Source organism: Klebsiella sp. Lac1, from assembly GCF_009825425.1.
Lineage (GTDB): Bacteria > Pseudomonadota > Gammaproteobacteria > Enterobacterales > Enterobacteriaceae > Klebsiella > Klebsiella electrica.
Window position 1 is genome coordinate 57,672 of record NZ_VJZJ01000002.1, and the last position, 56,803, is coordinate 114,474.

General features: G+C 55.2%; 55 protein-coding genes and 1 riboswitch (2 of these 56 only partly in view). Of the genes, 32 read left to right on the forward strand and 23 right to left on the reverse strand.

Annotated features, from left to right (window positions below):
* From sorE to FNY10_RS15705, 7 genes are all read right to left on the reverse strand, one after another.
* On the reverse strand, positions 1-373 hold the 5' portion of the coding sequence (sorE, locus tag FNY10_RS15675; RefSeq protein ID WP_131050775.1) for an L-sorbose 1-phosphate reductase. The gene continues 857 nt to the left of window position 1, outside the view; only the first 373 of its 1,230 coding nucleotides appear in the window; it begins with the start codon at positions 371-373; its stop codon lies off the left edge, out of view.
* A gap of 73 nt (positions 374-446) precedes the next feature.
* Positions 447-1,271, reverse strand: a complete 825-nt coding sequence (locus tag FNY10_RS15680; protein ID WP_131050776.1) for a PTS system mannose/fructose/sorbose family transporter subunit IID — start codon at positions 1,269-1,271, stop codon at positions 447-449.
* An 11-nt stretch (positions 1,272-1,282) separates the two neighbouring features.
* Complete coding sequence (locus tag FNY10_RS15685) at positions 1,283-2,080, reverse strand: PTS mannose/fructose/sorbose transporter subunit IIC (RefSeq protein WP_100685282.1); 798 nt, start codon at positions 2,078-2,080, stop codon at positions 1,283-1,285.
* A gap of 173 nt (positions 2,081-2,253) precedes the next feature.
* Complete coding sequence (locus tag FNY10_RS15690; RefSeq protein WP_131049843.1) at positions 2,254-2,748, reverse strand: mannose/fructose/sorbose PTS transporter subunit IIB; 495 nt, start codon at positions 2,746-2,748, stop codon at positions 2,254-2,256.
* Complete coding sequence (locus FNY10_RS15695; protein ID WP_141965631.1) at positions 2,748-3,155, reverse strand: mannose/fructose/sorbose PTS transporter subunit IIA; 408 nt, start codon at positions 3,153-3,155, stop codon at positions 2,748-2,750. Before FNY10_RS15695 ends, FNY10_RS15690 begins: the two co-directional genes overlap by 1 nt.
* A gap of 9 nt (positions 3,156-3,164) precedes the next feature.
* Entirely contained in the window at positions 3,165-3,968 is an 804-nt protein-coding gene (locus FNY10_RS15700; RefSeq protein WP_160702547.1) for an SDR family oxidoreductase, read from the reverse strand.
* Positions 3,969-4,036: 68 nt separating this feature from the next.
* The gene (locus FNY10_RS15705) at positions 4,037-4,990 is read right to left on the reverse strand and encodes a sugar-binding transcriptional regulator (protein WP_131049846.1); all 954 of its coding nucleotides are present in this window, start codon (positions 4,988-4,990) and stop codon (positions 4,037-4,039) included.
* Between the two features lie 344 nt (positions 4,991-5,334).
* On the opposite strand from FNY10_RS15705, the gene rluF reads away from it, so the two are divergent.
* Positions 5,335-6,213, forward strand: a complete 879-nt coding sequence (gene rluF / locus FNY10_RS15710; RefSeq protein WP_131049847.1) for a 23S rRNA pseudouridine(2604) synthase RluF — start codon at positions 5,335-5,337, stop codon at positions 6,211-6,213.
* On the opposite strand, the gene FNY10_RS15715 is transcribed toward rluF, so the two are convergent.
* From FNY10_RS15715 to lysC, 3 genes are all read right to left on the reverse strand, one after another.
* Positions 6,210-6,482, reverse strand: a complete 273-nt coding sequence (locus tag FNY10_RS15715; RefSeq protein WP_141965627.1) for a DUF3811 domain-containing protein — start codon at positions 6,480-6,482, stop codon at positions 6,210-6,212. The genes rluF and FNY10_RS15715 overlap by 4 nt on opposite strands.
* 128 nt (positions 6,483-6,610) lie before the next feature.
* A complete protein-coding gene (gene panS, locus FNY10_RS15720) occupies positions 6,611-7,540 on the reverse strand; it encodes a ketopantoate/pantoate/pantothenate transporter PanS (RefSeq protein WP_100685286.1) in 930 nt (309 codons plus the stop codon).
* A 204-nt stretch (positions 7,541-7,744) separates the two neighbouring features.
* Entirely contained in the window at positions 7,745-9,094 is a 1,350-nt protein-coding gene (gene lysC / locus FNY10_RS15725; RefSeq protein WP_100685287.1) for a lysine-sensitive aspartokinase 3, read from the reverse strand.
* Positions 9,095-9,262: 168 nt separating this feature from the next.
* Positions 9,263-9,495, reverse strand: a riboswitch (Lysine riboswitch).
* 327 nt (positions 9,496-9,822) lie between these two features.
* Between lysC and pgi the strand changes: the two genes are divergently transcribed.
* Positions 9,823-11,472: a glucose-6-phosphate isomerase gene (gene pgi, locus FNY10_RS15730; RefSeq protein ID WP_100685288.1), complete on the forward strand. Its 1,650-nt coding sequence runs from the start codon at positions 9,823-9,825 to the stop codon at positions 11,470-11,472.
* Between the two features lie 351 nt (positions 11,473-11,823).
* On the opposite strand, the gene FNY10_RS15735 is transcribed toward pgi, so the two are convergent.
* Both FNY10_RS15735 and FNY10_RS15740 read right to left on the reverse strand, forming a co-directional pair.
* The gene (locus tag FNY10_RS15735; RefSeq protein WP_131049848.1) at positions 11,824-12,279 is read right to left on the reverse strand and encodes an acyltransferase; all 456 of its coding nucleotides are present in this window, start codon (positions 12,277-12,279) and stop codon (positions 11,824-11,826) included.
* A gap of 8 nt (positions 12,280-12,287) precedes the next feature.
* Complete coding sequence (locus FNY10_RS15740) at positions 12,288-12,797, reverse strand: GNAT family N-acetyltransferase (protein ID WP_131049849.1); 510 nt, start codon at positions 12,795-12,797, stop codon at positions 12,288-12,290.
* Between the two features lie 146 nt (positions 12,798-12,943).
* On the opposite strand from FNY10_RS15740, the gene psiE reads away from it, so the two are divergent.
* Positions 12,944-13,354 carry a phosphate-starvation-inducible protein PsiE gene (gene psiE, locus FNY10_RS15745; protein ID WP_100685291.1) on the forward strand — a complete coding sequence of 137 codons (411 nt, stop codon included), beginning with the start codon at positions 12,944-12,946 and terminating at the stop codon, positions 13,352-13,354.
* Positions 13,355-13,548: 194 nt separating this feature from the next.
* On the opposite strand, the gene malG is transcribed toward psiE, so the two are convergent.
* From malG to malE, 3 genes are all read right to left on the reverse strand, one after another.
* The gene (gene malG / locus FNY10_RS15750) at positions 13,549-14,439 is read right to left on the reverse strand and encodes a maltose ABC transporter permease MalG (RefSeq protein ID WP_131049850.1); all 891 of its coding nucleotides are present in this window, start codon (positions 14,437-14,439) and stop codon (positions 13,549-13,551) included.
* Between the two features lie 14 nt (positions 14,440-14,453).
* Positions 14,454-15,998, reverse strand: coding sequence for a maltose ABC transporter permease MalF (malF, locus tag FNY10_RS15755; protein WP_100685293.1), 1,545 nt, complete (start codon positions 15,996-15,998; stop codon positions 14,454-14,456).
* Positions 15,999-16,118: 120 nt separating this feature from the next.
* The gene (gene malE, locus FNY10_RS15760; RefSeq protein ID WP_100685294.1) at positions 16,119-17,309 is read right to left on the reverse strand and encodes a maltose/maltodextrin ABC transporter substrate-binding protein MalE; all 1,191 of its coding nucleotides are present in this window, start codon (positions 17,307-17,309) and stop codon (positions 16,119-16,121) included.
* 369 nt (positions 17,310-17,678) lie between these two features.
* Between malE and malK the strand changes: the two genes are divergently transcribed.
* From malK to ubiA, 5 genes are all read left to right on the forward strand, one after another.
* On the forward strand, positions 17,679-18,788 hold the full coding sequence (malK, locus tag FNY10_RS15765; RefSeq protein ID WP_131049851.1) for a maltose/maltodextrin ABC transporter ATP-binding protein MalK: 1,110 nt from the start codon (positions 17,679-17,681) through the stop codon (positions 18,786-18,788).
* 99 nt (positions 18,789-18,887) lie between these two features.
* Positions 18,888-20,198 (forward strand): maltoporin, encoded by a 1,311-nt coding sequence (locus FNY10_RS15770; protein ID WP_160702545.1) that lies wholly within the window; start codon positions 18,888-18,890, stop codon positions 20,196-20,198.
* Between the two features lie 107 nt (positions 20,199-20,305).
* The gene (malM, locus tag FNY10_RS15775) at positions 20,306-21,256 is read left to right on the forward strand and encodes a maltose operon protein MalM (RefSeq protein ID WP_131049853.1); all 951 of its coding nucleotides are present in this window, start codon (positions 20,306-20,308) and stop codon (positions 21,254-21,256) included.
* A 190-nt stretch (positions 21,257-21,446) separates the two neighbouring features.
* Positions 21,447-21,944 carry a chorismate lyase gene (ubiC, locus tag FNY10_RS15780; RefSeq protein ID WP_100685298.1) on the forward strand — a complete coding sequence of 166 codons (498 nt, stop codon included), beginning with the start codon at positions 21,447-21,449 and terminating at the stop codon, positions 21,942-21,944.
* A gap of 12 nt (positions 21,945-21,956) precedes the next feature.
* Positions 21,957-22,826, forward strand: a complete 870-nt coding sequence (gene ubiA, locus FNY10_RS15785; RefSeq protein ID WP_131049854.1) for a 4-hydroxybenzoate octaprenyltransferase — start codon at positions 21,957-21,959, stop codon at positions 22,824-22,826.
* Between the two features lie 67 nt (positions 22,827-22,893).
* Here the strand turns inward: ubiA and plsB are convergent, their stop codons facing one another.
* The gene (plsB, locus tag FNY10_RS15790; RefSeq protein WP_100685300.1) at positions 22,894-25,317 is read right to left on the reverse strand and encodes a glycerol-3-phosphate 1-O-acyltransferase PlsB; all 2,424 of its coding nucleotides are present in this window, start codon (positions 25,315-25,317) and stop codon (positions 22,894-22,896) included.
* A 128-nt stretch (positions 25,318-25,445) separates the two neighbouring features.
* Between plsB and FNY10_RS15795 the strand changes: the two genes are divergently transcribed.
* The 4 genes from FNY10_RS15795 (at position 25,446) to FNY10_RS15810 (ending at position 28,363) form a co-directional block, all read left to right on the forward strand.
* Complete coding sequence (locus FNY10_RS15795) at positions 25,446-25,814, forward strand: diacylglycerol kinase (protein WP_160702543.1); 369 nt, start codon at positions 25,446-25,448, stop codon at positions 25,812-25,814.
* Positions 25,815-26,033: 219 nt separating this feature from the next.
* The gene (lexA, locus tag FNY10_RS15800) at positions 26,034-26,642 is read left to right on the forward strand and encodes a transcriptional repressor LexA (RefSeq protein ID WP_004856448.1); all 609 of its coding nucleotides are present in this window, start codon (positions 26,034-26,036) and stop codon (positions 26,640-26,642) included.
* 68 nt (positions 26,643-26,710) lie between these two features.
* Positions 26,711-28,027 (forward strand): MATE family efflux transporter DinF, encoded by a 1,317-nt coding sequence (gene dinF / locus FNY10_RS15805; protein ID WP_141965618.1) that lies wholly within the window; start codon positions 26,711-26,713, stop codon positions 28,025-28,027.
* Between the two features lie 126 nt (positions 28,028-28,153).
* Positions 28,154-28,363, forward strand: coding sequence for a CsbD family protein (locus tag FNY10_RS15810; protein WP_100685303.1), 210 nt, complete (start codon positions 28,154-28,156; stop codon positions 28,361-28,363).
* A gap of 90 nt (positions 28,364-28,453) precedes the next feature.
* On the opposite strand, the gene zur is transcribed toward FNY10_RS15810, so the two are convergent.
* Positions 28,454-28,969 carry a zinc uptake transcriptional repressor Zur gene (zur, locus tag FNY10_RS15815; protein WP_100685304.1) on the reverse strand — a complete coding sequence of 172 codons (516 nt, stop codon included), beginning with the start codon at positions 28,967-28,969 and terminating at the stop codon, positions 28,454-28,456.
* 114 nt (positions 28,970-29,083) lie between these two features.
* Between zur and FNY10_RS15820 the strand changes: the two genes are divergently transcribed.
* The 3 genes from FNY10_RS15820 to pspG all read left to right on the forward strand — a co-directional run bounded on the left by FNY10_RS15820 (position 29,084) and on the right by pspG (position 31,057).
* Positions 29,084-29,572 (forward strand): cupin domain-containing protein, encoded by a 489-nt coding sequence (locus FNY10_RS15820; RefSeq protein ID WP_100685305.1) that lies wholly within the window; start codon positions 29,084-29,086, stop codon positions 29,570-29,572.
* Positions 29,573-29,675: 103 nt separating this feature from the next.
* Entirely contained in the window at positions 29,676-30,674 is a 999-nt protein-coding gene (gene dusA, locus FNY10_RS15825; RefSeq protein WP_131049858.1) for a tRNA dihydrouridine(20/20a) synthase DusA, read from the forward strand.
* 140 nt (positions 30,675-30,814) lie between these two features.
* Complete coding sequence (pspG, locus tag FNY10_RS15830) at positions 30,815-31,057, forward strand: envelope stress response protein PspG (RefSeq protein ID WP_100685307.1); 243 nt, start codon at positions 30,815-30,817, stop codon at positions 31,055-31,057.
* 484 nt (positions 31,058-31,541) lie between these two features.
* On the opposite strand, the gene FNY10_RS15835 is transcribed toward pspG, so the two are convergent.
* Entirely contained in the window at positions 31,542-32,525 is a 984-nt protein-coding gene (locus tag FNY10_RS15835; RefSeq protein WP_141965614.1) for a quinone oxidoreductase, read from the reverse strand.
* Positions 32,526-32,613: 88 nt separating this feature from the next.
* Between FNY10_RS15835 and dnaB the strand changes: the two genes are divergently transcribed.
* The 6 genes from dnaB to FNY10_RS15865 all read left to right on the forward strand — a co-directional run bounded on the left by dnaB (position 32,614) and on the right by FNY10_RS15865 (position 38,681).
* Complete coding sequence (dnaB, locus tag FNY10_RS15840) at positions 32,614-34,029, forward strand: replicative DNA helicase (protein WP_004856470.1); 1,416 nt, start codon at positions 32,614-32,616, stop codon at positions 34,027-34,029.
* A gap of 213 nt (positions 34,030-34,242) precedes the next feature.
* A complete protein-coding gene (gene alr / locus FNY10_RS15845; RefSeq protein ID WP_131049860.1) occupies positions 34,243-35,322 on the forward strand; it encodes an alanine racemase in 1,080 nt (359 codons plus the stop codon).
* Positions 35,323-35,576: 254 nt separating this feature from the next.
* Positions 35,577-36,770: an aromatic amino acid transaminase gene (tyrB, locus tag FNY10_RS15850; protein WP_160702541.1), complete on the forward strand. Its 1,194-nt coding sequence runs from the start codon at positions 35,577-35,579 to the stop codon at positions 36,768-36,770.
* Between the two features lie 275 nt (positions 36,771-37,045).
* A complete protein-coding gene (gene aphA, locus FNY10_RS15855) occupies positions 37,046-37,759 on the forward strand; it encodes an acid phosphatase AphA (RefSeq protein ID WP_131049862.1) in 714 nt (237 codons plus the stop codon).
* A gap of 145 nt (positions 37,760-37,904) precedes the next feature.
* A complete protein-coding gene (locus FNY10_RS15860) occupies positions 37,905-38,321 on the forward strand; it encodes a secondary thiamine-phosphate synthase enzyme YjbQ (RefSeq protein WP_131049863.1) in 417 nt (138 codons plus the stop codon).
* A 3-nt stretch (positions 38,322-38,324) separates the two neighbouring features.
* On the forward strand, positions 38,325-38,681 hold the full coding sequence (locus tag FNY10_RS15865) for an MmcQ/YjbR family DNA-binding protein (RefSeq protein ID WP_100685314.1): 357 nt from the start codon (positions 38,325-38,327) through the stop codon (positions 38,679-38,681).
* On the opposite strand, the gene uvrA is transcribed toward FNY10_RS15865, so the two are convergent.
* On the reverse strand, positions 38,682-41,507 hold the full coding sequence (uvrA, locus tag FNY10_RS15870; protein WP_141965606.1) for an excinuclease ABC subunit UvrA: 2,826 nt from the start codon (positions 41,505-41,507) through the stop codon (positions 38,682-38,684).
* A gap of 246 nt (positions 41,508-41,753) precedes the next feature.
* Here uvrA and ssb1 point away from each other — a divergent pair, with 246 nt between their 5' ends.
* Positions 41,754-42,281: a single-stranded DNA-binding protein SSB1 gene (gene ssb1 / locus FNY10_RS15875; protein ID WP_100685316.1), complete on the forward strand. Its 528-nt coding sequence runs from the start codon at positions 41,754-41,756 to the stop codon at positions 42,279-42,281.
* Between the two features lie 456 nt (positions 42,282-42,737).
* Positions 42,738-43,049 (forward strand): anti-adapter protein iraM, encoded by a 312-nt coding sequence (locus FNY10_RS27015; protein WP_227699448.1) that lies wholly within the window; start codon positions 42,738-42,740, stop codon positions 43,047-43,049.
* An 11-nt stretch (positions 43,050-43,060) separates the two neighbouring features.
* Here the strand turns inward: FNY10_RS27015 and FNY10_RS27020 are convergent, their stop codons facing one another.
* On the reverse strand, positions 43,061-43,543 hold the full coding sequence (locus tag FNY10_RS27020) for a hypothetical protein (protein WP_227699443.1): 483 nt from the start codon (positions 43,541-43,543) through the stop codon (positions 43,061-43,063).
* Between the two features lie 6 nt (positions 43,544-43,549).
* Positions 43,550-44,398 carry a winged helix-turn-helix domain-containing protein gene (locus FNY10_RS15885; protein WP_131049866.1) on the reverse strand — a complete coding sequence of 283 codons (849 nt, stop codon included), beginning with the start codon at positions 44,396-44,398 and terminating at the stop codon, positions 43,550-43,552.
* Positions 44,399-44,838: 440 nt separating this feature from the next.
* Between FNY10_RS15885 and FNY10_RS15890 the strand changes: the two genes are divergently transcribed.
* From FNY10_RS15890 to FNY10_RS15915, 6 genes are all read left to right on the forward strand, one after another.
* Entirely contained in the window at positions 44,839-45,414 is a 576-nt protein-coding gene (locus FNY10_RS15890) for a LuxR C-terminal-related transcriptional regulator (protein ID WP_131049867.1), read from the forward strand.
* Positions 45,415-45,591: 177 nt separating this feature from the next.
* On the forward strand, positions 45,592-46,176 hold the full coding sequence (gene ecpA / locus FNY10_RS15895) for a common pilus major fimbrillin subunit EcpA (protein ID WP_100685319.1): 585 nt from the start codon (positions 45,592-45,594) through the stop codon (positions 46,174-46,176).
* A gap of 57 nt (positions 46,177-46,233) precedes the next feature.
* Positions 46,234-46,902 carry a hypothetical protein gene (locus tag FNY10_RS15900; RefSeq protein ID WP_131049868.1) on the forward strand — a complete coding sequence of 223 codons (669 nt, stop codon included), beginning with the start codon at positions 46,234-46,236 and terminating at the stop codon, positions 46,900-46,902.
* Positions 46,903-46,926: 24 nt separating this feature from the next.
* Positions 46,927-49,458: a fimbrial biogenesis outer membrane usher protein gene (locus FNY10_RS15905; RefSeq protein ID WP_131049869.1), complete on the forward strand. Its 2,532-nt coding sequence runs from the start codon at positions 46,927-46,929 to the stop codon at positions 49,456-49,458.
* On the forward strand, positions 49,448-51,091 hold the full coding sequence (gene ecpD, locus FNY10_RS15910) for a fimbrial adhesin EcpD (protein WP_160702539.1): 1,644 nt from the start codon (positions 49,448-49,450) through the stop codon (positions 51,089-51,091). The genes FNY10_RS15905 and ecpD overlap by 11 nt, the downstream gene beginning before the upstream one ends.
* The gene (locus FNY10_RS15915; RefSeq protein ID WP_160702537.1) at positions 51,060-51,758 is read left to right on the forward strand and encodes a fimbria/pilus periplasmic chaperone; all 699 of its coding nucleotides are present in this window, start codon (positions 51,060-51,062) and stop codon (positions 51,756-51,758) included. The genes ecpD and FNY10_RS15915 overlap by 32 nt, the downstream gene beginning before the upstream one ends.
* Before the next feature lie 47 nt (positions 51,759-51,805).
* On the opposite strand, the gene FNY10_RS15920 is transcribed toward FNY10_RS15915, so the two are convergent.
* Positions 51,806-52,087 carry a YjcB family protein gene (locus FNY10_RS15920; RefSeq protein WP_131049872.1) on the reverse strand — a complete coding sequence of 94 codons (282 nt, stop codon included), beginning with the start codon at positions 52,085-52,087 and terminating at the stop codon, positions 51,806-51,808.
* Positions 52,088-52,617: 530 nt separating this feature from the next.
* Here FNY10_RS15920 and FNY10_RS15925 point away from each other — a divergent pair.
* Positions 52,618-54,201, forward strand: coding sequence for an EAL domain-containing protein (locus FNY10_RS15925; RefSeq protein ID WP_131049873.1), 1,584 nt, complete (start codon positions 52,618-52,620; stop codon positions 54,199-54,201).
* 4 nt (positions 54,202-54,205) lie between these two features.
* On the opposite strand, the gene soxS is transcribed toward FNY10_RS15925, so the two are convergent.
* Positions 54,206-54,535: a superoxide response transcriptional regulator SoxS gene (gene soxS, locus FNY10_RS15930; RefSeq protein WP_004856516.1), complete on the reverse strand. Its 330-nt coding sequence runs from the start codon at positions 54,533-54,535 to the stop codon at positions 54,206-54,208.
* Between the two features lie 85 nt (positions 54,536-54,620).
* On the opposite strand from soxS, the gene soxR reads away from it, so the two are divergent.
* Both soxR and FNY10_RS15940 read left to right on the forward strand, forming a co-directional pair.
* A complete protein-coding gene (soxR, locus tag FNY10_RS15935) occupies positions 54,621-55,082 on the forward strand; it encodes a redox-sensitive transcriptional activator SoxR (RefSeq protein ID WP_100685326.1) in 462 nt (153 codons plus the stop codon).
* Positions 55,083-55,836: 754 nt separating this feature from the next.
* Positions 55,837-56,803, forward strand: partial view of an NCS2 family permease gene (locus FNY10_RS15940; RefSeq protein WP_100685327.1) — the 5' portion only. 383 nt of this gene lie beyond the right edge of the window; 967 of the gene's 1,350 nt are visible here — the first part of the coding sequence; the start codon lies at positions 55,837-55,839; its stop codon lies off the right edge, out of view.

Below are 56,803 nucleotides of genomic sequence, written 5' to 3' on the forward strand. Positions count from 1 at the left end.
CATCCGGGATCACCACGTGAGTCGCTTCGCCACCGATCCACGGGAAGGAGTAGCCGGGGCAATCGGGGCGATCCGGCAGCTGCAGGTTGGCCTGAATCACGTAGCGCTGACCGGCCTGGAATTTATGCTGCCACTTTTTGCCGACCGCGAGGATTTCGCCGCAGAATTCATGGCCGATGATGATCGGGTTCACCGCCACGTCGTCCGGCACTTTTTTATGGTTTTCCCCCTGGTTGGCCTCTTTCCAGGAGGAGAGGCACAGGCTGTCGGTGACCACGCGGGCGAGGATCTCGTCATCCTGCATTTCCGGCAGTGCGAAGGTTTCCAGACGCAGGTCGCGTTTACCGTAAAGGCGTAGGGCCGTTGTTTTCATGTTTACCACCTCATCCCCTTTGACTGCGGGGTTAGCTTATTGAAGTGACCCCGGCGCGGCCGGGGCCGAATAATCAGGACAAGAAGCCCAGCGCGTTACCGATAATCCCCAGCCCGAACAGGGCAAAGATCAGCCATACCGGGTTAACTTTTTTATTGAGCAGGCGCACCATCAGCAGCGTCAGGCCCAGCGCCAGCAGGCCGGGACAAAGCTGGTCAAGGATGTTTTGTACGGTCATGGTGACGGTGGCACCATCGGCGCCCGGCGTTTGCGACACCACCAACGGCACGTGGATGGTGGTCCATTTGGTGACCAGCACGCCCATCACGAACAGCCCCAAAATGGAGGCCCCTTCGGTCAGTTTTTGCAGCAGGTTGCCGCCCATATCGCTGACGATATTGACCCCCTTACGGAAGCCGAGCTGCAGGCCGTACCATTTCATTGCCAGACGTACTGCATTGAAAATAAAGAAAAAGAGAAGTGGCCCAAGAACGTTCCCCGACAGCGCCAGCGACGCGCCGAGCGCCGCGGTAATCGGGCGTAAGGTGCCCCAGACCAGCGGATCGCCGACCCCGGCCAGCGGCCCCATCAGGCCAACTTTGATGCCGTTGATCGCCCCATCGTCGATGGCCGCGCCGTTGGCGCGTGCTTCTTCCATCGCCGCGGTGACGCCCAGCACCGGGCCGCAGACGGCGGGAGTGGTGTTGAAGAACACCAGATGGCGTTTTAGCGCCGCCACCTGATCCTCTTTTAGCGGATAGAGACGCTTGATCGCCGGGATCATGTCGTAGCAAAAGCCGAGACCATGAATACGTTCGAAGTTGAAGGAGGCCTGCTGCAGGTTGGAGCGCAGAAAGATGTTAACCAGGTCGCCTTGGGTGAGTTTTTTCGGTTCCATAACGGGCTCCATCAGTCGTCAAGTTGGTCAAGGGCGGTGGAGGAGGCGGTCGCCTGCCGGGGCTCGGCCTTGCGCCATTGCGGGTTCAGCTGGATATAAATCAGCGCGATAATGACCCCCACGCCGCCGAAGGCCAGCAGGCTGAAATCGAGATAGCCTCCCGCCAGAAAACCGAGGAAAAAGAACGGCATCAGGTATTTGACGCCCATCATGCGCAGCACCATGGCGTAGCCCACCACCACAATAAAACCGCCGGCGATTTGCAGGCCGCGGGTGACAAATTCCGGAATGGCGCTCAGCATGCTGCTGACCATGTCGGCGCTGACAAACAGCGAGACCACCAGAGCCGGAATCGCGACGCGGAGCGCCTGTACGCCCAGCGCCGAGATATGCAGCATGTCGATAGTGCGAAAACGCGCCTCTTCTGCCGCCTTGTCCGCTGCGTGTTGAAACACCACCGTGATGGTGCGGGCGAAAACGGTGAGTACCTGGCCTGCCGCGGCCACCGGTAGCGCGATGGCGATCCCGGTGGCGATGCTTTGATGGCCGACGATAACCAGAATCGCGGAGATGATGCTGGCCAGCGCCGAATCCGGCGATTGCGCGGCGCCGACGTTCATCCAGCCGAGCGCGATCAGCTCCAGCGTGCCGCCGAGCATAATCCCGGTTTTTAAATCACCGAGAATTAAGCCGATGACCGTGCAGGCAATTAACGGGCGGTGCGTCTGAAATTCATCCAGCACGCTGCCCATCCCGGCAATACAGGAAAAAAGAAATATGGCGATTATTTGTAGGGTACTGATTTCCATAATATGTCACCTTGAGGGTATGCAAATCCCTGCCTGTTACGGCATTAACACGGTCTTACTCTGACGGTCATGGCATGGGTTTTATATTTTTAAACTTGTCACCAGGTATTGTGCTAAGTCTATCTCCAGGGTGTACCACTCAGAATAACGATGTGCAAAATACAGGCGCTGTTTTATTCTGTAAAAGAGTGCTGGTTTATTTTGTCGAGAATATTGATGGATGGATCTGACGCCACCACGCGTAAATCCAGGTTAACGCCCAGTTTATCCAGTTCACGAAACGCATGAATATCTTCATCGTCTAAAGATACCGCCTTGGTTAATTGTTTTTTACCCGGTCGCCAGGCCATGCCACCAATATTTAAAGTGGCAATATTGACCCCTTGCCTGACCATCGTTAAAACATCCTGGGGATTGGTAAATAAATAAAACACGGTCTCGTTCTGGTATTGCGGATTGTGATAAACGGCGACCGCTTTTTCGAGGTTAACAACATTGACCTTCATGCCCGGAGGCGCGGCCTGGCGGAGTAAAGTCCGCCGCACCTCGTCGTTATAAGCGTCATCGTTGCAGATAATAATGCGCTGAGCGTTGGCGACTTTTGACCATACGGTTGTCACCTGGCCATGGATCAGGCGGTCATCAATACGGGCAAGCGTAATATTCATCAAAAATCCTCCTCAATGGTTTCCGGCTGTCGCCAGACCACGCAGCACTGGCTGGCGATGGTCATCAGATGGGCGCACAGGGCGTCTGCGGTCAGGGTTTGCTGGTTATCCACCAGTTCCAGCGCCAGCGGTAAAGAGAGGCCGCTGATGACCCGCAGTCGCGGGTTTTTCATCGCCAGCCCGGCAGCGGCATTCCACGGGCTGCCGCACTGTAAATCGACGGCGATCAGCCACTCGCTATCATTGTGAGTGCTTACTAACTCATTCAGTCTGGTGGCGATGTCGCTGGCGTTTTCGCCGGGCATAAACGCCACCGCGCTGGCCGTGACGTCGCCATAGACCATCCGCACCGAATCCAGCATGGCGCAGGCCAATTGACCGTGGGCGCAGAAAATCACATTCACCATATCGACTCCTTATCCGCGGGTTTTACCGCCGGCGATGTTAGTGGTTACTCCGGTTATGTAGCTTGCCCGCTCTGACAGCAGATAGCAGACATAGTCGGCCACTTCGCTCAGACGACCGGAGCGACCAATCGGAATCGCATTTTTGCTATAGCCCGCGCGCAGTTGCTCGACGGTGATGTTGCGCGTCCAGGCCAGTGCTTCTTCGTATTCTGGCGTGCGCAACCCGGTTTTTTCGAGGATGCCTGGCGCTACGCCCACGACGCGGATACCGTGTTTCCCCAGCTCTTTGGACCATGAACGCGTGAAGCTATTCAGCGCGGCCTTGGTTGCGGCATAGCAACTCTGACCTTCAGAGCCTTCCAGTCCGCTTTCCGACGAGACGTTAACAATGACCCCTGCGCGCTGTTTCACCATCTGCCGGGCCACCGCCTGCGACATCAAAAAGACCCCTTTTTGGTTGATGTTCACCATCTTTTCAAAAGCGGCTTCATTGAGTTCGTAGCGTCCTGCCGGGGCTTTCTCATCGACGAGGAGACGCGGGAAATTCACTCCGGCATTATTTACCAGACCATCGATACGACCGTATTGTTGAATAATTTGCTCGACAGTGTGATTCACCTCGCTGGCGCTGGAAATATCCGTTGGCCAGAATCTGTAATGGTCAGTCTGGTGATGCTTATCGCCGCCGTGAATATCGGTCATGTGGACATTGGCGCCGAGACTTAATAATTCATCAACAATGGCCAGGCCAATTCCCGAAGCGCCGCCGGTAACAATAATGATTTTATCTTGCAGATTTAGCCATGTTTGCATAATCGTCATCTCATTTTCAGGTAAAGGGATCCCACGCAGAGCAAACTGCGTCAAAGGGGGAACGTCTTTTATTTCAGTAACAGCTCTGCGGTTTCTCGATTTGTCACCAGGCAGTTAATATAACCGCCGCGCAATGCGCCGATAATACCGCTATATTTTTCTTCACCGATGGCGATACCTACGGAATAACGCACCTGTTTTAATCGGGCAATATCGATGGAGAGTGTCTTTTCATTCATATTGGTTTCAACGGCGATACCGTTGATATCATAAAAGCGTGAACAAATATCGCCGGCGACGTGCCGCGCGTTGAGATCATCGCTCTCTTCGCTACCATAAAACGCATGCCAGTTGGCGCCATCGCGAATCGCCGGGGAACCGATGCCCACCAGCGCCACATCGAGATTCTCCCAGTAGGATGAAATCGTTTTAAAATGCCGGGACTGCATAATACCGTTGCGAATCAAGGTGTTTTCCAGCAGCGCCGGGAAGTCAGCAAGATGCGATTCGGCTTTCAGCCGCGCAGCGGCGCCGTAGGTCAGCGTGTTCACATGATACCGGCTCTCCAGCTTGCCCGAGGGGCCGCCGATAATCGGTACGCAAATCACCTGCCGCGACTGGCTGGCCTGCGGGAGCGTTTCGACCAGCGCACGGACCGCCCGTCCCCAGGAAAAGCCGATAATATCGCCAGGCTCAAGCAGGCGGTCGATCAACTGAGCGCCATGCTGTCCGATAGTGCTCAACTGCTCCTCTTCCTGCGATGATTCGCAGGAAGCCACCACCGCCTCTTTGAGACCGAATTTTTCTTTCAGCTGCTGTTCCAGCCACAGATTTTCGTTGTAGTCGTAGTTGATGGCGATGGTGACGATACCCTGCTCGCGACCGCGTTTCAGCAGGCGGCTGATGGTGGTGCGGTAAATACCCAGCTCGCGGGCAATCTGCGCCTGGGTCATGTCCTGCTCATAGTAGAGCTGGGCAACTTTGACTATTAAGCGGATATCATCGCTATTTTCGATCGCCATCGTGGAACTCCTGCACATTTGTGCAAACGACATTCTTGCTCACTTGATCTGATATAACCCCAACCATCGCCGGCGACAAAGCAATTTTCCGCTATTTCATCACTATAAGGTGGCGGTTTGTTTTGCACATTTGATTGCTGACCTGCCTGGAGATGGCACGTTTGTGCAGGTTGAGCTAATGGTTTGATTCTGCTTATTTTCGCCGGACAGAATTGCACGGGACAGGGGGGGAACACTTTTGTGGAGAAAGGTGTGACGGATCACATTTAGCGGCTAACCGGAGCAACGCGATTATTTTTGATTGTCCGCGGCCTGAGGTATATTTCGCTTTTACAGGAGAATTTATGCTGCCAGACTCATCAACCCGACTCAATAAATACATCAGTGAAAGCGGAATTTGCTCGCGTCGCGAAGCCGATCGCTACATTGAACAAGGCAATGTTTTTATCAATGGCAAGCGCGCGGCCATTGGCGATCAGGTCAATCCTGGCGATGTCGTGAAGGTCAACGGTCAATTGATCGAACCGCGCGAGGCCGAAGATCTGGTGTTCATCGCCTTGAATAAACCGGTCGGTATTGTCAGCACAACGGAAGACAGCGAGCGCGATAACATTGTGGATTTCGTTAACCACAGCAAGCGCGTCTTCCCGATTGGTCGACTGGACAAAGACTCTCAGGGGCTGATCTTTCTGACCAACCACGGCGATCTGGTGAATAAGATCCTGCGTGCCGGCAACGATCACGAAAAAGAGTATCTGGTGACGGTGGACAAGCCGGTGACCGACGAGTTTATCCGCGGCATGGGAGCCGGGGTACCGATTCTCGGTACGGTAACGAAGAAGTGCAAAGTCAGGAAGGAAGCGCCGTTGGTGTTCCGCATTACCCTGATTCAGGGCCTGAACCGGCAGATTCGCCGGATGTGCGAGCACTTTGGCTATGAAGTCACGAAGCTTGAACGGACGCGCATCATGAACGTCGGGCTGTCGGGATTGCCGCTCGGTGAGTGGCGCGACCTGACGGATGATGAGCTGGTGGCGCTGTTTAAGCTGATTGAGAATTCGTCCTCTGAGGCTAAACCGAAGGCGAAAGCCAAACCGAAAACCGCCGGGATCAAACGTCCGGTGGTGAAGGTTGAAAAGAGCAATGAGAAAAACGAGAAAGGACGCCCGGCGTCTAACGGAAAACGTTTTACTCAGCCGGGGCGGAAAAAGAAAGGGCGTTAACGCCTGCCGCGCGTTGGCGTGCTCGCTGACCACGAAAATGAGGCTTCGCTATCGGGTTTGTAGGCCTGCTTTTTCTTTAGCTGGCGGGCCTTTTTCGCGTCGGCTTCACGCAGCGCCATCAGCTTGTCGATGTACTCTTTCTTGACGGCGTTGGTCTCGGCGTTGGTCAGCGCTCGACCGTGCGCAATCCGGGTCCGGTCAAGCAGCGTTTTGAGTTCGCGTTGCTCGCGCTCTGTCATCTCTTTTTGCGTAATGCGGGGAAGTGCCATAGTGGTGCCCTCAGTCTGCCGGATAACCCAGTGTACGGTAATCGCGGGCTGACGGACAGCGCGTTAGCCTCGTAGAAGAGGGCGCAGACGGGGAAAATACCCGGGCCGTTGGCCCGGGCGACGGAATATCAGCGTGTGTTCTCGTTTTTGGCGGTAGGTTTTCCCGACCAGTAGCCCGCCAGCAGCGAACCGGACAGGTTGTGCCAGACTGAAAACAGCGCGCCGGGCAGCGCAGCGAGCGGGCCGAAGTAGATTTTCCCCAGCGCAGCGGCAAGACCGGAGTTTTGCATCCCCACTTCAATCGCCAGCGTCCGACAGGTTGACTCGTCAAAGCCAAACAGCCGCCCGCCCCAGTAGCCGCCGAGCAGACCGATGGCGTTATGCAGGATCACCGCGACAATGACCACCAGGCCCACCGAGGCGATATGCGAGGCGGAACCGGCGACGACGGCGCTGATGATCGCCAGGATGCAGATCATCGAGAAGGCAGGCAGAAAAGGCTCAACCGCTTTCACCACTTTGGGCAGCGTATGGTGAATCACCAGCCCCAGCGCAATCGGGATCACCACGATCTGCAGGATGCTGAGCAGCATCCCCATGACATCGACCTGAATGTGCGCATCCACATACAGTCGCGTCAGCAGCGGCGTCGCCACCACACCGACCAGCGTAGAAACCGATGAGATGGTGACAGACAGCGCCACATCGCCTTTTGCGAGATAGATCATCACGTTCGATGCGGTCCCGCTGGCGACGCTCCCGACCAGCACCATACCGGCGGAAAGCTCGGGCGGCATATGGAACAGCAGCGCCAGCGCCCAGGCGGCGAGGGGCATCACCAGATAGTGAAGAAAAATACCTGCGGCCACCGGCGCCGGGCGCGACAGCACGCGCTTAAAGTCGTCCAGTTTCAGATGCACCCCCATTCCGAACATGATGAGCATCAGCAGCGTGGTCACCCATGGCCCGACGGGGGTAAAGGTCGACGGGGTGTAATAAGCCAGAACAGAGAGCAGCAGCGCCCATAACGGGAACAGCCTCGTCAGAATAGCGAGCATGTTGTTTTCCTTGCGATTAACGCCTCATCTTTCGGACTATGCCAGCGCAGGCGGTGCCTGTTTTCCCGGACACGTTGTCTGCCGTGCATCAAGGAGCGTTCACCGGCCAGCCGTCCGAACGATGGAGGGGGGTTGTGTTGATATAGTTATAAAAAAGCCGGGTTCGAGCCCGGCTATAGGTAATATTTATCGCGTGAAGAAATATTATTCAAACAAATTATGATGCAATTTCTGCACGACTTTCTCGGCATCCGCGCCGGGTACCAGGAAGCAGAGGTTGTGGCTGGAGGCGCCGTAGCAAATCATACGAATATTGAACGGCTCCAGGACGCCGAAAACTTCTTTGCCCACGCCACAGGCGCGCGACAATTCGTTACCGATTAACGCCACCAGCGCCAGATCCTGCTCCACTTCTACGCGGCACAGGGAAGAGAGCTCGGTCAACAGCGCCTGGGTCAGCAGTGTATCGGTGGCGGAGGTCGAACCGGTGGTATCCATGGTCAACGCAACGCTGACTTCGGATGTGGTTATCAGATCCACGGAGATATTGTGCCGCGCGAGGATGCCGAACACTTCCGCCAGGAAGCCGCGCGAGTGCAGCATATTCAGGCTATGCAGCGTCAGCAGCGTCTGGCGACGGCGCAGGGCCAGCGCGCGGAACAGCGGCGGATTTTCGGTTTTATTGCACACCAGCGTTCCGCCGGCGGTGGGTTCTTTGCTGGAGCCGACGAAGACCGGGATATCGCTACGTACGGCGGGCAGCAGGGTGGCCGGATGAAGCACTTTGGCGCCAAAGGTGGCCATTTCGGCCGCCTCGGCAAAGGCGATGACATCGATACGTTTTGCCGCCGGCGCGACGCGCGGGTCGGTGGTGTAGATCCCCGGGACATCGGTCCAGATGTCGACACGGCTGGCGTTCAAGGCTTCGCCCAGCAGAGCGGCGGTATAGTCGCTGCCGCCGCGGCCCAGCGTAGTGGTACGACCTTTGGCTTCGCTGCCGATAAAGCCCTGAGTGACCACCAGACCTTCAGCCAGGCGCGGAGTCAGCTGCAGCTGCGTCAGCTCGGCGAGTGCGGCAATGTCCGGCTCGGCGCGGCCGAAGCGATCGCTGGTGCGCATAATTTTACGCACATCGAACCACTGTGACGCGATACCGCGCTCGCGGAGAATTTCGACAAACAGCAGGGTGGACATCAGTTCGCCATGGCTGACCAGTTCGTCGGTCAGCGCCGCGGAACTTGCCAGCGCAGCGGCTTCCGCCAGGGTGGTGATATTTTCCAGCAGGCGCTCGATCTCTTCGCGAATCACGTTGGGATAGCGCAGGCGCTCCAGGATATTGAATTGAATCTGGCGCAGGGATTCGAGCTTTTCAAAACGCTCAGCGGGTTCCAGCCCTTCAGCCAAAGCAACCAGAAGATTGGTCACACCCGCAGAGGCCGATAACACCACGACGCGCGTGTTCTCATCAAGTCGCGCAACATCAACGCTGCGATTCATGGCATCGAAATCGGCAACGCTGGTGCCGCCGAATTTGGCTACAACTAAATCTGTCATAACAACCTCGTGTCAGGGGGGCCTGACTTATTAAAACGATTCCTGAGTGGGGCTGGACACCAGCTTACAGTAATAAAATGTCTTAATAAGCCAGGCCAAATTATTCAGCCATGGCACAAGGGAAGAGCGAAAAACAGGGTGGGCGCAGAGCAATAAACAGCTACGATGTCACCCAGAAGTGCTCCACCTTGTAGACCCGCTCCCCGACGCCTTGCGTCAGTTCCTGGGTATGAAACGCCCGACTGCGAACGTTTCTGGTGACAACCCAGGGGATTCAGCCCCTGTGGCCGGTGATGTGCGTACCAGACGCTTTATCACCTCGGCGTTGCTCCCCCTCACGTATTTTCGCCGGACTGGTTCCTCCAATACGGTTACCTGGGCAACGCACCTCTTCTGGCAATTACCGACGTCTTTCACTTTGCCTGAGGCGCTGGTGATTATCCCAGCAATACCCTTTCGCTGTAGCGTGAAATGCGCGAGCAATACAAGTGCAGTTATATAAAGGCTTCGGAGCGGGTATGTCAACGCTGCGGTTATGCGGATTTTTCATGCTCGGGGGATTAACAGAAAAAAGCCTTATGATGACTATACTCGTAGAGGCTTTTTGCTCCGATCTGACCCTGTTCCTGACGCGTGTCATAGGCATGACATAAAAATCATCACAATTTTTTGCCGCCGGCGCTACAATCGACCGCAGTCACAATTCTCAAATCAGAAGAGTATTGCTAATGAAAAACATCAACCCAACGCAGACCTCTGCCTGGCAGGCATTACAGAAACACTTTGATGAAATGAAAGATGTCACTATCAGCGAGCTTTTTGCGCAAGACAGCGACCGTTTTTCTAAGTTTTCCGCAACGTTCGACGATCTGATGCTGGTGGATTTTTCAAAAAACCGCATTACCGAAGAGACGCTGGCTAAACTGCAGGCTCTGGCGAAAGAGACCGATCTGGCAGCGGCTATCAAGTCCATGTTCTCCGGTGAGAAGATCAACCGCACTGAAGATCGCGCGGTTCTGCATGTTGCTCTGCGCAACCGTAGCAATACCCCGATTATTGTTGATGGCAAAGATGTGATGCCGGAAGTGAATGCTGTTCTCGAAAAGATGAAGCATTTCTCTGAAGCGATCATCTCAGGCAGCTGGAAAGGCTATACCGGTAAAGCGATTACCGACGTCGTGAATATCGGTATCGGCGGCTCTGACCTCGGCCCGTTCATGGTGACCGAAGCGCTGCGTCCGTATAAAAACCACCTTAATATGCACTTTGTCTCTAACGTCGACGGCACCCACATCGCCGAAGTGCTGAAGGGCGTAAACCCGGAAACCACGCTGTTCCTGGTCGCCTCTAAAACCTTTACCACCCAGGAAACCATGACCAACGCCCACAGCGCGCGCGACTGGTTCCTGAGCACCGCCGGTGACGAAAAACACGTGGCGAAGCACTTCGCGGCGCTCTCCACCAACGGCAAAGCGGTGGGTGAGTTCGGCATCGATACCGCTAACATGTTCGAGTTCTGGGACTGGGTGGGCGGTCGCTACTCGTTGTGGTCAGCGATTGGTCTGTCGATCATCCTGTCCGTGGGCTTCGACAACTTTGTTGAATTGCTCTCCGGCGCGCATGCGATGGACAAACACTTCTCCACCACCGCGGCAGAGAAAAACCTGCCGGTGCTGCTGGCGCTGATCGGTATCTGGTACAACAACTTCTTCGGCGCGGAAACCGAAGCCATTCTGCCGTATGACCAGTACATGCACCGCTTTGCGGCCTATTTCCAGCAGGGCAACATGGAATCTAACGGCAAATATGTTGACCGTAACGGCAACGCCGTGGATTACCAGACCGGTCCGATCATCTGGGGTGAACCGGGTACCAACGGTCAGCACGCGTTCTACCAGCTGATCCACCAGGGCACTAAGATGGTACCGTGCGATTTTATCGCCCCGGCTATTACTCATAACCCGCTCTCCGATCACCATCCGAAGCTGCTGTCTAACTTCTTTGCACAGACCGAGGCGCTGGCGTTCGGTAAATCCCGCGAAGTGGTTGAGCAGGAATATCGTGACCAGGGTAAAGATCCGGCAACCCTGGATCACGTGGTGCCGTTCAAAGTGTTCGAGGGCAACCGCCCAACCAACTCCATCCTGCTGCGCGAAATCACCCCGTTCAGCCTGGGCGCGCTGATTGCTCTGTATGAGCATAAGATCTTCACTCAGGGCGCGATCCTCAACATCTTCACCTTCGACCAGTGGGGCGTTGAGTTAGGCAAGCAGCTGGCAAACCGCATTCTGCCAGAGCTGAAAGATGGTGCAGAAATCAGCAGCCACGACAGCTCGACCAACGGCCTGATCAACCGTTACAAAGCCTGGCGCGCATAAGTCGCGGGTGCCTGAATACCGGTCAGGGCGATCGGTATTCAGGCTATGTGCTTTTGTGCACTCGCCCGGCGGCGCGTTGCTTGCGCGGGCCTACGGAGTGTGTGTTGCTGGCCGGGTAAGGCGCTATCGGGCTATGTGCTTTTGTGCCTTCGCCCGGCGGCGCGTCGCTTGCGCGGGCCTACGGAGTGTGTGTTGCTGGCCATGCAAGGCGTCATCATCCCGGCGCGTTTCGTGCGCGGGCCTACGGACTGTGTTTTGTAGGCCGTGCAAGGCGTCAGCCGCCGCCCGGCAGATATCCGGGCATAACCGCGAACCGATCTCAATGCCGACCTTCCGGGTCGGCATTTTTGCTTATAGCCGCCGCAGCAGTTTCGCCGGGTTTCCTGCCCACACGCCTTTTTCTGTTATCGATTTCGTGACCACGCTCCCTGCGCCAATCACCGCGCCATCGCAGATGCTGACCGCCAGAATGGCCGCGCCGCTGCCGATAGAGACATCGTTCCCGATGGTAATTCGCCCCCAGTTTTCCCGGTTGGCATCGGGACGCCCCTCGCGAAACATATCGTTGGCAAACATCACGCCGTGGCCGATAAAGCAACGCTCGCCGATCGTGACATACTCGCAGATAAAGGTATGGGACTGGATTTTACTGTCGGCGCCGATGCGCGTATTACCCTGAATTTCGACGAATGGCCCGACGAAAACGTTGTCGCCAAGCGTGCAGTCATAGAGATTGGCAGGCTGATAAATCACCACGTTCTCGCCGCTGGCGACGTTACGGATGCCGGTTTCACGAAGAGTGTGCATAGCGTCCCTCAGATAGGTTTGGCCAGAATATGTAGTGTGCTCATCTGGGTCGCGGAGCGGAACAGGCTGTCTTTCACATATTGCATACCTGAGCGCTCATAAAAACGCCTGGCGCCAGGATTGCTGGCGAGGACTTCTAGCCACAGCCAGTCGTCGCCCGCCGCCTTTGCCCGCGCCGCAACGGCGCTAAAAATCTGCTCACCGTAGCCATGCCCTGTTTCAGCAGGCAGTAAATAGAGCTTATGCAGCAACGTGCCGTGCGGGCCATCGGCCGCCATCGGCTGGTGGCAGCTGTATTTCGCGAAGCCGACAGGATGCTGGTCTTCGGCAATCAGCCAGCAGCTGCGCTCATCGGCGAGACTGCGTTGAAGCGAGGGCAGGGAGTACTCCTGCTGGAGAAAGAGCGCCAGCTCACTGGCGCTATGCCAGAGATGGGTAAAGTGGTGACGATAGCTGGCGTTCCCCATTTCACTTAGCAGGGGAGCGTCTTCCCGGTGCGCCGTACGTATTGTCAGCATTGCTGTTTCCTTTTTAACCCGCCAGTCTGGCAAGTGATTGTTACATTTGACGCAACAGACGCAAAAAGTTAACGAAAAATATCGATCTGGATCACATTTTTGCGTTATACAGATCGGCAGGAATAATGAAGATAAGAGGTGTACCTATGCCGCCGGTCTATCGTCCGTTGGTCAATTTTGTGGCGACCGCCATGCAGGCGGTTTTGAATCTGGCGCTGTTGTGCCTCGGGATAATCCTGGTGGTTTTCCTGGGGAAAGAGACATTCCATCTGGCGCATGTCCTGTTTACTCCGGAACCGGTCAGTAAGTACAAGCTGGTCGAAGGGCTGGTGGTCTATTTTCTCTATTTCGAATTTATCGCGCTGATTGTGAAGTACTTTGAGTCGGGCTTTCACTTCCCGCTGCGCTATTTCGTCTATATCGGCATTACGGCGATTGTGCGCCTGATTATTGTCGATCACGAATCGCCCATGGCGGTACTTATCTATTCGGCAGCAATCCTGATTCTGGTGATTACGCTGTGGCTGTGTAACTCCAACCGGCTGAAACGCGAATAAAAAAAGCGGCCTCAAGAGGCCGCTGACCAACAGTCACAAAACTTAATTTATGTAGGGTCCAGTTGAGGATAGCAGTGGCATTTGCCTTACTTTTTCAACTGAGGGCGGTAGTTGCCGTACCCGGTTGGGGTTCGTGTACAGCACCTAAAGCACCGTCCCTGCGCTGAAATTTGGGGCGGGTATAACGATGAAACTTAACCTTTCACCCCGCCTGCCGTCAGGCCGTTAACCAGCCAGCGCTGGGCCAGCAGGAAGACAACCGTAATCGGAATGGCGGAGAGCACCGCCGCAGCGGCAAAGTCGCCCCACAGGTAGTTCTGCGGGTTGAGATACTGTTGCATACCGACGGCCAGGGTATAGCTGTTCACATCGCGCAGCAGTAGCGAGGCCACCGGCACTTCGGTAATCGCGGCAATGAACGACAGAATAAACACCACCGCCAGAATCGGTACCGACAGCGGCAGCAGGACCAGACGGAAGGCCTGCCACGGCGTCGCGCCATCCAGTGCCGCCGCTTCTTCCAGCGAGCCGTCGATGGTTTCGAAGTAGCCCTTAATCGTCCAGACGTGCAGCGCAATCCCGCCCATATAGGCGAAGATGACGCCGCCGTGAGTATTCAGGCCGACAAACGGCAAATACTGGCCGAGGCGGTCAAACAAGGCGTATAACGCCACCAGCGACAGCACCGCCGGGAACATCTGGAAAATCAGCATCCCTTTCAGCAGGGTCGCTTTGCCCGGGAAGCGCATACGGGCGAAGGCGTAGGCGCAGGTCGTGGAGAGCGCCACGATACCGATGGCGGTGATCCCGGCCACTTTCACCGAGTTCCACAGCCACAGCAGCACCGGGAAAGGTGGCGGGGTGACGCGGCCATCCGCATGCTCGACGCTGAAGCCCAGCGCCAGCCGCCAGTGCTCCCAGGAGATCTGGTCCGGGATCAGGCTACCGGTGGCGAAGTTACCCTCGCGCAGCGAGATAGCAATCACCATCAGCAGCGGGAACATGATCGCCGCGATGAAAACCAGCAGCAGGAGGTGCGTGGTGAATAAACGCAGCTTCTGAGATTTGGGTTGTACCATAGCCATGTTCAGAGCCCTCCTTAATCGAATTTCATTCGTGTGGCTTTCAGGTTAACAATCGCCAGTACGCCTACCAGCAGGAAGATCAGGGTGGCTATCGCCGCTGCCAGACCAAAGTCCTGACCGCCGCCGCCTTCGAAGGCGATACGGTAGGTGTAGCTGACCAGCAGGTCGGTATAGCCGGCCGGCGTGGTCGTGCCGAGACGGTCCGGGCCACCGTTGGTCAACAGCTGAATCAGCACGAAGTTGTTAAAGTTAAAGGCGAAGCTGGCGATCATCAGCGGCGTCAGCGGCTTAATCAGCAGCGGCAGCGTAATCTTAAAGAAGTTCTGGAATGGACCGGCGCCGTCCATTGCCGAGGCTTCGTACAGATCGTCAGGGATCGCTTTCAGCAGGCCCATGCACAGAATCATCATGTACGGGTAGCCCAGCCAGGTGTTGACGATAACGATCATCGAACGCGCGGTGGTCGGATCGCTGAACCAGGCTGGCTTGATGCCGAACAGCGCGCTGAGCATCATGTTGATTTCACCAAAGCTCTGGTTGAACAGCCCTTTGAAAATCAGAATCGAGATAAACGACGGCACGGCGTAAGGCAGAATCAGCAGAACGCGGTAAATCGCTTTACCTTTCAAGGATTCCCACTGCACGAGGCAGGCGAGGACCATGCCCACGGCCACGGTCAGAATCACGGTCAGGACTGAGAAGACCACCGTCCAGACGAAGATAGCGAAGAACGGTTTCTGAATCCCTTCATCGGTAAAGACGCGGGTGAAATTATCCCAGCCGATCCCGACGGTGTAGCCCGGACTCAGCTTCTCAGCGCCCCAGCTACCGTCGGCATTGATGGACTGGTAGAAACCGACGTCATTGTTCGGCCGATATTTTACGCCGCTCTGGTTGTTGGCCAGCGTGCCATCGTTTGCCAGCGTATACAGCGGTTGGGTGCCGGAGAACTGGCGCAGTGAACTCATGACAACTTTGCTGTCGTCAGGCAGGATGGCGGTCAGCTGGTTCAGCGCGGTGCGGTTTTGGGTGATGATACGCAGGTTCGCGCGTTCGCCTTCCGGCAGCGCTTCACCTTCTTTTAAAGCCAGTTTCTGCTCGCCGCCCAGCCTGAAGGCGTCGGAGACATAATTTTTGCCGCTGTCGCCATCGGTCAGCGCCAGTTTCCACTCATCTCCCGCCGGAAACAGCGAGAAGTTGTAGGATTTACCGGCCTGGAATGAGCGGTCCATCAGCACTGCCTGAGCGCGCTCAAAGGTCAGCTGGTTGGTGCTGCTGTAGTTGGTGAAGGCGATGGCGATGGTGCAGACCAGCGGGAACAGGACGAACAGCCCCATCCCGGCGAGACCCGGGTAGACATAGCGCCAGGCATAGGCCTTGCGGTTGGTGAAGATATACAGACCCGCTGAGCTTAAAATCAGCGTCAGGATGGCAAACAGGTACTCCCCCTGGGCGTACATCAAAACGACAAGGTAACCCACCAGCAGGCACAGCAAGCCAATCACAGACCATGTCAGCTGCGGGCTTTGCCACCAGTGTTTCTTTTTAACGACATCCATGGGGTTCTTCCTCTACAACGATGGAGACTTATCGTCAGGTGGCGCTGCGCTGACCTGACCTACGGATCGTGCCGTAGTCGTAGGGCGGGTAAACGCATGCGCTACCCGCCGTTTTTCTGCTTACTTAGTGATACGAGACTGGGCGTCTTTCAGCGCGGCATCGACGGTCTGACGACCGCTAGCTGCGTTGATAACCGCGGTGCGTACGGCATACCAGAAGGCGGACATCTGTGGGATGTTCGGCATGATTTCGCCTTTCTGGGCGTTCGCCATGGTGGCGGCGATACGCGGGTCTTTCTCCAGTTTTTCCTGGAAGGATTTCAGCGCAACGGCGCCCAGCGGTTTGTCCTTGTTCACTTCGTCCAGGCCCTGGTCGGTCAGCAGGTAGTTTTCGAGGAACTCTTTCGCCAGCTCTTTGTTCGGGCTGGCGGCGTTGATACCGGCGCTCAGTACGCCAACGAACGGTTTAGACGGTTTGCCTTTGAACGTGGGCAGCAGGGTGACGCCGTAGTTGATCTTGCTCTTATCGATGTTCGACCACGCCCACGGACCGTTGATGGTCATCGCGGTTTCGCCTTTGTTGAAGGCTGCTTCAGCGATGGAGTAATCGGTATCGGCGTTCATGTGTTTATTCTTGATGAGGTCAACCAGGAAGGTCAGACCGGCTTTTGCGCCAGCGTTGTCGACGCCCACGTTTTTGACGTCATACTTGCCGTTTTCAAATTTGAACGCATACCCGCCGTCAGCGGCGATCAGCGGCCAGGTGAAGTACGGTTCCTGCAGGTTGAACATCAGCGCGCTCTTACCTTTCGCTTTCAGTTCTTTATCCAGCGCCGGGATCTCTTCCCAGGTTTTCGGCGGATTCGGGACCAGGTCTTTGTTATAAATCAGCGACAGCGCTTCAACCGCGATAGGGTAGGCGATCAGTTTGCCGTTATAGCGTACGGCATCCCAGGTAAACGGATAGAGTTTGTCCTGGAACGCTTTGTCCGGGGAGATTTCAGCCAGCAGGCCAGATTGTGCATAGCCACCGAAACGGTCATGAGCCCAGAAGATGATGTCCGGGCCGTCGCCAGTCGCCGCGACCTGCGGGAATTTCTCTTCCAGCTTATCCGGATGTTCGATGGAAACTTTAATGCCGGTGTCTTTTTCAAACTTCTTACCCACTTCGGCGAGACCGTTATAGCCTTTGTCGCCGTTAATCCAGATAACCAGCTTACCTTCTTCAATTTTGGCGAGGGCAGAGGCGGAAAACATCATCGTCGTCAACGCAGACAACGCGAGGATGCGAGCGCCGGTTTTGATTTTCATATACCAGTCCTTTTTGGTGATGTGCTCGTGGATACACTTAGGTGGCTTAACGGTGATGAGTTTCCTTTTTTAACAACCCCTTTCCATCCTCCCCGTGTCTACGCCCCACCCGCGGTTTGTGTGATCTGCATTGCAGAAATGCGCGTATTGGGGTCTGGAGCACATAAAAGCGAGGCCATTTTTGCTACCTGCATCACGAAAATGGCTTGGCCTCGCCATCCCCCGCTACGAGGGGCAATCTCTCATCCTCCCGTCTCCTCCCCCATAAAAAAGGCGGGGGTGGAGGATTCAACAGGTAAATGAATGCCGCATAGTCAGCCCATCTTGAATGTGTCTGTTAGTGACAGGTTGTAACGAAGGGAGATGGGGATGGCGAGCGTACAGCTGCGAAATATAACGAAAGCCTGGGGTGACGTGGTGGTATCGAAAGATATCAATCTCGACATTCAGGAAGGGGAGTTCGTGGTGTTTGTCGGGCCATCGGGCTGCGGCAAATCGACCCTGCTGCGTATGATCGCCGGGCTGGAAACCATAACCAGCGGTGATTTATTTATTGGCGATGCGCGAATGAACGACATCCCCCCGGCCGAACGCGGCATCGGGATGGTGTTCCAGTCTTATGCGCTTTACCCTCATCTTTCCGTTGCGGAAAACATGTCTTTCGGCCTCAAGCTGGCCGGCGCTAAAAAAGATTTAATTAACCAGCGCGTCACTCAGGTGGCGGAAGTCCTGCAGCTGGCGCATCTGCTGGAGCGTAAACCGAAGGCATTATCCGGTGGACAGCGTCAGCGTGTGGCGATTGGCCGTACCCTGGTGGCCGAACCCCGCGTGTTCCTGCTCGATGAACCGCTGTCTAACCTCGACGCCGCGCTGCGTGTGCAGATGCGTATCGAAATCTCCCGCCTGCATAAGCGCCTTGGGCGCACGATGATCTACGTGACCCACGATCAGGTCGAAGCGATGACGCTGGCCGACAAAATTGTGGTGCTGGACGCTGGCCGCGTGGCGCAGGTCGGGAAACCGCTGGAACTGTATCACTACCCGGCCGATCGCTTTGTCGCCGGCTTTATTGGCTCGCCAAAGATGAACTTCCTGCCGGTAAAAGTGACCGCAACCGCCATTGAGCAGGTTCAGGTTGAGCTGCCGAACCATCAGCATGTCTGGCTGCCGGTAGACAGCGCCCGCGTTCAGGTTGGCGCCAATATGTCCTTAGGTATCCGCCCGGAACATCTGCTGCCCAGCGATATCGCCGACGTCACCCTCGAAGGGGTCGTTCAGGTGGTTGAGCAGCTTGGTCACGAAACACAAATTCATATCCAGATCCCCGCCATCCGTCAAAACCTGGTTTACCGCCAGAACGACGTGGTGTTGGTAGAAGAGGGAGCCACATTCGCTATCGGTTTGCCGCCAGAGCGCTGCCATTTATTCCGTGAGGATGGTACGGCGTGTCGTCGGTTGCATAAAGAGCCGGGCGTATAAGGCTTCCCATTAAAAAAAACACGAACCCCTTAGCGCGCTGCAGGCAGGCATAACGACGGGCGAAGTGTTCAAAGAAAAGCAATGATCTCAGGAGATAGAATGATGATTACTCTGCGCAAACTTCCACTGGCGGTAGCCGTCGCGGCAGGCGTTATGTCTGCTCAGGCGCTGGCCGTCGATTTCCACGGTTATGCCCGTTCCGGTATCGGCTGGACCGGCAGCGGCGGTGAACAACAGTGCTTCCAGGCAACCGGTGCTCAAAGTAAATACCGTCTTGGTAACGAATGTGAAACCTATGCGGAATTAAAACTGGGTCAGGAAGTCTGGAAAGAAGGTGATAAGAGCTTCTACTTCGATACTAACGTTGCCTACTCCGTATCGCAGCGAAATGACTGGGAATCCACCAGCCCGGCATTCCGTGAAGCCAACGTGCAGGGTAAAAACCTGATCGACTGGCTGCCAGGCTCCACCATCTGGGCCGGTAAGCGTTTCTACCAGCGTCATGACGTGCACATGATCGACTTCTACTACTGGGATATCTCCGGTCCTGGTGCGGGTCTTGAAAACGTCGATCTGGGCTTCGGTAAACTCTCTCTGGCGGCGACCCGTTCTTCTGAATCCGGCGGTTCGGCAACTTTCGCCGATCGTGATGCGCTGGGTAACCGCGTCTATGACAACATCGTGCCGAACGACGTCTTCGACGTGCGTTTAGCGCAGATGGAAATCAACCCGGGCGGCACGCTGGAACTGGGTGTTGACTACGGTCATACCAACGTTCCGGATAAATACTACCTGCAGCCAGATGCGTCTAAAGATGGCTGGATGTTCACCGCTGAACACACCCAGAGCATCCTGAAAGGTTACAACAAGTTTGTGCTGCAGTACGCCACCGACGCGATGACCTCTAACGGTAAAGGCGTTCCGCAGGGCGGCAGCATCAACAACGACGGTTCCATGTGGCGCGTGCTTGACCACGGCGCAGTCTCTCTGGCTGACGATTGGGACATGATGTACGTGGCGATGTACCAGGATATCAACCTGGACAACAACAACGGCACCAAATGGTGGACCGTCGGCGTGCGTCCTATGTACAAATGGACGCCAATCATGAGCACCCTGCTGGAAGTGGGCTACGACAACGTGAAGTCGCAGAAAACCGGCGACAGCAACAACCAGTACAAAATTACCCTGGCGCAACAGTGGCAGGCGGGCGACAGCATCTGGTCCCGTCCGGCGATTCGTCTGTTCGCCACCTACGCCAAGTGGGATGAAAAATGGGGCTACGCGAACGGTGATTCCGGCGCGGGCTACACCTCCGGCGTGGCGTACAACGACACTTCTGCGAAGACCTTCAGCCGTGGCGACAGCGACGAGTGGACCTTCGGTGCCCAGATGGAAATCTGGTGGTAATCCAACCTGACGTGTGATGACCAAAAGAGGGGCGCAAGCCCCTCTGTCTTCGGCTCAGCGGGCTATTGCCTGGCTACCGCTTGGCCATCGGAATTGAGGTGATAACAATGAAAATGAAGAAAAGTCTCGTTGCCCTCTGCCTGTCCGCCGGCCTGCTGGCCAGCGTACCCGCAGTCAGTTTTGCTGATGTGAATTTCGTGCCGCAGAATACCTCTGCCGCACCGACCATTCCTGCTTCCGCGTTACAGCAGCTAACCTGGACGCCGGTCGACCAATCGAAAACGCAAACCACGACGTTAGCGACGGCAGGGCAGTCGCTGAATATCCCCGGCATCGTCGGCCCTGTGGCGGCCTACAGCGTCCCGGCGAATATCGGTGAGTTGACCCTGACCCTGACCAGTGAAGTGAATAAGCAAACCAGCGTTTATGCGCCAAACGTGCTGATTCTTGACCAGAATATGACGCCATCGGCGTTCTTCCCGAGCAGTTATTTCACCTATCTGGAGCCGGGCGTGATGAGCTCGGATCGCCTGGAAGGGGTGATGCGCCTGACCCCGGCTTTAGGTCAGCAAAAAATCTATGTGCTGGTCTTTACTACCCCGCAGGATTTGCAGCAGACCACTAAATTAATCGATCCGGCGAAGGCCTACGCCAAAGGGACCGGTAATGCGGTGCCGGATATTCCGGATCCGATCGCCAGACATACCACTGAAGGCTCGTTGGGCCTGAAAGTGAAAACCTCATCAGGTTCCAGCGTGCTGGTGGGGCCGCTGTTCGGCTCCTCCGGTCCGGGGCCGGTGACCGTTGGCAATACGGCGGCGCCGGTCTATAGCGCGCCAGCCGCCGCGCCGGTTGTTGCTCCTGTTGCGGCGCCAGCGCCGGCGGCGAAGAGCGAACCGATGCTGGATGATACCGAAACTTACTTTAACAACGGCATTAAGCAGGCTGTTGCGAAAGGTGATATCGATAAAGCCCTCAAACTGATGAACGAAGCTGAGCGCCTTGGCTCGAAATCTGCTCGTTCCACCTTTATCAGCAGTGTAAAAGGCAAGGGGTGATCGTCTCCCCACAATGCTGATGTTTAGGCACAGCCTTTAGGTGCGTCCGTCTGGACGCGCCTTTTTTTATCGTGCGGCGGCGGCTGTTACATGGCTGTTACGTCGATGATCGTATCTTGACGCTTTGCCCGCCCTGATGACCTTATTCTGCGATACAATAGCAGCTACGTTATGTAACGGAGAATCAGGCATGTCACATCCTGCGCTTACGCAACTGCGTGCGCTGCGCTATTTTGCCGCTATGCCCCCGCTGGAACCCTCGCTGCGCGACTGGCTGTTGCTGGAAGACTCAATGACCAAACGCTTTGAGCAACAAGGGAAAAAGGTTAGCGTTATGCTGGTCAACGAAGATTTTGTCGGACGCGAAGCGCTGGTCGGTGAAGAAGCGTTGCTGCCAGATGAAGCGCGCTACTGGCTGCGGGAAATCATTCTCTGCGCCGATGATGAACCCTGGCTGGCCGGGCGAACTATCGTGCCGGAATCGACGCTGAGCGGTCCCGAACTGGCGCTGCAGCAGCTTGGGCAGACGCCGCTTGGCCGCTATTTGTTCACCTCGTCGACGTTAACCCGTGACTTTATTGAAATTGGGCGTTATGCAGAGCTTTGGGGGCGTCGTTCCCGCCTGCGGCTGAGCGGTAAACCGCTGCTGCTGACAGAACTGTTTCTGCCTGCATCGCCGCTGTATTAAGAGGAAGAGAAAATGGAGTGGAGTCTGACGCAGAATAAGCTGTTGGCGTTTCATCGCCTGATGCGTACTGACAAACCGATCGGCGCGCTGCTGCTGCTGTGGCCGACGCTGTGGGCGCTATGGGTCGCGACGCCGGGTGTTCCGCCGCTGTGGATTCTGGCCGTTTTTGTCGCCGGCGTCTGGCTGATGCGCGCCGCCGGCTGCGTGGTCAACGATTATGCCGACCGCAAATTTGACGGTCACGTCAAGCGCACCGCGCGTCGTCCGCTGCCGAGCGGGGAGGTGACGGAGAAAGAGGCCCGGGTGCTGTTTGTCGTGCTGGTGCTGCTCTCGTTCCTGCTGGTGCTGACCCTCAACACCATGACCATTCTGCTGTCGGTGGCGGCGCTGGCGCTGGCGTGGGTCTATCCATTCATGAAGCGCTACACCCATCTGCCGCAGGTGGTGCTGGGCGCGGCGTTTGGCTGGTCGATTCCGATGGCCTTCTCGGCGGTGAGTGAAGCGTTGCCGTTAAGCTGCTGGCTGATGTTTCTCGCCAATATTTTGTGGGCGGTGGCTTACGATACCCAGTACGCGATGGTCGACAGGGACGATGACGTTAAAATCGGGATTAAATCAACGGCGATCCTGTTCGGCGAACATGACCGTACCATTATCGGTATGTTGCAGATTGGGGTGCTGATACTATTGGCCGCCATCGGCTGGCTGAACGGGCTGCACTGGGAATATTACTGGTCGCTGTTTATCGCCGCAGGGCTGTTTTTCTGGCAGCAGAAGCTGATTTTCCGTCGCGAACGTGACGACTGCTTTAAAGCGTTTTTAAATAATAACTACGTCGGACTGGTGGTGTTTCTCGGTCTGGCGATGAGCTATCTGCAGTAGTTCCTTCCTTTCCCCCGGCGTGCGGCGCAAATGCCGGGCCGGGGGAGAGGTAAGTCCGCCTCAGCCGTTACGCTTCATCCTGCGTGACGCTTTCAATCGTCAAGCGCACATCCGACGTAATCAGATCGGCCAGCATCTGATAGACCTTCAGCGTCTCTGCCGGCTCAGCATCGCCGGTGTCGCTGATATAACCCTCATCGCGCAGCGTCAGCACTAAGGTACTGAATACCGCTTTATCGAAGAATTCCGGCGCGTTGATACCGTGCAGCACCGACAGACGCTGCGCCACCGTGCGGCTCTCTTTCTCCAGCGAACTGCGGTTGATAGACGGGTTCGCGCTCAGCAGCCAGAAGGTAATGGCATAGCGCTGGAGCGTTTCACGCGCGCCTGCGGCCAGCAGTTGCAGGGAACGGGAGTGGGACGGATTGATGCTGATGGCATCATCGTTCAGGACAATCAGTCCCTGGCGCTGCATTTCCGCCACCAGGGCGTCGAGGACGCCAGCCAGCTCGGCTTTTTCCCAGCGCAGGAACAGCTCGGCCTTCAGCAGCGGATAGAACATCTCAACGTGACGCAGCACTTCCGCGCGGGAGATACGACGATGCTGGGTAATGATCGCCGCCAGCAGTGACGGCAGCATCAGCATATGGGCGATATTGTTGCGGTAGTAGGTCATCAGTACCGCCTGCTCGCGCGGCAGAATGATGATATCGCCGATAGTGTCTTTCTCGACCTCGAACTTATTCATCTTCAGCGCGTGGTCAATCAGCTCGCTGGCGGAAGCCGCCGGCGTGGTCGCATCCGGAGAGTACGGCACGTTGCGCAGCAGATCGAGGTAGCACTCCAGCTGTTGCGTCAGCTGTTCGCGGGTCAACGAGCGCTGACGGGAGGCCAGCAGCGCGGTGCAGCACAGGTTCATGGCGTTGGCCGCGCCAGCGTTGTTGATGCGCACCATCAGATCGGAAGCAATGTTGTTGACCGTCGGCGTCAGCCAGGACGGGCGAACGGCTTCGATCGGATCGATAGACTCGCGCCACTCCGGAACATGCTGGTTCAGGTAAGTCATCAGCGGCAGCGGTTCGCCAAAGTTAACATAGCCCTGACCGAGGTTACGCAGCTTGCTCAGGCCGCGCAGCATCTGCGGCAGACTCTCTTTTTCTTTCGTCGCGCCGCGCAGCTCTTTGGCATAGGTGCCCACTTCCATCACGTGCTCGTAACCGATGTAGATAGGCACCAGCGTAATCGGACGGGTCCCGCCGCGCAGCATGGCCTGGATGGTCATCGACAGCGTGCCGGTCTTCGGATCCAGCAGACGGCCGGTACGGGAACGGCCCCCTTCAACGAAGTACTCCACGGAGTAACCCCGGCTGAATAATTCGCCGAGATATTCGCGGAACACCGTTGAGTAGAGCTTATTGCCCTTAAAGGTACGGCGAATAAAGAATGCGCCGCCGCGGCGGAAAATGGGACCTGCTGGCCAGAAGTTGAGGTTAATACCGGCGGCAATATGCGGCGGCACCAGCCCCTGGTGATACAGCACGTAGGAGAGCAGCAGGTAGTCCATATGGCTACGATGGCACGGTACGTAGACAATCTCGTGCCCTTCATGGGCCAGCTGACGTACGCGCTCGGCGTTGTGGACGTTGATCCCCTGATACAGACGGTTCCAGGTAAAACCGAGAACGCGGTCGGTCAGGCGAATCATCTCATAAGAGAAGTTGGCGGCGATCTCTTCCATCAGCGCGATGGCGTTTTGCTGCGCCTTCTCATGGGAGATTTTCTTACTGCGCGCTTCATCTTCCACCGCGCGGGCGATAGCTTTCGACGCCAGCAGCTTATTGAACAGATCCTGACGCGCCGGCAGGCGCGGGCCGACGGCGGCCAGACGCTGGCGGGCGAAGTGCATACGTGCGACGCGGGCCAGCTTCTGGGCGATAATTTTATCGGTGCCGTGTTCGGTGGCCATTCGGCGCAGAGAAACCGGCGGCGAGAAACGGACAAAGCTGTCGCGTCCCAGCCACAGCACGGCGAAGAACTTCTGGATGCCATTCAGCATGCGCAGCGGCGGGTTAACTTCGCCTTTTTCACGCCCCGGCGCACGACCAAACATCACCGACACCGGCACCATTTGCACATCCAGGTCGGGGTGGTTGCGGTGCAGATCCAGGTAGTCGTGGAACAGCTTTATCGACTCTTCTTTCGGCGCGTAGTAGGTAAAGACGCGCGGACCGCCGTGGATAAATACGTAGCGCGGCAGCAGCGCGCCGTCGATTTCCAGCGGTTCAAGCGGATCGGGTAAATCGTGCTCCAGGCACTGGGCGCGCAGGGTCAGCAGGTCCGCCTTTGAATTATAAGGCAGGACGTACATGATAGGACGTGAGGTATCCAGCCCTAATTCCTGAGCAGGTTCTGCGGGAATAGACTTGCTTTTTACCAGCACCCGTAATGGTAAATTCAGTAATTTATAGTAAATTCGTTGCCAGCCGGACATAAACGATGTGAAGCCTCTGGTTAATCATGCAAATGCGCGGCAAGAATAACAGAAAGTGCGCAAAATTTCCGTTGCCACGCGGCAAACGCGTACACTCATTGACGTCATTTACATAAAAGGTTCTTTTAATGGCCAATAATACCACTGGGTTAACCCGAATCATTAAAGCGGCAGGTTATTCCTGGAAAGGGTTCCGTGCGGCATGGATAAATGAGGCCGCATTTCGGCAAGAAGGCGTCGCCGCCATTGTTGCCGTGGCGATCGCCTGCTGGCTGGACGTGGACGCCGTCACGCGTGTGCTGCTGATAGGCTCGGTCCTGATAGTGATGATAGTCGAAATTCTTAATAGCGCGATTGAGGCGGTGGTGGACCGTATTGGCCCGGAACATCATGAGCTGTCCGGTCGGGCGAAAGATATGGGCTCCGCGGCGGTGCTGCTGGCCATCGTGATCGCGCTTACCACCTGGTGCCTCTTACTATGGGCCCGCTACCACTAAGCGGCCATTTTGCGAGATGTCCCGCTTCGCTATGTCTTCCCGGCGAGCGGGCGACCCCGATAGGCTTTTGCCCGGACGGCGGCAAGCCCCCGTGGCGCAGTGAGCTATCGGGGACACAAAATGGAAAGAATCTCCTGATTTTTGTGTGAAATTTGATTCCAAAATCACCGTTAGCTGTATATACTCACAGCATAACTGTATATACACCCAGGGGGCGGGATGAAAGCGTTAACGACCAGGCAGCAAGAGGTGTTTGATCTCATTCGGGATCACATCAGCCAGACGGGCATGCCGCCGACGCGTGCGGAAATTGCTCAGCGCTTGGGGTTCCGTTCTCCAAACGCGGCGGAAGAACACCTGAAAGCGCTGGCGCGTAAGGGCGCGATCGAGATTATCTCCGGCGCCTCCCGGGGGATTCGCCTGCTGACGGAAGAAGAACCTGGCCTGCCGTTGATTGGCCGCGTGGCGGCCGGTGAGCCGCTGCTGGCCCAGCAGCATATCGAAGGCCACTTCCAGGTCGATCCGGCGATGTTCAAGCCGAACGCTGACTTTTTGCTGCGGGTTAGCGGCATGTCAATGAAAGATATCGGGATTCTCGATGGCGATCTGCTGGCGGTCCATAAAACTCAGGATGTACGCAACGGTCAGGTTGTCGTGGCGCGCATTGACGAAGAGGTGACCGTTAAGCGTCTTAAAAAACAGGGCAACATCGTCGAACTCCTGCCAGAAAACAGCGAATTTTCCCCTATCGTGGTGAATCTACGCGAGCAAAACTTCACTATCGAAGGGCTGGCCGTTGGCGTGATTCGCAACGGTGAGTGGCTGTAACTCTTTCCCCACGCAGCATCGTCTGATGCATGATGCTGCGCTGTCTCCTTCCGCTCAGGCGCTTTCTCATGTTCTTTAACGCCGCTGATAAGGCCCTGTGGCGCCTGGCGCTACCCATGATTTTCTCCAATATCACCGTTCCGCTGCTGGGACTGGTGGATACTGCCGTGATTGGCCATCTCGACAGCCCGGTTTACCTCGGCGGTGTCGCGGTCGGCGCGACGGCCACCAGCTTTCTCTTCATGCTGCTGCTTTTCCTGCGGATGAGCACCACCGGGCTGACGGCGCAGGCCTTTGGCGCAAAAGATCCTCTGCGCCTGGCGCGGGCGCTGGTGCAGCCGCTGGGGCTGGCAACAGGCGCCGGTCTGCTGATTGTGCTTTTCCGTACCCCGCTTATCGATCTGGCGTTGCATATTGTTGGCGGCAATGACGCGGTGCTGGAGCAGGCGCGGCGCTTTCTCGACATCCGCTGGCTGAGCGCGCCGGCATCGCTGGCAAACCTGGTGCTGCTCGGTTGGCTGTTGGGCGTGCAGTATGCCCGGGCGCCGGTGATTTTGCTGATCGTCGGCAATCTGCTGAATATCGTACTCGACCTGTGGCTGGTGATGGGCCTGCAGATGAACGTGCAGGGCGCTGCGCTGGCGACGGTGAGCGCCGAATATGTCACCTTGATCATCGGGCTGCTGATGGCAAGGCGCGTGCTGGCGCTGCGCGGCGTGTCATTTGCCCTGCTCCGGCACGCGTGGCGCGGCGACCTGCGCCGCTTGCTGGCGCTCAATCGCGACATCATGCTGCGCTCTTTGCTGCTCCAGCTCTGCTTTGGCGCGGTGACCGTCTTCGGCGCTCGCCTTGGCGGTGAGGTAGTCGCCGTCAACGCGCTCCTGATGACTATGCTGACCTTCACCGCCTATGCCCTGGATGGTTTCGCTTATGCCGTGGAAGCGCACTCCGGACAGGCGTACGGCGCGCGTGACGGTAGCCAGTTGCTTGATGTCTGGCGGGCGGCCTGCCGTCAGTCGGGAATGGTGGCGCTGGCATTTGCGGCGACCTATGCCGTGGCGGGACAGCAGATTATCGCCCTGTTGACCTCGCTGCCCTCGCTTCAGCTGCTTGCCGATCGCTACCTGATCTGGCAGATCGTGCTGCCGGTGATTGGCGTGTGGTGTTATTTGCTGGATGGCATGTTCATCGGCGCGACGCGCGGGGCTGAGATGCGCAACAGCATGGCGGTGGCGGCGGCGGGGTTCGCCCTGACGCTGTTGACGCTGCCGGTCCTCGGCAACCATGCGCTATGGCTGGCACTGGCGGTGTTCCTCGCGTTGCGCGGTCTGTCGCTGGCGGTCATCTGGCGGCGACACTGGCAGCGCGGCACCTGGTTTTCGTAGCGATTTTTGATGTGTAATTGGTTAAAGATTCCGAATAATAAATTCAACTCAGAATTCTTATCTATAGTTAATACTATGTCCGGCACACAGCGGGCTGTTAACTCACCGAACGATGAGGATTGAATTATGAACAAAGACGAAATCGGCGGTAACTGGAAACAGTTGAAAGGTAAAGCAAAAGAAAAATGGGGCAAGCTGACTGATGACGATATGACCGTCATTGAGGGCAAGCGTGACCAGCTGGTCGGGAAAATCCAGGAACGCTATGGGTACGCCAAAGAGCAGGCGGAGAAAGAAGTGGCTGACTGGGAGCGAAAAAACGATCGCCGCGGGTAGCGGCGAGTGTTAACGATTAACCCTTGGTTATTGCCTGCCCGATGGTACATGGAGGTACCGGCAACCCGGATTTCCGCTGCGGCAATAGCCTCAGCGGGCTTTCTTTTTAATCTGAATCGTATGGTCGTGATGGCAGTGTCCCGGAGTGCTACAGGCTTCGACCTCGACACAATCCGCACACAGGCCGTGCGCCTCAATCACATTATGGCGTAGCGCAAAACCCATTCTCGCCGCCAGCGTATGCATAATGTCTTCAACGCCTTCGGCACACTCTTCTTTGACCACGCCGCAGCGATCGCAGATAAACATGGCTGAGCTATGGGTCGGCTGATCGAAAAGATGGCACAGCACGTAGCTGTTGGTCGATTCCACCTTGTGCACGAACCCCTGTTCCAGCAAAAACTCCAGCGCCCGGTAGACCGTCGGCGGTTTCGCCTGCGGCTCTTTCTCACGCAGCAGGTCGAGCAGGTCATAGGCGCTAATCGCCCCTTGCTGAAGGCTCATCAAACGCAACACTTCCAGGCGCTGCGGAGTCAGGCGCACGCCGCGCTGTGCGCAGAGCTTTTCAGCGTGCGCTAACATTTCTTGCGAAGTGGTCTTATTCATGAGCATCCTCTGGTTGCGTGAGTCTTAAGTTGTTACTTTATCACGATCCAGGCAAAACGCCGAGAACCGGCAGCTTGTGCTATACCTGATGCATCTCATTTTCGGGAGAAAACGATGAAACGACCTGATTGCATTCGACATTGGCGCGAACTGGAAGGTCCAGATGATGCCACTTATCCCAATAACCCGGAGCGTTTTTCCATCGGCGCGCCGCTGGCGCGGGGGTTAAGGCTCAACCGGCTGGGTATTCATCACGAACGTTTGCCCCCGGGCCGTCGAACCTCTTATCCCCATGCTGAGAGTGATGAAGAAGAGTTTATCTATGTGCTGGATGGCTATCCTGAAGTCTGGATTAACGGCTACCTGTGGAAGCTTGAGCCGGGCGACAGCGTCGGTTTTCCGGCCGGAACCGGGGTATGTCATACCTTTTTGAATAATACCGACCAGGAAGTTCGCTTGTTAGTGGTGGGGGAGTCAAACAAAAAATTTAACCGCATCTACTATCCGCTGAACCCGGAATATGCCGCCGTGCGTCAGGATCGCTGGGTCGATCATCCGCCGCAATTTTTCGGCCCGCACGACGGCAAACCGCGCCGACGCTAGCTCGTCAAGCAGAGGCAGCGCAGCCGTCGCGGTGCGCTGCCTCTGTGATTTATCTTTGTGCTATAGTAGCGCCCCTTTTTATCCGGATGCCTGTTTATTCGCCATGATGCCAGAACCAACATCTCACGCTTTTGCCGCCCATCGTTTTTCCATCGCGCCGATGCTCGACTGGACAGACCGGCACTGTCGCTATTTCCTGCGCCTGCTGTCGCGCCATACGCTGCTGTATACCGAAATGGTGACGACCGGGGCGATTATTCATGGCAAAGGCGATTATCTGGCCTATAGCGAAGAAGAGCATCCGCTGGCCCTGCAGCTGGGGGGCAGCGATCCGGCGGCGCTCGCGCAGTGCGCGAAACTGGCGGAGGCGCGCGGCTACGATGAGATCAACCTCAACGTCGGCTGTCCGTCCGACCGGGTGCAAAACGGGATGTTCGGCGCCTGCCTGATGGGCAATGCGCAGCTGGTCGCGGACTGCATCAAAGCGATGCGCGACGTGGTCTCTATCCCGGTCACGGTAAAAACCCGTATCGGCATCGATGATCAGGACAGCTATGAATTCCTGTGTGATTTCATCAATACCGTCTCCGGAAACGGAGAGTGCGAGATGTTTATCATCCACGCCCGTAAAGCCTGGCTCTCCGGCTTGAGCCCAAAAGAAAACCGTGAAATTCCACCGCTGGATTATCCGCGCGTTTATCAGCTGAAACGCGACTTCCCGCACCTGACGATGGCGATCAACGGCGGAATTAAGTCACTGGAAGAGGCGAAGTTGCATCTTGAGCATATGGATGGCGTGATGGTGGGGCGCGAGGCCTATCAGAACCCGGGGATCCTGACGTCGGTCGACCGGGAGATCTTTGCGATGGATAGTGCCGACAGCGACCCGATCGCCGTGGTGCGGGCGATGTATCCGTATATCGAGCGTGAGCTGAGCAACGGCACCTATCTGGGCCATATCACGCGCCATATGCTGGGCCTGTTCCAGGGCATCCCGGGCGCGCGGCAGTGGCGCCGCTACCTGAGTGAAAATGCGCACAAGGCCGGGGCGGATATCAACGTGCTGGAACATGCGCTGCAGCTGGTTGCCGATAAGCGTTAATCTTGCGCTAAAATTTAGTCAAATACGCCAGGCCCTGATCTCATCGTCAGGGCGTTTTTGTTTAAATTCAATATATTAAGTTTGGCACGTTTCTTGTAATACCCGGAGAGTCATTCGGTTATTTCTTTGGGGAGAAGACGATGCTGGAACTCTTATTTGTCATTGGATTTTTTGTCATGTTGCTGGTCACCGGCGTGTCGATTCTGGGGATTCTTGCCGCGATTGTCGTGGCGACGGTGCTGATGTTCGTTGGCGGGCTGTTTGCGATGATGATTAAACTGCTGCCGTGGCTGCTATTAGCCATTGCGGTCGTGTGGGTGATTCGGTCGATAAATACGCCAAAAGCGACAGACTACCGCAGCAACAACCGCTGGCGTTATTAAGGGAGTGAGCGGTCGGTCACAACCTGAAGAATTTTGCATAGAACAGCGTAGGTTTTGCTTATTAAATCTGTCACTATTAGCGCGTTAACCAATTCATCGCGCTGTACCCTACATACAGCCGAACTAAAAAAAGTCAGGGCTTCCGTATGGAAGCCCTAAACTTTTCTCCCCCTCCCGTCATACTTCAGACTACAGGTGCGTTGGCTGTGTTAACTCACCCCGGTCACTTACTGGAGTAAGCTCCCGGGGATTCGTTATCTTGCCGCCTTCCTGTAGCCCGAATTACTTAGGGAGGGCTTCTCGTCATACTTCAGACTACAGGTGCGTTGGCTGTGTTAACTCACCCCGGTCACTTACTGGAGTAAGCTCCCGGGGATTCGTTATCTTGCCGCCTTCCTGTAGCCTGAATTATTTAGGGAGGGCTTCTCGTCATACTTCAGACTACAGGTGCGTTGGCCAGGTTAACCTTGCCTCGATTCACCCGTTACGGCAGCAGCAGGCTTGAGCCTTCAGTGGCGCGGCTTTCCAGCACTTCATGTGCGCGTCGGGCATCGGTGAGGGCATATTTCTGGCTGTCCGCCACGTCAACGTTAATCGCGCCGCTGGCAATCAACGAAAACAGTTCGCTGCTGGCTTCCGCCAGCTCTTGACGGTTGGTGATATAGCCTTGCAGCGAAGGGCGGGTGACATACAGCGACCCTTTCTGATTGAGGATCCCCAGATTGACGCCGGTTACCGGGCCGGAAGAGTTACCGAAGCTGACCATCAGCCCCCGGCGCTGCAGGCAATCGAGCGACGCTTCCCAGGTGTCTTTGCCCACGGAATCGTAGACCACGTGGACTTTTTTCCCTTCGGTTATCTCTTTTAAGCGTTCAACGATATTTTCTTCGCGATAGTTGATCACCTGCCAGGCGCCGGCCTGCTTTGCCCGCTGCGCTTTTTGCGCGCTGCCGACGGTACCAATCAGTTTAGCGCCCAGCGCCTTCGCCCACTGGCAGGCGATCAGCCCGACGCCGCCGGCCGCCGCATGGAACAGAAACGCTTCGCCGGGCTTGATTTCGTAGGTTTTTCGCAGCAGGTAATAGACCGTCAGCCCTTTCAGGAACGATGCGGCCGCCTGTTCAAAGGAGATAGCGTCCGGCAAAAGAGCGGCCTTATCGGCAACCACATTATGTACCGAGCTGTAGGCGCCCAGCGCTGACTGGGCGTAGACGACGCGGTCGCCTGCTTTAATGTGCTGCACGCTGCGCCCGACTTTCGTCACCACGCCGGCGGCTTCGGTACCCAGGCCGCTTGGCAGAGACGGCGGCGGGTAGAGGCCGCTGCGGATGTAGGTATCGATATAGTTAATACCGATGGCCTTATTTTCTACCTGGATCTCGTTTTCTTGCGGATCCGCAGGGGTAAATTCTACGGCTTTGAGCACATCCGGCCCACCGTGTTGTTCAAATTCTATTCGTATTGCCATAGCTCTCTCCAGTTTCATTTGGGTGGGTCAAAACAGAGACCTGTGCTAATATTTCGACCCCATCTCTATCCCGGTATCTGTATTCAATATGGCAGGAAATAAACCCTTCAACAAACCGCAGACTGAACCCCGTGAGCGCGATCCGCAGGTCGCCGGGTTAAAAGTCCCGCCGCACTCGATTGAAGCGGAACAGTCGGTGTTGGGCGGTTTAATGCTGGACAACGAACGCTGGGACGACGTCGCCGAGCGCGTTGTGGCGGAAGATTTTTATACCCGCCCACACCGCCATATCTTTGTTGAAATGGCGCGTCTGCAGGAGACCGGTAGCCCGATCGACCTGATCACGCTGGCGGAATCGCTGGAGCGTCAGGGACAGCTGGACAGCGTTGGCGGATTCGCGTATCTGGCGGAACTGTCAAAAAATACGCCAAGTGCGGCGAACATCAGCGCCTATGCGGATATCGTCCGTGAACGTGCCGTTGTTCGTGAGATGATCTCGGTGGCCAATGAAATCGCCGAGGCGGGTTTCGACCCCCAGGGCCGTACCAGCGAAGACCTGCTCGACCTGGCCGAATCCCGGGTGTTCAAGATTGCCGAAAGCCGCGCCAACAAAGATGAAGGCCCGAAGAATATCGCCGACGTCCTCGATGCGACCGTTGCGCGTATCGAGCAACTGTTCCAGCAGCCGCATGACGGCGTCACCGGGGTCAATACCGGCTATGACGATCTGAACAAAAAGACCGCCGGCCTGCAGCCGTCGGATCTGATTATTGTCGCCGCGCGTCCATCGATGGGTAAGACAACATTTGCGATGAACCTCGTTGAAAATGCGGCGATGTTACAAGACAAGCCGGTACTTATCTTCAGTCTTGAGATGCCATCAGAACAGATTATGATGCGTTCCCTGGCATCGCTGTCACGGGTCGATCAGACCCGTATTCGTACCGGCCAACTGGACGATGAAGACTGGGCGCGTATCTCCGGTACCATGGGGATCCTGCTGGAAAAACGCAATATCTACATCGATGACTCCTCCGGCCTGACGCCGACGGAAGTTCGCTCCCGCGCGCGGCGTATCGCTCGTGAACACGGCGGCATCGGCCTGATTATGATCGACTACCTGCAGTTGATGCGCGTACCGTCGCTTTCCGATAATCGTACGTTGGAAATTGCGGAAATTTCCCGTTCGTTAAAAGCGTTGGCGAAAGAGCTGCAGGTACCGGTGGTGGCGCTGTCGCAGCTTAACCGCTCGCTGGAACAACGTGCCGATAAACGCCCGGTGAACTCCGACTTGCGTGAATCTGGCTCCATTGAACAGGATGCCGACTTAATCATGTTTATCTATCGTGATGAGGTCTATCACGAGAATAGCGATTTAAAAGGCATCGCGGAAATTATTATTGGTAAACAGCGTAACGGGCCTATCGGGACGGTACGTCTGACCTTTAACGGGCAGTGGTCGCGCTTTGATAATTATGCGGGACCACAGTACGACGACGAATAAATCGCCGTCATTCTTCGCGCCGCAGGGGCGTTGACTGCGCCTGCTCGCTCCGGTCGCTTAGGGGACTAAGTTCGCGGGACTCTCAGGTTTGTCGCGTGACCCGGACTGCGTCCTCGTCCCTTCGGGGCCAGCGCAGGCGCTGTTCAAAAACGCCAGCGCGTTTTTGTCCTGCAACACGAATGATTTAAGCGATCTTTTTATCAAGGAATTTAAATGCAAGCGGCAACTGTTGTGATTAACCGCCGCGCTCTGCGACACAACCTGCAACGTCTGCGTGAACTGGCGCCTGCCAGTAAACTGGTTGCAGTGGTGAAAGCGAACGCTTACGGACACGGTCTTCTTGAGACCGCGCGAACGCTCCCTGATGCCGATGCCTTTGGCGTCGCCCGTCTCGAAGAAGCCTTGCGCCTGCGCGCTGGCGGTATCACGAAACCGGTCCTGCTACTGGAAGGTTTCTTTGATGCGGCCGATCTGCCGGTGATTTCCGCGCAGCAACTGCACACGGCGGTACACAGCCCGGAGCAACTGGAGGCGCTGGAGCAGGCTGAGTTGCCTGAGCCCGTCACCGTCTGGATGAAACTGGACACCGGGATGCATCGCCTGGGCGTCCTGCCGGAACAGGCGGACGCCTTCTGGCAGCGTCTGAGTCAGTGCAAAAATGTGCGCCAGCCGGTCAATATCGTCAGCCACTTTGCGCGGGCGGATGAGCCAGCATGCGGCGCCACCGAACGCCAGCTGGATATTTTCACCACCTTCAGTGAAGACAAGCCCGGCCTGCGTTCCATCGCGGCATCGGGCGGAATTTTGCTGTGGCCGCAGTCGCATTTTGACTGGGTCCGCCCGGGCATCATCCTGTACGGCGTCTCGCCGCTGGATAGCCCCTCCACCGGCGCAGATTTCGGTTGTCAGCCGGTCATGTCGCTGACGTCGAGTCTGATTGCCGTACGCGAACATAAAGCGGGTGAGCCGGTAGGTTATGGCGGGACCTGGGTGAGTGAACGTGATACCCGGTTAGGCGTGGTGGCGATGGGTTACGGCGACGGCTACCCGCGCGCGGCGCCCAGCGGTACGCCGGTGCTGGTTAACGGCCGGGAAGTGCCGATTGTGGGTCGTGTGGCGATGGATATGATTTGCGTCGATCTGGGGCCTGAGGCGCAGGATAAGTCCGGCGACCCGGTGGTGCTGTGGGGAGACGGTCTGCCCGTCGAACGTATTGCCGCACTGACGAATGTGAGTGCTTACGAACTTATTACTCGCCTGACCTCAAGGGTATCGATGAAGTACGTGGATTAAGCGTACGTCGGGTCGATACATTGCGGTTGTGACATCTCCGGCAGCGTTGCGCTGACCGGGGCTGTTGCCTGGAACCGGCGCCGGACCGGCAAGGCGTTTACGCCGCGAGCCGGGAGATTCCCCCTGAGGGCGAGCGAGGGACATGCGATCCTCGCCGACTATCCACCAACTATCCGTCAACATCCTCTCGATCTTCTTCTGCTTCCGGTTTATTGTGTTATGACCTGCCTCTCGTAAACCCGGAGAAACATCACGTGTTTCAAAAAGTTGACGCCTACGCTGGCGATCCTATTCTCTCCTTGATGGAGCGTTTTAAAGAAGATCCGCGTAGTGACAAAGTAAACCTTAGTATCGGCCTCTATTACAACGAAGACGGGATTATCCCGCAGCTACAGGCGGTTGCTGAAGCGGAAGCGCGTCTTAACGCTCAGCCGCACGGCGCCTCGTTGTATCTACCGATGGAAGGGCTGAACGCTTATCGCAACGCGATTGCCCCGCTGTTGTTCGGTGCAGAACACCCGGTGCTGGTGCAAAACCGCGTCGCTTCTATTCAGACGCTGGGCGGTTCCGGTGCCTTGAAAGTGGGCGCCGATTTTCTAAAACGCTACTTCCCGGGGTCTCGCGTTTGGGTCAGCGACCCGACCTGGGAAAACCATATCGCCATATTCGAAGGGGCTGGCTTCGAAGTAAGCACTTACCCTTGGTTTGATAACGAGACCAACGGCGTGCGTTTTGATGCGCTGCTGGCGAAACTGCAGACCCTGCCTGAGCGCGACATCGTGCTGCTGCATCCGTGCTGCCATAACCCGACGGGCGCCGATCTGAATCATGGCCAGTGGGATCTCATTGCCGAGGTGCTGAAGGCGCGCAACCTGATTCCGTTCCTCGATATCGCCTATCAGGGCTTTGGGGCGGGAATGGATGATGATGCTTACGCGATTCGCGCAATCGCCCGCGCTGGCATACCGATGCTGGTCAGCAACTCCTTCTCGAAAATTTTCTCGCTGTACGGCGAGCGCGTGGGCGGCCTGTCGATCGTTTGCGAAGACACCGAAACCGCAAACCGCGTGCTGGGGCAGCTGAAGGCGACCGTCCGACGCAATTACTCCAGCCCGCCGAACTTTGGCGCTCAGGTTGTCGCGACCGTACTGAATGATGCGGAGCTGAAAGCCAGCTGGCTGGCGGAAGTGGAAGAGATGCGTACGCGCATTCTGGCGATGCGCCAGGCGCTGGTGAACGTGCTGAAAGAAGCAGTTCCGGGCGTCAATTTTGACTACCTGCTCAAACAACGTGGGATGTTCAGCTACACCGGCCTGAGCGCGGCGCAGGTTGATCGTCTGCGTGAAGAGTTTGGCGTGTATCTGATTTCCAGCGGCCGGATGTGCGTGGCGGGTCTCAATTCACGTAATGTCCAGCGCGTGGCCCAGGCGTTTTCTGCCGTTATCTAATTCCCTGCGAATATATGTCCTTTCCCGTTGGCGGGAAAGGACTACTCCCTTGCGAAGTGTGATCATTCTCTTTTTCTATGACATCTGAGCAGAAAATTCTTTGCATCGGCGAGGACCGGGGTTAAGGTCATGGTCCAGTAATAAGCAGCCACATTATTAAAAATAATAACGATTCGACGACTTATACGCACCGTCATCCGCACCCGCGCGGTATCGCCGCGGTTGATCCGCCAGCAGGGCGGCAGTTTTCAGGATGACGTTTAAAAGGGATAACTATGCGCAAGATAACTTTGGCCTTTAGCGCCTTCTGCTTACTTTTCACGTTAAATCACGCCGCAATCGCCCTGGCATCTTCACCGTCACAGCTCAATCCAGGCACCAACGTTGCCAGGCTGGCCGAACAGGCGCCGGTTCACTGGGTTTCCGTCGCTCAGATTGAAAACAGCCTGTTGGGGCGTCAGCCGTTTGCCGTCGGTTTTGATATCGACGACACCGTTCTGTTTTCCAGCCCCGGCTTCTGGCGCGGGCAAAAAACCTTCTCTCCCGGCAGCGATGCGTACCTGAAAAAAGCGGAGTTCTGGGAAAAAATGAATAACGGCTGGGACGATTTCAGTATGCCAAAAGAGGTGGCGCGCCAGCTGATTGCGATGCATGTGAAACGCGGCGATAGCATTTACTTCGTCACCGGGCGCAGTCAGACCAAAACGGAAACGGTCTCGAAAACGCTGCAGGATGATTTCCTGATCCCGGCGGCAAATATGAATCCGGTTATTTTCGCCGGCGACCAGCCGGGGCAGAATACAAAAGTCCAATGGCTGAAGGAGAAGAATATTAAGGTCTTCTACGGTGATTCCGATAACGACATCTCTGCCGCGCATGATGCCGGGGCTCGCGGCATTCGCGTACTGCGCGCGTCAAATTCGTCATATAAACCGTTGCCGATGGCCGGAGCGCTGGGTGAAGAAGTGATCGTCAATTCCGAATACTAATTTCACCTGCTGCTGAAATCTGTCACAAACGAAAGCGGTAGCCTGCGGGTTGCCGCTTTTTTGTACGAAAAAGCGCGTGGCAAGGTTTTACCTTTTCGCTTATTGCTGCACACTTAGAAAGATTCATTCGCAACAGGAGTGGTTTATGTGGCATCAACAAACTTTGACGTTAGGCGCAAAATCCCGCGGCTTTCATCTGGTGACCGATGAGATCCTCGGCCAGCTCCACGCGCTGTCGCGCGTCAAAGTCGGTATGTTGCATCTGCTGCTCCAGCACACTTCCGCTTCCCTGACGCTTAACGAAAACTGCGATCCGACCGTCCGCTACGACATGGAGCAGTATTTTCTTAACGCGGTGCCGGACAATGCGCCGTACGAACATGATTATGAAGGTCCTGATGATATGCCGTCGCATATCAAGTCGTCGATGCCTGGCGTCTCCCTGCTGCTGCCGGTGCAGGACGGGCGCGTCAGGCTGGGGACCTGGCAAGGAATCTGGTTAGGGGAACATCGTATTCACGGCGGTTCGCGGCATATCGTTGCGACGCTCACGGGGGAATAACAGATGACCATTTCGGAGTTATTGCTGTACTGCATGGCAAAACCGGGCGCAGAGCAAAGTGTGCACAGCGACTGGAAAGCCACGCAGATTAAAGTGTCGGATGTGCTCTTTGCATTAGTGAAAGAAGTGGAAGACAAGCGGCCAGCGGTGTCGCTGAAAGCCAGCCCGGAGCTTGCCGAACTGCTACGGGAACAGCATGTGGATATCCGACCCAGCAGACATCTGAATAAAGCCCACTGGAGTACGGTCTTTCTGGATGGCTCCTTGCCGGATTCGCAGATTTACTATCTGGTGGACGCCTCTTACCAGCAGGCGGTGCGGCTGCTGTCGGAACCGACCCGACAGCAGCTTGCACGGTGATTAGCTCAGCAAGGGTTTGAGGAAGCGCGCGGTGTGCGAGGCTTCGCACTCTGCAACGGTCTCTGGCGTACCGGAGACGAGGATTTCACCGCCGCCGCTGCCGCCTTCTGGCCCAAGGTCAACGATCCAGTCCGCCGTTTTGATGACATCCAGGTTGTGCTCAATGACCACGATGGTGTTGCCCTGATCGCGCAGCTGGTGCAGCACCTCCAGCAACTGCTGGATATCGGCGAAGTGCAGCCCCGTCGTCGGCTCATCGAGAATATACAGCGTCTGGCCGGTACCGCGTTTTGACAGCTCGCGCGCCAGCTTCACGCGCTGGGCCTCACCGCCGGACAGCGTGGTGGCGGACTGGCCGAGGCGAATATAGGTCAGACCGACATCCATCAGCGTTTGCAGCTTACGCGCCAGCGCCGGAACGGCATCAAAGAACTCGCGCGCTTCTTCAATGGTCATATCCAGCACTTCATGAATGGTCTTGCCTTTGTACTTAATCTCCAGCGTTTCGCGGTTATAGCGCTTGCCTTTGCACTGGTCGCACGGCACATAAATATCCGGCAAGAAGTGCATTTCGACTTTAATCACGCCATCGCCCTGACAGGCTTCGCAGCGACCGCCGCGGACGTTAAAGCTGAAGCGTCCTGGGGTATAGCCGCGTGAGCGCGATTCCGGCACGCCGGCAAACAGTTCGCGTACCGGAGTAAAGACGCCGGTGTAGGTCGCCGGGTTTGAACGCGGCGTACGGCCAATCGGGCTCTGGTCGATATCGATAACCTTATCGAAGTGTTCCAGGCCCTGCACATCGCGGTATGGGGCGGGCTCCACGATGGTCGCGCCGTTGAGCTGACGCTGGGCAATCGGGAACAGCGTATCGTTAATCAGCGTCGATTTACCGGAACCAGATACACCGGTGATGCAGGTAAACAGGCCGACCGGCAGCGTCAGCGTCACATCCTTCAGGTTGTTGCCGCGCGCGCCGGTAAGCTTCAGGACTTTTCCCGGATCGGCAGGCACGCGCTGCTTCGGCACTTCGATCTTGCGTTTGCCGCTCATGTACTGCCCGGTCAGGGATTCCGGCACCGCCATGATCGCGTCCAGCGTCCCTTCAGCCACCACCTGGCCGCCGTGTACCCCGGCGCCTGGGCCGATGTCGATCACGTGGTCGGCGGCGCGGATAGCGTCTTCATCATGCTCGACGACAATCACCGTATTGCCCAGATTACGCAGATGAACCAGCGTGCCGAGCAGGCGTTCGTTATCGCGCTGATGCAGGCCGATGGACGGCTCATCCAGCACGTACATCACGCCGACCAGTCCGGCGCCAATCTGGCTCGCCAGGCGAATACGCTGGGCCTCGCCGCCGGAGAGCGTTTCCGCCGAACGGGAGAGCGTCAGATAGTTCAGGCCGACGTTGACGAGGAATTTCAGGCGATCGCCAATCTCTTTCAGCACTTTTTCGGCAATTTGCGCCCGCTGGCCGGAGAGCTTCAGGTTGTTGAAGAAATCCATCGCGTGGCCAATGCTCATGTCGGAGATGGTGGGCAGCGGCGTATTTTCGACAAATACGTGGCGGGCTTCGCGGCGCAGACGGGTACCGTCACAGCTGGCGCACGGGCGGTTGCTGATAAACTTCGCCAGCTCCTCGCGCACCGCGCTGGATTCCGTCTCTTTGTAGCGGCGTTCCATATTGTGCAGCACGCCTTCGAACGGGTGACGGCGTACTGACGTATCGCCACGGTCGTTCATGTATTTGAATTCAATATTCTCTTTACCTGAGCCGTACAAAATGACCTTCTGCACGTCGGCGGTCAGGGTGCCCCACGGCGCCTCGATATCGAACTGATAATGCTCCGCCAGCGACTTCAGCATCTGGAAGTAGTAGAAGTTACGCCGATCCCAGCCGCGAATGGCGCCGCCCGCCAGCGACAGCTCGGCATTCTGGATAACCCTGTCGGGATCGAAGTACTGCTGAACGCCCAGACCGTCACAGGTCGGGCAGGCGCCTGCCGGGTTGTTGAACGAAAACAGGCGAGGCTCCAGCTCACGCATGCTGTAGCCGCAAATCGGGCAGGCGAAATTGGCGGAGAACAGCAGCTCTTCCGCTTTTTCATCGTCCATATTGGCGACAACGGCGGTACCGCCGGAAAGATCCAGCGCGGTTTCAAAGGATTCGGCCAGACGTTGGGACAGATCGTCACGCACCTTGAAGCGATCGATCACCACTTCAATGGTGTGTTTCTTTTGCAGTTCCAGCTTCGGCGGATCGGAAAGATCGCAGACCTCGCCGTCGATCCTCGCGCGGATATAGCCCTGGCTGGCGAGGTTCTCCAGCGTTTTGGTGTGCTCGCCTTTACGTTCTTTAATGATCGGCGCCAGCAGCATCAGGCGCTGACCTTCCGGTTGTGAGAGCACATTGTCGACCATCTGGCTGACGGTCTGAGCAGCCAGAGGAACATCATGGTCCGGGCAGCGCGGCTCGCCGACGCGCGCGTACAGCAGGCGCAGATAGTCGTGAATTTCGGTAATGGTCCCAACCGTAGAACGCGGGTTATGCGACGTTGATTTCTGTTCAATGGAAATCGCCGGCGACAGCCCTTCGATATGATCGACGTCCGGCTTCTCCATTAGCGACAGAAACTGACGCGCATAGGCGGAGAGCGATTCAACGTAGCGACGTTGTCCTTCGGCATACAGTGTGTCGAAAGCCAATGAGGATTTGCCTGACCCTGACAGCCCGGTGACGACAATCAGTTTGTCGCGTGGGATGACGAGGTTGATGTTTTTGAGATTATGGGTGCGGGCGCCCCGAACTTCGATCTTATCCATTCACCTTTCCCGGTAGATACGCGGATAGCCTGGTTTGTTAGAAGGACAAACGGCAGAAACGGCTAATTATGACACAATTTAACCTGTTTGAATATACAGTATTGGAATGCATTTTCCTGCGGGGTATGCAAAAATGTCGTGCCGCGAGAGTTATCTGGAACATACTTCCCAGCTATCAACATAGCGCCTGGAAATGGTACACTCGCGCGTTTACACTATTAAGAAATGCATTCAGGAGACACAAACATGGCCAGCAGAGGCGTAAACAAGGTGATTCTCGTCGGTAATCTGGGCCAGGACCCGGAAGTACGCTACATGCCGAGTGGTGGCGCAGTTGCCAACATTACGCTGGCTACTTCCGAATCCTGGCGTGATAAAGCGACCGGTGAGATGAAAGAGCAGACCGAATGGCACCGCGTTGTGCTGTTCGGCAAACTGGCGGAAGTGGCCGGCGAGTATCTGCGTAAAGGTTCTCAGGTCTATATTGAAGGCCAGTTGCGCACCCGTAAATGGACTGACCAATCCGGTCAGGAAAAATACACCACCGAGATCGTGGTTAACGTTGGCGGCACGATGCAAATGCTCGGCGGTCGTCAGCAGGGCGCGGGCGCTCCGGCAGGCGGCGGTCAGGCGCAGGGCGGTTGGGGTCAGCCTCAGCAGCCGCAGGGCGGCAACCAGTTTAGCGGCGGCGCGCAGTCTCGTCCGCAGCAGCAGGCACCGGCAGCCCCTTCTAACGAACCACCGATGGATTTCGATGACGATATCCCGTTCTAAGGTTATCCTTAGACGCTGCGGTTAAAGCATAAGAAAAAGCCCCGTTTTGGACTGACCCCATGAAGTTGGACAGTTTACATTAAGAAGCGGCTTTCAGGGCCTGGGTTCGGTATTTTACCGGACTCAGGCTTTTTTATGTCTGCGCGCTCCGCGTATCCTGCAATGTGATAGCGCCTCACGGCGTGGCGGGAGCGGTCCGTTCCCCGACAGCCGCATAAGCGGAACCGGCAAATAGCAGGGCGGTAAGCCAGGCAAAGCTGGCGCTAGCGGGTTATTGAAATGAGAGGCTATTCATGGGGAGATGCTCCGCAGATGCATCCTTTTATTTTAGCCAATTCCGGAGGGTTAGCCTGTTCATTTCCCCGGCCGCGCGGGAGCGGAGCCATTTCAGTTTACTATCCGGGCAACCGGGTAAATATGCGCAAATAACGTCATGGGGTGAGGGTGAGTCGTCGTATGCCGTTTATTATGGCCGCTATTTCAATTATCCGCTTTTTAAAATTCATTATATGGTGTGAGGCTGATATTCTGTTACTTCCCGGGGAATCTATGAGGCTGTTTTCCTCGAAAGTATTCGTTAATGATAAATATCATCATATTAAGGTTTATAATATTTCAACCTACAGCCATACACAGTGGGAAGCCCTGAGGGAAAGGCCATCCTGTCCCTATGATTTCGGGGCCACCACGATCGAGGGTTGCTGTTATCAGCCGCATTGTGCGATTAAGCATTGTCCTGGTAGTTTCACGCACCACGCGTTCTGCTAGCGCGGCTTGCGCTACCCATTATTATTTTCGCAAATAAAATAGGGGGTATTTGTTGACATAAACACCCATGAACCCTGTTTTATCTTTAAGATTTTGATAATGAATCGATCTTCTTTACTGATCTCTGTAAAGAACGGCGGCATAATCTCATCGAACCTCTCAGGTAGTGCTGTAGCACTCGAGCGAACATTAGTACTGCTACTTCTGAAAATATAAATATTATTTTTGTTTTTTACATAGGTTATATATTTTCTGATGCTGATATTATCTTTTGAATTTCCTGAGTTACCATTGAATGTCATTAACCCATCACCATCACTGGCAAAGAAAGTGACAGAGAAAGAAAATTCCTCATCACCGTTGACGATTGAAAAAGCGGACGTACAGCTAATGCTTTCACCGTCATCAGATGAACTTATGTAATAAACTGTCAGGCTTATCGTAATAATAATTAAAGCATATGCAATAGCTTTTTTTATCTTTCGTGTTTTCATATTGAGTTATTTTAAGTAATAAGATGAAGTACAGAATGATTTTTTATTAGATGTTATTGGGTATCGACAGGAGATCAGTGAAGTCCTGCTCGATGGGTAATGATTCGTTATATAAATAGTCTGTCCATTTGAGCAGGTGATGTTATGCTCTTTAAGGAAGTTAATATAGTATTCATCAAACCTTAGATCATCGTTTCTAAATATCTTGCAACTGTTGATCGTCGTGAGCAGCGTATATGACGAGAAAGGTGAATCGGTTGTGGCTGACTGATTAATGTAGAGATGCAGCAGAATAATCAACAGACTTGCAATACCAGCAACAATCCATCCTGTCTTTCGGCTTCTCACTGCGCCGATGATTCCCGTTGACAGGACATCGTCTTTGTCTTGTGTCGTCGGCGGGTCGGCGTGAAGTTGCTGGCTCCCTTCATGATGAGTGTCGTCTACTTCCGTCACAACCCCGTTCATCTGATTTATTTCGGGAACCACGCTATCCCTCTGTGGAGGACTCCCGGGACTGTCAATCAGGATATTCGCTTCATCAGCAATCATGAAACCCCGTTTAGGGATTGTTTGAATCAGTGTTCCATTCACATTGAAGTGATTTAAAGACTTGCGCAACAAAGAGATGTTTTGATATAGAGTATTCGGCGTAACACTCATTCCTCTTTCTCCCCACGCATTTTGCAGCAGCTCTGCCTGGGTGACAATTCTGCCCTGATTTTTTATTAACAAATCAAAGCAAAGGCTTGCTGGTATTGCCAGAGTCATGCGTTCATTACTTTTTATGGAATGGAGAGTATGCGCTTCTGAGTTAAATCGCAGCGTGTTCTCGATAACGTAAATAGTAGCCATATATGATTTCTTATTGTGAGAATAGTTACCACTGTGCCATTTATCTGGGATTTGATGAGGCGATACTAGCACCAAAGAGTAAACCTGACATTCACTCATAACTAAGAATAATCTCAATCCCTGAATGAGGTTTTTCTAAACTGATTTTTATTTGTTAAATTTACTGTCTATTCTCATGATTATCAATGGCTTGAGTTTTAACAAATGTTCAACAAATGTGATTTTTTTGTCCTTCATAACTTTATGAGTAATAAATTCTGCTTATTAAGCTTACTATTTGTGCATGAAACGTGGCAGCGTTACCGTAACAAAAATAATAGTGATGTTTTGTCACTGCTCATAAAAGAAAAGTAAAAAAGCAGGGGCCAACGTCATTATTGATGTTGCGTCTGTCAACGGATGAGTTCAAGCAGGCTCAATGGAATGGAGGTTCTGTTATCATGGCTGTCTTAATCGTAACAGATAATTATTTCTATATGCAGGGTCTGGCCTGTGTGGCTGATGATGATTGCAACATCGCCTGGGTCGATAACATTGACAATGAGTATGCGCACCAGCAGTGTCAGGCGTTGAGCGCTGAAGATTACGTCATTATTCATTTTGCACAGATAGATAAAATGCTTTGTTCGTATCAATATTATTTGTCGAACAGTCCGGCGAAAGTGATTGTGGCACCCGATGCCAAATTTGTCAGTGATGTTTCTGACATTAATAATATCTGCTTTCTGTCTTCTGATGCGAGTGTTAAAACGGTTGCAAGCATCCTTAAATTAAAAAAGTTTAAAGCCAGGAAAAGAAAACTCACGGTTCGTGAAGAGAAGATAATGTCATTAATGATTATTGGTAACTTACTTAATGATATTTCTGAAATTCTTGGTCTGAGTATCAAGACAGTGAGCTTACATAAAAGCAATACCAGCAATAAAGTCGGGTTGCTAAATAACAACAACATAACCATGTTTGCTTTAATGCGTTTTATCTTGCCGGCATCAGGCGCCGACATGATTCTTATTTAATATTGTATCACTGGCAGTGCGGTTGCGTTTTATTCTTGCGGGAATTTAGTGAGTTTTATCGGTTTTATTCAACTTTTGCATTTAAGAACATCCGGTTCTTAAGGGTAATGGCTCCATAAAAAACTATGGAACAGCACGGGCGATAACAAGCCTATTATTTTTATCAGGTGATGAAATATGAAATTGAAAATGTTAGCAGCAGCTCTTGTGACGACTTTCTGTGTGGGTGCTGTTCAGGCCGCAGACGTTACGGCTCAGGCCGTCGCAACCTGGTCGGCAACGGCAAAAAAAGACACCACCAGCAAACTGGTTGTGACTCCTCTGGGTAGCCTTGCTTTCCAGTATGCGGAAGGGATTAAAGGTTTTAACTCCCAGAAAGGTCTGTTTGATGTTGCGATTGAAGGAGATGCGACTGCGACAGCATTTAAACTGACCTCCCGTCTGATTACCAATACCCTGACCCAGCTGGACACTTCCGGTTCGACGCTGAATGTCGGCGTGGATTATAACGGCGTTGCCGTCGAAAAATCGGCTAATACCGTGATGATCGACACGGAGAACGGCATTCTGGGCGGCAACCTTAGCGCGCTGTCTAATGGCTACAACCAGACTGGCCGCGCTACCGCCCAGGATGGTTTTAACTTCTCTATCATCAGCGGCACCACCAATGGTACGACCGCAGTGACCGATTACAGCACGCTGCCGGAAGGGATCTGGAGCGGTGACGTCAGCGTCCAGTTCGACGCGACCTGGACCAGCTGATTTCTCTGTCGCACGAGCAGGGGATTCCCCCTGCTTTCTTCCACGGACCGAATCCATATGAAAAACCGCATCCTGGCTATCAGCCTGTATTTTTGCGCCATCATGCCGGCCCTGGCACTGGATGTTGGCGATATTTCTTCATTTATGAACAGCGACGCCAGCGTGCTCAGTAAAGAGATTAAAAACACCACCGATAGCGGACGTTTAATCAATATCCATGTTGAACGCCTCTCCTCACCGCTTGAAGGCGGCAGCGTGATTCCGATGGACCGTCAGGACGAAGTGCTGCTGACGCCAGCCAGCCTGCTACTGCCCGCGAAGAGTAGCGATGTCATCCGCTTTTTCTATAAGGGGCCGGCGGATAATAAAGAACGCTACTACCGCATTGTCTGGTTCGATCAGGCATTGAGCGATGCGCAGCGCGATAGCGCCAGGCGCAGTGCGGTTGCTACCGCATCGGCCCGTATCGGCACCATCCTGGTCGTTGCCCCGCGTAAGGCTAATTACCGCTATCAGTATGCCAACGGAACGCTGGTGAATACCGGCAACGCCACGCTGCGCATCCTGGCGTACGGCCCCTGCCTGAAGCCCGCAGATGGCAAAGAATGCAAAGAGAATTATTACCTCATGCCCGGCAAAGAGCGCCGTTTCACCCGCGTGAATGTTGCCGATAAAAAGGGGCGGGTCGCACTCTGGCAGGGCGAGCAGTTTGTTCCCGTAAAATAACAATTGTGCTGATGGAATCAGGGTATGCCTTTACGACGGATTTCACCTGAGCTGAAAACGCTCCTTGCCTGCGGTATGGCCATTTTGACTCTTCCACTTAGTGTGAATGCCGCGCCTCAGCAGGTGCAGCAAATTGGCGGCGTGGTGATTCCTCAGGCATTCAGCCAGGCGCTACAGGATGGAATGAGTATCCCGCTGTTTCTTCACCTGGAAGGCAGTGCGGGTACCGGGGACGACCAGCGTCTTGGCAGTGCGTTTATCTGGCTGGATGCCGGTACGCTGCGCATCCGTCATATTCAACTGGAAGAGCGCGGCGACAACGCCAGCGTCAGTGAACAAACCCGAAAAACGCTGACTGAACTGGCGAATACGCCCTTCAACAGCGATTTACACATCACGCTCACCCGCGATGCGCAGCTGCAGCTCAGTCTGCGGCAGCTGCTGCTGCAACTGGTGGTGAAACGAGAAGCGCTGGGAACCGTCCTGCGCTCACGCAGTGAAGATATCGGCCAGTCCAGCGTTAACAGCCTCAGCAGCAGTCTGAACTATAACCTCGGCGTGTATAACAACCAGATGCGTAACGGTGGCAACAGTACCTCCAGCTATCTGTCGTTGAACAGCGTCAGCTCGCTGCGCGAGCACCATATCGTGTTGGACGGTTCGCTCTACGGCACCGGAACCAGCAATCAGGATAGCGAAATTTATAAGGCCATGTATGAGCGTGATTTCGCCGGGCATCGCTTTGCCGGCGGGATGCTGGATACGTGGAATTTACAGTCGCTTGGGCCGATGACCGCCATTTCCGCGGGCAAAATCTACGGCGCATCCTGGGGAAACCAGGCCAGCTCAACGGTGTTTGATAATTCACAATCGGTCACGCCGATCGTGGCTTTTTTGCCTGCCGCGGGGGAGGTGCATTTATCGCGCGACGGGCGTCTGCTGAGCGTCCAGAACTTTGTGATGGGTAACCACGAAGTGGACACCCGGGGGCTGCCATACGGTATTTATGATGTGGACGTTGAGGTTATCGTCAATGGCCGGGTGGTCAGTAAGCGCACCCAGCGGGTGAACAAACTGTTCAGTCGCGGACGCGGAGCGGGCGCACCGCTGGCCTGGCAGGTGTGGGGCGGCAGCTTTCATATGGATAGCTGGTCTGAGAGCGGTAAAAAGACCAAACCGGCGAAAGAGAGCTGGCTGGCGGGCCTGTCGACGTCCGGCTCCGTGGGCACGCTCAGCTGGGCAGCAACCGGCTACGGTTACGATAGCAATGCCGTCGGCGAGACGCGTCTGACCGTCCCGCTGACCGAGTCTGTCAACGTTAACCTGCAAAATATGCTGGCCAGCGATAGCTCCTGGAGCAGCATTGGCAGCATCAGCGCTTCGTTGCCCGGTGGTTTCAGCACCATATGGCTTAACCAGGAAAAAACCATTATTGGTGCCAGGTTACGCCGCAGCGACGCCGACAACCGGGCGATTGGCGGAACCCTTAACCTGAACCCGCTGTGGTCAAAGCTGGGGACCTTTAGCATTAGCTACAACGATGACCGTCGCTATAACAGCCATTACTACACCGCGGATTATTATCAGACTCTCTTTAGCGGCGCTTTCGGCTCGCTGGGTCTGCGTGCCGGTATTCAGCGCTTTAATAATGGCGGCGGCGAGAGCAGTAGCAGTACCGGGAAGTATGTCGCGCTCGACTTCTCACTCCCGCTGGGCAACTGGTTCAGCGCCGGTATGACCCACCAGAACGGTTACACCATGGCAAACCTGTCCGCCCGTAAACAGTTTGATGAGGGCGTGGTACGTACCCTTGGGGCCAATATTTCGCGGGCGATCTCCGGTGATACCGGTAATGACAAAACGCTGAGCGGCGGAGCCTATACCCAGTTTGATACCCGCTATGCCAATGGCACGCTCAATATTAACAGCGGCGCTGACGGCTATGTGAATACCAACCTGACCGCCAGCGGTAGCGCCGGCTGGCAGGGGAGGAATATTGCCGCCAGCGGCCGCACCGACGGCAACGCTGGCGTGATTTTTAACACCGATCTCGATGATGACGGCAAGCTGAGCGCCAGGGTCAACGGACGGGTCGTCCAGCTTACCGGCAAACGCAACTATCTGCCGCTTTCACCGTACAGCCGTTATGAAGTCGAGCTGCAAAACAGTAAGAACTCACTCGACAGCTACGACATTGTCAGCAACCGCAAGAGCAGTCTGACGCTCTACCCGGGCAACGTGGCGGTGATCGAACCGGAGGTGAAACAGATGGTGACCGTTTCCGGGCGCATCCGCGCCGAAGACGGCACGTTGCTGGCTAATGCGCACATCAATAACCATATTGGCCGGACTCGTACCGATAACACGGGAGGATTCGTGATGGACGTGGATAAAAAATACCCCACCATCGATTTTACCTACGGCAATAACCAAAGCTGTGAAGTCGGGCTTGAGTTGAGTCAGGCGCGCGGGGCGGTATGGGTCGGCGATGTCGTCTGTACGGGTCTGAAAACTTACGCCAGCGCGCAGCAGGCAGGAGAAGGTCATGAAAGCTAAGTGGTTCCCGTTGGTTTGCCTGTTTATCGTCGCGCTGTGTGCGCCGCGGGCAGAAGCGGCGGTAACGAAAACAACCTGGGCGGACGCGGCAGCGGTGCAGTTTGTTTTTGTGGAAAACAACTCCGATGATAACTTTTTCGCCACGCCGGGCGGCGTGCTGGATCCGCGCATGACTGGCGCCAGTCGTTGGACCGGACTGAAATACAACGGTAGCGGCACTATCTATCAGCAGAGTCTGGGCTATATCGATAACGGCTTTAACACCGGGCTGAATGCCAACTGGAAGTTTGACATGTGGCTGGAAAATTCGCCGGTGTCGAATCCCCTGAGCGGCCTGCGCTGCATCAACTGGTACGCCGGCTGCGATATGGCGACCAGTCTGATTTTGCCTCAGGTCACGGATGCAAACGGCTTTTACGGTGTGACGGTGACCCCCGGCGGACAAAAATGGATGCACGGCATGATGTCGGACGCTTTCTACCAGTATCTACAGCAGATGCCAGTTGGCGGCAGCATGTCGATGACGATCAACGCCTGCCAGACCTCCATCTCCTACGATGCAAGCAGCGGGGCGCGCTGCAAAGATCAGGCCTCCGGCGCCTGGTACGTGCGTAAAGTGACCCATACTAAAGCAGCAAACTTAAAGCTTGTTAACACCCATTCGCTGACCGAAGTGTTTATCAATAGCGATGGGGTCCCGACGCTGGGTGAGGGCAGCTCGAACTGTCGCGCGCAGACGATTGGTAGCCGTAGCGGCCTGAGCTGCAAGATGGTTAACTATGCCTTGCAGCATAATGGACTGAGCAACACCTCGATTCATATTTTCCCGGCGATTAACAACACTTCGCTGACATCGGCGGTGAATATCTATGATATGCAGTTCAGCCTCAATGGTAACAACTGGAAGCCGGTCAGCGGCAATGCCTACTACTATACGTTTAACGAGCTGAAAGCCTCGGATTCGGTCTACATCTTCTTTTCCAGCAACTTCTTTAAGCAGATGGTGGCGCTGGGCATCAGTGATATTAATACCAAGGATCTGTTTAACTTCCGCTTCCAGAACACCACCTCGCCGGAGTCCGGCTGGTACGAATTTTCCACCTCCAACTCGCTGATTATCAAACCGCGTGATTTCAGCATCAGCATTATTTCCGATGAGTACATCAGCTCGCCGTCGCGCGAAGGGTATGTCGGCGCGGGACAGCCTTCTCTGGATTTTGGCTATATCGTCACCACCAGCGGCAAAACCGCCGCCGATGAAGTCTTGATCAAAGTCACTGGCCCGTCGCAGTCGATCGCCGGGCGTTCATACTGCCTGTTCAGTTCGCCGGACGGGGCGACAAAAGTGCCTTTCCCGGCGCTGCTGACGTTTACCACCCGCAGCGGAACGAGCAAAAATTATGACGCCGGCTGTGATGACCGCTGGCGCGATATGACGGATGCGCTGTGGCTGACGACGCCGTGGACGGATGCCTCCGGCGATATTGGCGTGATGAACAAGACGACGGTGAAATTTTCTATACCGATGAACGACAATATTTCGTTAAGAACGGTAGATGACGATGGTTGGTTTGGTGAAGTGAGCGCTTCAGGAGAGATTCATGTTCAGGCGACATGGCGCAATATTAATTAACCTGCTCCGGGCCGTCGCGTGGTTGCTGCTTCTGGGTCTGCCAACGGCGGGCAGGGCGATTTCCGTCGGCAATTTAACCTTTTCGCTGGGCGCAGAGGAGAGCTTTGTCGCCAAACGGGTACTGAATAACAACCCGAGCGCGCGGCTTTATCAGGTTTCGGTCGTCGGAATAGACCGACCGGGGAGTCACGAGGTCCGCTCTCGTCCGGCTGATGGCGAGCTGCTCTTTGCCCCGCGTCAGCTCACCCTGCAGGCCGGGCAAGGGGAATATTTTAAATTCTATTATCATGGCCCGCAGGATAATCGTGAGCGCTATTACCGGGTGTCGTTTCGTGAAATTCCTACCCGAAACCGCATTGGCCGCACTGCGGCCGGCGGGTCTGTCGGTATTGATCCGGTGGTGGTGATGGACACGATTCTGGTGGTACGCCCGCGGCAGGTGCAGTTCAAATGGGCCTTCGATCGGCAGGCGGGAAGCGTCAGCAACAGCGGCAATACCTGGTTTAAACTGCTGATCAAGCCGGGATGTGATGCAACGGAAGAAGAGGGCGAGGCCTGGTACCTACGGCCTGGAGAGGTGGTTCGCCAGGCGGCGCTGCGCCAGCCTGGGAATAAATATATTATCTATAATGATAAATTTATTAAAATATCAAAGGATTGCGAGTAGCATTTGCCGGTAAATGAAAAAGCCTCCCGTGGGAAGCTTTTAGCGTATCAGGTCATGACCATCGGCCATTCTGTCGGCGTCTGACTCATGACTTCGATCATGACGTCTTTGATATTGCCCCAGATTTTGGCGATATCCAGCAACGTGATCCCCAATAAGCCGGTGGCGAACCAGCAGGCCGCAACCAGACCGAGGCCGCTACAAATAACGGCTAAACCGGCATACTCACTTTTACGTAGCTGAATGTTCATCGAACTGGCCAAAAACATCAGAACCGCGCTCACCAGCGGCCAGCGCAAAAGTATGACACTGGTAGTTATGGAAGCCATCAACCTCATCCTCAAAGAAAATCGGGTGCCTTTGACAACCTGGTGAGACTGACGATGACGTGGCGCTCTGGCTATCTACGGGCAATCAGGGGAATAATGAAACATTGTTCTTGTTTCATTATGTTGTGTGAACTATATCACATTTGCTGTTTTATTCACCAGTCAAAAATGTGCGTTTTTAGCGGTTTTTAATGCCATATCTTTATTGTGGGTAATAATGGAATGTTCATTTGCCGTGACGTCAAACAGGTAGCCGGGGCTTCCCGGCGTGTGATTTCTTTTTTGTGCTCGTTATCTGCGGCTTTGATTACTTATTCTTACAGATCGTACGGATAAACCGAATCAGAGAACGGCTCTTTCTTATAATGCGGAGAATGTTTCTTGATTCCCTGCGCAATCAGTATTATTCATCATTATTGATAATGGGGTTTTTACATCAAATGGCGGGTTACTGAAAATAGTCTCTGTTGTATAACAACGAGTGTGATCTTTTACCGTGATAAGGTATGTCGCATGGATAAAAAACGGAAATGAATCGTCGCACACTGCGTAACGCGTTGAGAATACTGGGAATGACGCTGGTGGTTCTGCTCCCCATTGTGCTGGCGCTGTGGTTTGCGCAAATCAGAGCAAAAGCAGAAACCTCCGACCGGCTGCATGCATTTTCACAGCTGGCGCTGCAGAAAACGGAAATGGTGGTTGATGAGGCCGATCGCGCGCGCGAAAAAGCCTTGCAGTTTAAAGGGACAATATGCTCTCCCGGACATCAGCAATATATGTTGTCTATTGTTCGCAGCCTGCTTTATATCGATGATTTAATTTATGCCGACGGTACGCGTTTGTTTTGCTCAACTGCGGTCCGCACCGATAGCGCATGGCGTATTCCTGCGGCGAATTATACAAAAAAGCCGGACATCGCTATCTACTACTATCGCGACACGCCTTTCTATCCCGGCTTTGCGATGAACTATATGCAGCGCGGGCACTACATTGCGGTGATTAATCCGCTCTCCTACAGTTCGTTAATATCGAGCGATAAAGATTTATCCTACGGCTTGTACGATACAAAAACCTATCAGTTTTTCTCCACCAGTAAAAATGCCGACACTCCGGCACTGCATGGCCTGATTCGTCAGGAAGATGCCTTTTTCCGGCAGGGTAACCGGGTGTACACCGTGGCCCATTCCGCCATTCGCCCGATCGCCGTGATTATGTCTACCCCGTACGCCAGCTATTACCAGAGCTTTTATGATCAGGTGACGCTCACCCTCCCGCTGGGGGGCGTTTGCAGCATTCTGATTTTACTGGTGTGGTCGCGCAGCCGACAGCAATACCATTCGCCGCGCAATATGCTGCAGCGCGCGCTCAACCGGCGTCAGCTGTGCCTGCATTATCAGCCGATAATCGATATCGAAAATAACCTCTGCGTCGGAGCCGAAGCGCTGCTGCGCTGGCCGGGATTTGACGGACCGGTGATGACCCCGGCGGAGTTTATTCCGCTGGCGGAAAATGAAGGGATGATTGCGCAGGTCACCGATTACGTGGTGGATGAGTTGTTCTCCGGGCTTGGCGAATTTTTGGCCGCACATCCACATCTGTATATTGCGATTAACCTGTCGGCCACCGATTTCCACTCTTCGCGGCTTATTAGCCAAATCACTGAAAAGGCGCGGAATTACGCGGTGAATAGCCATCAAATTAAAATTGAAGTCACCGAGCGCGGATTTATTGACGTACAGAAAATTATGCCGGTCATCCAGGCATTCCGCGAAGCCGGGTATGAAATTGCCATCGATGACTTCGGTACCGGCTATTCTAATCTGCAGAATCTCCACTCGCTTAATGTAGACATTCTGAAGATCGATAAATCGTTTATCGACACGCTCACCACCAACAGTGCCAGCTACACGATCGCCGAGCATATTATTGAAATGGCTCACAGCCTGCGCTTAAAGACCATTGCCGAAGGCGTCGAAACCGCGGATCAGGTCAACTGGCTGCGAAAGCGCGGGGTCCGGTATTGTCAGGGCTGGTACTTTGCGAAAGCGATGCCGCCGCAGGAGTTCAGGCAGTGGCTGGCCAACGCGCCTGGGCTGCTCAGCCCTTGTATGTGAACGCTCAGGCGGAAATTTGATGGCGATAATCGCTGGGGGTACGATCGAACTCCCGGCGAAATACCCGTGAGAACGTCTGCTGCGACACATAGCCCAGATCCATCGCAATATCAAAGATCGGCCGCTGGGTCGTGCGGAGTGCCTCCGCCGCCAGCAGCAGCCGCCGCTGGCGGATGTAATCGCCCAGCGTTTGATGCATCACGGCGCGGAACATCCGCTGGAGGTACCATTTTGAATACCCCGATTTTCTGGCGACTACATCAATGTTAAGTGGTTGATCGATATGTTCATCAATCCATTCAATAAGCGTTTGGATAATATCCTGATGGGACATAAAGCGGCCTCTCTCAATTCTCGATTCGTCGTTTTGTCTGCGGGCGAGTATAATTCCTCAAGTTAACTTGAGGCAAAGCGCTTTTATGGAAAAGAAATCCCCCCGTATGAAAATGCTGTTGACCCCCGGCGAGGTGGCAAAACGAACCGGCGTGGCCGTCTCTGCCCTGCATTTCTATGAAAGCAAAGGGTTAATCCACAGCCAGCGTAATGCCGGTAATCAGCGGCGCTATCGCCGCGATGTGCTGCGCGCGGTGGCGATCATTAAGATCGCTCAGCGAATCGGCATTCCGCTGTCGACCATTGGCGATGCGTTTGGCGTGTTGCCGGAAGGGCATAACCTCAGCGCGAAGGAGTGGAAGCAGCTCTCATCGCAGTGGCGGGAAGAGCTTGATCGGCGTATTCATACCTTGACGGCGCTGCGCGACCAGCTTGATGGCTGTATCGGCTGCGGCTGTCTGTCGCGACGCGACTGCCCGCTGCGCAACCCGGGAGATAAGCTGGGTGAAGAGGGGACCGGCGCGCGACTGCTGGAGGATGATGTATAAAACTAAAGCGCCACAACAGGGCGCTTTAGTTGTTTTCCGGTCTTTGTCTTTAACATTATCCTGATGGTTCGCAGGAGGGTTTCCCCCGACATCGGCTCCCCTCGGTATTGCGCAAGATGTTGATGGAGGTTCCGGATTGCGCCGACAATTTAATTGTGGCACAGCCCGGCGTTTTCACCCGTTTATTTTGGCGAAATTTTTCCGCTAACCACCGTCAGTTCCTGTCGTGAATTTGAACGAATAACCGGAGAACCGTCCATACTGACGGTACACCCTCCCAATCCATTGCGATCCCAGCGCGTGCGGTGGGCGTTTGAAGAACGCCAGCTGCCTTATCGTATTGTCAGCTACCCGTAGTGAGGCAGTGATTTTTGTGATGACCGCAGTGAATTGCTATCAGCGCAATACAAAAATGTTACCTGATTGCGCATGGACGATAACGTTTGCGCATCGACTGGTTATTTGATGAACGCCATAAGCAAAATTTAGCGAATTAACACAAACTTCAGTTGAAAAGGCGCGTCTAAAGGCTGGATAATCGTTTGCTTTTGTATTTTGCTCATTATTTACCCCGCTTGGGGGGAGCAAATGCATTCTGACCACCGTATTGTATGTTGTATGCGCGGAGTTAAACGTTTGCTTTTTGCAGCCCCCCTGGCGCTGTGAGAGAGCACAAGGAGATCGCGTTTAACTGGCAGTGGATGGTCCACCACGCATACGGACGAACGATTAAAATTTTCAGGGGAAGTTTTCTATGTCTACGCCTTCAGCGCGTACCGGCGGTTCGTTAGACGCCTGGTTTAAAATTTCAGCTCGTGGCAGCTCCGTGCGTCAGGAGATTGTTGCCGGTTTAACCACCTTCCTGGCGATGGTGTACTCGGTCATTGTGGTCCCGGGCATGTTGGGTAAAGCCGGGTTCCCTCCGGCAGCCGTGTTCGTCTCCACGTGTCTGGTCGCCGGCGTAGGCTCTCTGGTGATGGGGCTGTGGGCAAACCTGCCGCTGGCCATCGGCTGCGCTATTTCGCTGACCGCGTTCACCGCCTTCAGCCTGGTGCTGGGCCAGCACATCAGTATTCCGGTTGCGCTGGGCGCCGTGTTCCTGATGGGCGTGCTGTTCACCGTTATCTCCGCCACCGGTATTCGTAGCTGGATCCTGCGCAATTTACCGCAGGGCGTTGCGCACGGCACCGGGATAGGTATCGGCCTGTTTCTGCTGCTGATCGCCGCCAACAGCGTGGGCCTGGTGATTAAAAACCCGCTGGACGGTTTGCCGGTCGCGCTGGGTCACTTCAACAGCTTCCCGGTGATTATGTCGCTGGTGGGGCTGGCGGTGATCATTGGCCTGGAAAAAATGAAAGTGCCGGGCGGTATTCTGCTGACCATTATCGGCGTGTCGATCGTGGGGCTGATTTTTGACCCGAACGTCCATTTCTCCGGTATTTTCGCGATGCCGTCGCTGAGCGACGACAAAGGCAACTCGCTGATTGGCAGCCTCGATATCATCGGCGCGCTGAACCCGGTGATTCTGCCAAGCGTGCTGGCGCTGGTGATGACGGCGGTATTTGATGCCACCGGCACCATTCGCGCCGTAGCGGGGCAGGCAAACCTGCTGGATAAAGACGGGCAGATTATCAACGGCGGTAAAGCCTTGACCACCGACTCCCTGAGCAGCGTCTTCTCCGGCGTCGTCGGGGCGGCGCCGGCGGCGGTGTATATCGAAT

Excerpts from the sequence above, each read along its gene's own strand:
- FNY10_RS15680 (WP_131050776.1), bottom strand. The coding sequence starts at position 1,271 with ATGGAACCGAAAAAACTCACCCAAGGCGACCTGGTTAACATCTTTCTG.
- FNY10_RS15795 (WP_160702543.1), top strand. The coding sequence starts at position 25,446 with ATGGCCAATAATACCACTGGGTTAACCCGAATCATTAAAGCGGCAGGT.
- panS (WP_100685286.1), bottom strand. The coding sequence starts at position 7,540 with ATGCTCGCTATTCTGACGAGGCTGTTCCCGTTATGGGCGCTGCTGCTC.
- FNY10_RS15915 (WP_160702537.1), top strand. The coding sequence starts at position 51,060 with ATGTTCAGGCGACATGGCGCAATATTAATTAACCTGCTCCGGGCCGTC.
- FNY10_RS15690 (WP_131049843.1), bottom strand. The coding sequence starts at position 2,748 with ATGAATATTACGCTTGCCCGTATTGATGACCGCCTGATCCATGGCCAG.
- FNY10_RS15770 (WP_160702545.1), top strand. The coding sequence starts at position 18,888 with ATGATGATTACTCTGCGCAAACTTCCACTGGCGGTAGCCGTCGCGGCA.
- FNY10_RS15685 (WP_100685282.1), bottom strand. The coding sequence starts at position 2,080 with ATGGAAATCAGTACCCTACAAATAATCGCCATATTTCTTTTTTCCTGT.
- FNY10_RS15715 (WP_141965627.1), bottom strand. The coding sequence starts at position 6,482 with ATGGCACTTCCCCGCATTACGCAAAAAGAGATGACAGAGCGCGAGCAA.
- FNY10_RS15735 (WP_131049848.1), bottom strand. The coding sequence starts at position 12,279 with ATGCACACTCTTCGTGAAACCGGCATCCGTAACGTCGCCAGCGGCGAG.
- aphA (WP_131049862.1), top strand. The coding sequence starts at position 37,046 with ATGCGCAAGATAACTTTGGCCTTTAGCGCCTTCTGCTTACTTTTCACG.
- psiE (WP_100685291.1), top strand. The coding sequence starts at position 12,944 with ATGCCGCCGGTCTATCGTCCGTTGGTCAATTTTGTGGCGACCGCCATG.
- malM (WP_131049853.1), top strand. The coding sequence starts at position 20,306 with ATGAAAATGAAGAAAAGTCTCGTTGCCCTCTGCCTGTCCGCCGGCCTG.
- FNY10_RS15865 (WP_100685314.1), top strand. The coding sequence starts at position 38,325 with ATGACCATTTCGGAGTTATTGCTGTACTGCATGGCAAAACCGGGCGCA.
- FNY10_RS15890 (WP_131049867.1), top strand. The coding sequence starts at position 44,839 with ATGGCTGTCTTAATCGTAACAGATAATTATTTCTATATGCAGGGTCTG.
- FNY10_RS27020 (WP_227699443.1), bottom strand. The coding sequence starts at position 43,543 with ATGAAAACACGAAAGATAAAAAAAGCTATTGCATATGCTTTAATTATT.
- FNY10_RS15705 (WP_131049846.1), bottom strand. The coding sequence starts at position 4,990 with ATGGCGATCGAAAATAGCGATGATATCCGCTTAATAGTCAAAGTTGCC.
- dnaB (WP_004856470.1), top strand. The coding sequence starts at position 32,614 with ATGGCAGGAAATAAACCCTTCAACAAACCGCAGACTGAACCCCGTGAG.
- zur (WP_100685304.1), bottom strand. The coding sequence starts at position 28,969 with ATGAATAAGACCACTTCGCAAGAAATGTTAGCGCACGCTGAAAAGCTC.
- FNY10_RS15905 (WP_131049869.1), top strand. The coding sequence starts at position 46,927 with ATGCCTTTACGACGGATTTCACCTGAGCTGAAAACGCTCCTTGCCTGC.
- lysC (WP_100685287.1), bottom strand. The coding sequence starts at position 9,094 with ATGACAGATTTAGTTGTAGCCAAATTCGGCGGCACCAGCGTTGCCGAT.
- lexA (WP_004856448.1), top strand. The coding sequence starts at position 26,034 with ATGAAAGCGTTAACGACCAGGCAGCAAGAGGTGTTTGATCTCATTCGG.
- ecpD (WP_160702539.1), top strand. The coding sequence starts at position 49,448 with ATGAAAGCTAAGTGGTTCCCGTTGGTTTGCCTGTTTATCGTCGCGCTG.
- rluF (WP_131049847.1), top strand. The coding sequence starts at position 5,335 with ATGCTGCCAGACTCATCAACCCGACTCAATAAATACATCAGTGAAAGC.
- soxS (WP_004856516.1), bottom strand. The coding sequence starts at position 54,535 with ATGTCCCATCAGGATATTATCCAAACGCTTATTGAATGGATTGATGAA.
- ecpA (WP_100685319.1), top strand. The coding sequence starts at position 45,592 with ATGAAATTGAAAATGTTAGCAGCAGCTCTTGTGACGACTTTCTGTGTG.
- FNY10_RS15810 (WP_100685303.1), top strand. The coding sequence starts at position 28,154 with ATGAACAAAGACGAAATCGGCGGTAACTGGAAACAGTTGAAAGGTAAA.
- soxR (WP_100685326.1), top strand. The coding sequence starts at position 54,621 with ATGGAAAAGAAATCCCCCCGTATGAAAATGCTGTTGACCCCCGGCGAG.
- FNY10_RS15820 (WP_100685305.1), top strand. The coding sequence starts at position 29,084 with ATGAAACGACCTGATTGCATTCGACATTGGCGCGAACTGGAAGGTCCA.
- ubiC (WP_100685298.1), top strand. The coding sequence starts at position 21,447 with ATGTCACATCCTGCGCTTACGCAACTGCGTGCGCTGCGCTATTTTGCC.
- FNY10_RS15900 (WP_131049868.1), top strand. The coding sequence starts at position 46,234 with ATGAAAAACCGCATCCTGGCTATCAGCCTGTATTTTTGCGCCATCATG.
- uvrA (WP_141965606.1), bottom strand. The coding sequence starts at position 41,507 with ATGGATAAGATCGAAGTTCGGGGCGCCCGCACCCATAATCTCAAAAAC.
- dinF (WP_141965618.1), top strand. The coding sequence starts at position 26,711 with ATGTTCTTTAACGCCGCTGATAAGGCCCTGTGGCGCCTGGCGCTACCC.
- ubiA (WP_131049854.1), top strand. The coding sequence starts at position 21,957 with ATGGAGTGGAGTCTGACGCAGAATAAGCTGTTGGCGTTTCATCGCCTG.
- malE (WP_100685294.1), bottom strand. The coding sequence starts at position 17,309 with ATGAAAATCAAAACCGGCGCTCGCATCCTCGCGTTGTCTGCGTTGACG.
- dusA (WP_131049858.1), top strand. The coding sequence starts at position 29,676 with ATGATGCCAGAACCAACATCTCACGCTTTTGCCGCCCATCGTTTTTCC.
- FNY10_RS27015 (WP_227699448.1), top strand. The coding sequence starts at position 42,738 with ATGCCGTTTATTATGGCCGCTATTTCAATTATCCGCTTTTTAAAATTC.
- pgi (WP_100685288.1), top strand. The coding sequence starts at position 9,823 with ATGAAAAACATCAACCCAACGCAGACCTCTGCCTGGCAGGCATTACAG.
- malF (WP_100685293.1), bottom strand. The coding sequence starts at position 15,998 with ATGGATGTCGTTAAAAAGAAACACTGGTGGCAAAGCCCGCAGCTGACA.
- FNY10_RS15740 (WP_131049849.1), bottom strand. The coding sequence starts at position 12,797 with ATGCTGACAATACGTACGGCGCACCGGGAAGACGCTCCCCTGCTAAGT.
- plsB (WP_100685300.1), bottom strand. The coding sequence starts at position 25,317 with ATGTCCGGCTGGCAACGAATTTACTATAAATTACTGAATTTACCATTA.
- FNY10_RS15920 (WP_131049872.1), bottom strand. The coding sequence starts at position 52,087 with ATGGCTTCCATAACTACCAGTGTCATACTTTTGCGCTGGCCGCTGGTG.
- FNY10_RS15925 (WP_131049873.1), top strand. The coding sequence starts at position 52,618 with ATGAATCGTCGCACACTGCGTAACGCGTTGAGAATACTGGGAATGACG.
- malG (WP_131049850.1), bottom strand. The coding sequence starts at position 14,439 with ATGGCTATGGTACAACCCAAATCTCAGAAGCTGCGTTTATTCACCACG.
- FNY10_RS15885 (WP_131049866.1), bottom strand. The coding sequence starts at position 44,398 with ATGGCTACTATTTACGTTATCGAGAACACGCTGCGATTTAACTCAGAA.
- pspG (WP_100685307.1), top strand. The coding sequence starts at position 30,815 with ATGCTGGAACTCTTATTTGTCATTGGATTTTTTGTCATGTTGCTGGTC.
- malK (WP_131049851.1), top strand. The coding sequence starts at position 17,679 with ATGGCGAGCGTACAGCTGCGAAATATAACGAAAGCCTGGGGTGACGTG.
- FNY10_RS15700 (WP_160702547.1), bottom strand. The coding sequence starts at position 3,968 with ATGCAAACATGGCTAAATCTGCAAGATAAAATCATTATTGTTACCGGC.
- alr (WP_131049860.1), top strand. The coding sequence starts at position 34,243 with ATGCAAGCGGCAACTGTTGTGATTAACCGCCGCGCTCTGCGACACAAC.
- FNY10_RS15860 (WP_131049863.1), top strand. The coding sequence starts at position 37,905 with ATGTGGCATCAACAAACTTTGACGTTAGGCGCAAAATCCCGCGGCTTT.
- FNY10_RS15695 (WP_141965631.1), bottom strand. The coding sequence starts at position 3,155 with ATGGTGAATGTGATTTTCTGCGCCCACGGTCAATTGGCCTGCGCCATG.
- ssb1 (WP_100685316.1), top strand. The coding sequence starts at position 41,754 with ATGGCCAGCAGAGGCGTAAACAAGGTGATTCTCGTCGGTAATCTGGGC.
- FNY10_RS15835 (WP_141965614.1), bottom strand. The coding sequence starts at position 32,525 with ATGGCAATACGAATAGAATTTGAACAACACGGTGGGCCGGATGTGCTC.